Raw genomic sequence first — 52,011 nt, forward strand, 5'->3', positions numbered from 1 at the left:
CTCAAGGCAAAACAAAAGCTAAAGTTATGCTTGGTTATGACTATGAGCTATGGCTATAGGTTACGATCTATATCTATTAAGATCTAAAGCTAGAAAGTAGAAACTAAAATAGCAAAGCAAATATCTACAGACAAAAGAAAAAAGCTTGCACGAGCAAGCTTTTTTCTTGATCTAACTAACGATGGTTATTTGTGTCATTTTCACCAAAGAGTTTATAACCTTCGTTTTTATGAATACCATCATCTGCCTCTTCATCTAGTTTACGTGACCAGATTGAAGTGTGATAAATCTTATCTTGTAATTCTGGATATAAATCTGAATTAAAGTAGATATCGAACCATGGGTGTTTTTTATCTTTATATAATTGACGTTGGTAATCGTTAACTATTAAACGAATTTGCTTCCATAAAAGAACGAGAGCAAAGAGGTTTAAAATCGTCATACCTGCCATAGATACGTCAGATAAATCCCATACCATATCCGCATGTACTATAGAACCCAAGAACACACAAACTAATACAAAAATAGTAAAGATAAAGATTGCATATTTGTTTTGGGTAAAGTATTTTAATCCAGACAGAGCATATAAGAACTGACTAATAATTGAAGTAAAGGCAATAAAGAAAATTAAAACCGCAAAGGCGTATTTTGTCCAATCACCTAAAGTCACATTAATCGATACCGCTGTTAAGGCAGCATTGTCATATTGTCCTGTATTCCAAAGACCTGTAGTTAAAATAATTAAGGCTGTAAACGTACACACGATAAATGTGTCAACAAACACCCCAATCATTTGTGTCATCCCTTGCTCAGCAGGGTGACGTGTCGCAGCCGAAGCAGCAATATTTGGGTCAGCACCCATACCCGCAGCATTAGAGAAAAGACCACGTTTAATACCGAACATAACCGCTGTACCTAATAAACCACCTATACCTGCTTCTAAGTTAAAAGCTTCAGTAAAAATGATCTTGAAAGCTGGACCTATGTTTTCGTGGTTAACAACTAATACGCAAGTTCCTAAACCTATGTATAAAATAGAAACTATCGCAATTAAAATTCCTGAAATACGGCTAGCAAATTTTAATGAACTAAAAATTACTGCTCCAGAAATAATAGTTACGGCAACTCCTACATATACTGGATCAAAGGCAAATGATTCTTCAAAGGTACCTGCTATTTGGTTTGCCTGCATCATGTTAAAGGCAATACCATAAGTAAAGGCAAGGAAGATTGAGAATAATACCCCTAGACGTGGCATTTTAAGCCCTTGAGCTAAATAGAAGGCTGGACCACCTACGAACTCACCTTTTTCATTTTTTGTTTTATAAAGTTGGGCGATAGAAGATTCACAGAAAGATGAACCCATCCCGAGGAAAGCAGCAAACCACATCCAAAATACGGCACCAGGTCCACCTGCGGTAATAGCTGAAGCTACCCCAGCAATGTTACCTATACCTATACGTTGGGCAAGGCCTGTATAGAAAGATTGATTTGAGGAAATATTGATATCGTCATCGATTTTGTCATGGCGAGCCGTAAAGATACGCTTTAAGGCTAAAGGGAACATTCTTATTTGCACAAATTTTGTTACCCACAAGAAGAAAATCCCGGCACCGATTAAAACTACGGGGACGATAAAGTTTAAACCTGATTTAAGTAAATCATATAAAAATTGCAAAGTACTCATAGAAGATTTTTTTGTTTTCAGCTTAAGTTAGTAAAAACCTAGCTGCCTAAAATAAAAACTAATTACTTGATACTTAACTGCAGTTAAGTAGGATAAATAAAACCTAATACGTTTAAGCTAATACTTAAAAAATAACTTCTTGCTTGTAATTCATTGAAAAACAAACATCCTTAATAATCTAACATAGAAGAGGGGCTATTGCAAATTAAAAAACCCAAGCTTTATATAGCTAATTAACTATATAAAAGCAATAAGATTTTTTGCTCCTAGAAGCAAATTTTGACATGCAATTTATAAAACTTGAGGGGCGATTTAGAAAATAAAAAACTGCAAAAATTTAATTTTTGCTTGCCAAATAACTTTTGTCATCTCTATGTATTTATCTCTGAATATCAATAAGTTAAAGTAGTAATTTTGTTTTATTTAGGCTTTAGTTTTACTTACAATTTTTTCTTAGCCATTTTTATTCTTTTGCCTCTTTTTTCTTTAAGAGTAAAAGGCAAATTTATTGACTTAATTTTAATAAAACGAGAGCATTTTTTCTTATTTCTTGCTTTTAAATTTTGGAATAATTTTACCTAAAAAACTTTAATAACCTTTTACTTCGTATGGTTATTATTTGCAAAAGTGTTATTTTTTAAGCTCTTTCATTTTAGCCATTTAAAGCTATAAAACAACTCAAAACTTTCCTAGCAAATTTTACTGATCTTTATTTACCTTTGACGCTTTTGCCAATTATAGACCTATTGTCATTAATATTAATTTAAGCCCAATTTCCCTTATTTAAGTTATAATAATGACAATGACCAATGAGTGAGAATAAAGTATGCAACAACGTAAAGCTATAGTAATTATTCCAGTAAGAGGAAACTCCAAGCGCCTACCTGGAAAAAACATTCGTGAACTGAACGGCTTACCCTTAGTAGCCCATTCGATTCTCTACGCTAAACTTTTTCCTGAAATAGTTAGTGAAGTATTTGTTTCTACTGACAATGAGGAAATTGCCCAAATTAGTGCTCAATATGGGGCTAAAATTATTCATCGTCCTGATGATCTAGCACTCGATACTACGCCAACATTACCAGTACTTACCAATGCTTTAGAGCAACTTAATGATCCAAGTGTAACTGATGTTATCTTGCTCCAAGCAACTAATCCTCTGCGTACTAAAAATCTTTTACCTGAAGTTTGGCAACTTTATAGCCAATCTGATTTAGCCCTGCAAAGCCTTTTCTCGGTTACTCGCAGTTTTGCTAAACTAGGTAAAATCATTGACAATAAATTTGTACCTTGGAACTATAAAATTGGGCAAAGATCACAAGATTTAGAACCTTTATATTTTGAGGATGGAGTTATTTATATTTCTTCTGCCCAAAATATTAAGCAAGGTATTCTTCTTGACGCTAATGCTTATCCTTATATCAATCATAATCTTTCGGTAGATATAGATACAATTGAAGAGTTTGAGCATAGTGAGTATTTATTTAGTCAGTTAAATATTGGCTTAGATGAAAATAATATCTACAAACCTTTAGAAAGTTAAGTATGCAAATATATTTAGTTGGTGGGGCAATTCGTGACGCTCTTTTAGGTTGGGATACTAATACCGACTTGGATTTTATTGTTACAGGTATAGCTGAGCAAGAGCTAGCTCAACATCCAGACTTTAGCCAAATTAATCCCAAATTTCCTGTCTTTGTGCATACAAAAACAGGCACAGAGCTTGCCTTAGCTCGCAAGGAAATCAAAGAAGGAGCAGGCTATCATCAATTTAGTTTTATTACGCAAAATGTAACCTTAGAGCAAGATTGTCAAAGACGCGATCTAACGGTAAATGCTTTATATTTACCTGTAGATTCAAGTTTAGATACCTTTCCTCCTACTTTAACAGCTGAGCAAATTCGTGCCCAAAAAGACAAGGTACTTGACCCCACTGGCAGAGGTATTAAAGATCTCGAGCAAGGTCGTTTAGAACTAATAAGTGCTCAGTTTTGGCAAGATCCTTTACGCTTTCTCCGAGCTTTGCGCTTTTATTTTACTAAGCCTGGACAATGGCAAATTTCGCCACAAATTCTCGAGGCTAAAAAGCACTTAGCTTCAGACGACTATCTTAGTCTGTTCCAAGGGCAAAGTAAAATTAGAAAGGAGTTAGAAAAAATTATCCAGCAAGGACAAACTATTCCTTTTTTAACCCTTTTAAGCCAAATTGACATGGTAGGAGCTTTAGACTTACCTAGTCCTTTAACTATAGGTTTTAATCTCGCTCCTGCTGATAAAATCCCAGTAAGACAAAGCTTTTATTATCTGTGCCACAGCTTTTGTTTTATGAGCTTTGCTCGAGCTTATAATACTAGTTCTAGCTGGGAACATCTGGTTGCCTTTTGGCGTAGTCCTGAGTTCTTTGCCTCCTTGTTCTTTAATCAACTAGGTAAAAGTGAAATTCGCAACTTACAAGCTCTACTTACTAGTAGTGTGCAATTGAGCCAATTTCAAGCCCAATATTTTAGCTAAAAAAAAGATCCCCCAAGACATTGTCTTAGGGGATTTTTTAAAAAGAAGACTAACACCTTCATAGTGCTAGCCTTTAAAGAGAGCAGTATTATAGAGCTTCTTTCACTTTAGCTACTAGAGCTGAGAAAGTTGCTTGGTCGTAAACTGCGATATCAGCTAATACTTTACGATCGATCTCGATGTGAGATTTTTTCAGACCGTTAATAAATTGGCTGTATGATAAACCGTTGAAACGAGCCGCAGCGTTGATACGTGCAATCCATAATTGACGGAATTGACGTTTTTTCTGACGACGGTCACGGTATGCATATTGACCTGCTTTAATTACTGCTTGATAAGCAACACGGTATACACGGCTACGAGCACCATAGTAACCTTTAGCTGCTTTTAATACTTTCTTGTGACGAGCTCTCGCCACTACACCACGTTTAACACGAGCCATTTAATTCACCTCTCAATTATCTTGCGTATGGAAGACACGCTACAACTAAAACCTGATCTGCTTTCGCAACTAAACATTTATTACGTAAATGACGTTTACGTTTAGGAGATTTTTTAGTTAAGATATGGCGAAGGTGAGATTGTTTACGTTTGAAACGACCTGAACCAGTTTGTTTGAAACGCTTAGCAGCGCCACGTACTGTTTTAATTTTTGGCATGATTATTTCCAAAATAATAGTTGATTACGCATTGTACACATAAAAAGTAAGGTGGTTAACTTTTTCGAGCGTCATGCTCCAAGAGTATTAACGCTTAAACCTTAACTTTTCTTCTTAATAGGAGCCATGGTCATCACTAATTGGCGACCGTCTACTTTTTTACCTGAAGATGATTCAACTACAGCGTAGTCTTTTAAATCTTCAACAAGACGTTCCATTAAGCGAACACCAAGGTCAACGTGAACGATTTCACGTCCACGGAAACGGATCGAAATTTTAGCTTTGTCACCGTCTTCGAAAAAGCGGATCAGGTTGCGTAATTTTACCTGATAATCCCCTTCATCGGTACCTGGGCGGAATTTAATTTCCTTCACTTGCACTACTTTTTGTTTTTTCTTTTGTTCTTTTAGTGCTTTTTGTTTTTCGTAAAGGAATTTACCGTAGTCCATGATTTTACAAACCGGTGGGTTTGCCGTAGGACTAATTTCCACAAGATCTAAGTCTCTTTCTTCAGCTATTTCAAGAGCTTCACGAACAGACATAATCCCTAATTGTTTACCATCTGCGTCAGTAACACGTACTTCTTTAGCACGGATTTCACGGTTTAAACGATTAGGTTTAGCATTATTTTGTCTACGATTATTATTCGGTTTAATAATTATTTCTCCGACTCACTGAAAGATACTAGTGAACGTGTTGCAATTTCTTCTTGTAGTTTAGCAACAAAGTCATCCACTTTAAATGTACCTAAATCCTTACCTGTACGCGTACGTACTGAGATAGTTCCATCTGCAACTTCTTTGTCACCACATACTAAAATGTAAGGAACACGTTTAATTGTTTGTTCACGAACTTTGAAGCCTACTTTTTCGTTACGTAAGTCTAGTTTGGTACGAATATTAGCAGCTCTTAGTTTCGCATATACTTGGCATGCGTACTCTTCTTGCGCACTTGAGATATTTAAAATAGCTGCTTGCGTTGGAGCACACCATGCTGGGAATGAACCAATATATTGTTCAATTAGAATACCAATGAAACGTTCAATTGAACCTACACATGCACGGTGAATCATAATTGGGTGATGTTTTTCCCCGTCTTCACCAATGTATGTTGCTTCTAGACGTTGAGGCATGAAGAAGTCTACTTGAACTGTACCACATTGCCATGCACGATCTAAAGAGTCATATACTGTAACTTCAATTTTAGGACCATAGAAAGCCCCTTCACCTGGTTGGTATTCAAAAGTTAAGCCACTTGCAGTAATTGCATTTGCTAAAGCTTGTTCTGCATAATCCCAAGTAGCTTCATCACCAATACGTTTTTCTGGGCGTGTTGATAATTTAATTTCAAATTTAGATTCGTCGAAACCAAATACATTATAGATTTCACGAATTAAACTAATACATCCTTGTACTTCAGATTGAATTTGGTCTTGAGTACAGAAAATGTGCGCGTCATCTTGAGTAAAGCCACGTACACGCATTATACCACTTAATGAACCTGATGGCTCGTTTCGGTGACATGAACCAAACTCAGCCATACGAATTGGTAGATCACGGTATGATTTTAAACCTTGTTTAAAGATCATAATATGACCAGGACAGTTCATAGGTTTAATCGCATATTCACGGTTTTCTGATGAAGTAGTGAACATGTTTTCACGATAGTTATCCCAGTGACCTGTTTTTTCCCAGAGAGATTTATCAAGGATAATTGGTGCTTTAACTTCTTGATAGTTATGTTGTTCTAATTTCTCACGAATGAAGTTTTCAACTGAACGGAAAATAGTATAACCGTCGTTGTGCCAGAAAATTAAACCTGGACCTTCTTCTTGTAAGTGGAATAAATCTAATGCTTTACCGATTTTACGGTGATCACGTTTAGCAGCTTCTTCTAGATGTGCTAAGTATTCATTTAGTGATTTTTTATCTGCCCACGCTGTACCATAGATACGTTGTAAAGGAATACCTTTAGCATCGCCTCTCCAGTAAGAACCAGATGTTTTCATGAGTTTAAAGTGCTCACAAAAACGCATGTTTGGTACGTGTGGACCACGACACATATCAATGTATTCTTCATGGTGATATAAAGCTGGACGTGAATCTTTAGGAACATTGTCCTCTAAGATTTCCATTTTAAAGTTTTCACCACGTTTTGCAAATGTATCATAAGCTTCTTGCCATGAAACATTTTGTTTAACTACATCGTATTTTGTCGCAGCTAATTCTTTCATGCGTGCTTCTAAAGCTTGTAACTCTTCATCAGTTAAAGCATGGTCTAATTGCACGTCATAGTAAAAACCTTTGTCAATTACTGGACCAATTGCCATTTTAACATTTGGATATAATTGTTTAATAGCATGTCCTAATAAGTGAGCACAAGAGTGACGAATTACTTCTAACCCTTCTGGATCTTTAGCCGTATAAATTACAACTTCTGCATCGGTGGTAATTGGATCTACTAGATCTTTTAATTCACCATTAACACGACCGCAAATTGCATTTTTTGCTAAGCTATTACTAATTGATTTAGCAACTTCAGCTAAAGTTGTAGGTGCAGCAAATTCTTTAACTGAACCATCTGGGAGAGTAATTTTAATATTTGACATTTAAATTTTCCTTTGAGATAGAGAAGTCACTGCTGTAACTACAAACTTACGAAACAATAACTCCACATTCCTATTTCATTTTACCCTTATTATTTTAAAACTTCATCACATGGACATAAAAAGAAAAAACTAATTCTTCTTGTCCTCTAAAGAAAGTTTTAATTACAGACTTAAAACCCTAGGGCAAAAAGAAAAAATAAATCCTTTTTACTCTTGTTATTTTCAAGAGAAAACCTCTAAAAAATAAGCTCAAGATCATCTTAAAATAATAAACACGGCATATTATACCAAAATTAACTACCTTTTGTTAAGTTTTTTAAGCACTTTTTTTCTAAGATTTTTCTTTTCCAATGTCTATTTTTAGCTCTTATTTTTACTTTGAGCATAAAAAAAGCAGGTTTGGCAAACCTGCTAGAATTACTCGCTATTTCTTCTGACCGTAGTAAGCATCTTTTCCGTGTTTACGTAAAAAATGCTTATCTATTAATACTTGTTGCATAGGGCGTGAATTTGGAGAAATAATAAATGAATTAAAATTCATTAAAGCTACTTCTTCAAGTACTACCGCATTATGCACTGCCTCAAGACAATCTTTACCCCAAACAAATGGTCCATGAGAAGCAACTAGTACTCCAGGTACCATGTTTGGATCTATTTCTCGTTTTCTAAAAGTCTCTACAATTACTCGACCAGTTTCTAATTCGTACTCACCCTTAATTTCCTCTTCGGTCATGCGACGCGTACAAGGAATAGTGCCGTAAAAATAATCAGCATGGGTGGTACCTAAAGGAACTATATCACAACCTGCTTGAGCCCAAGTGGTTGCATTGCGCGAGTGAGTATGCACAACTCCACCAATATCTGGAAACTGTCTATATAACTCAACATGAGTAGGAGTATCTGAAGAAGGATTTAAATGCCCTTCAACTACTTTACCTGTGTTTATATCTACAACCACCATATCAGAAGCTGTCATATCATCATACTCAACTCCCGAAGGTTTAATTACCATTAACCCTGAGGCACGATCAATTTCACTTACATTACCCCAAGTAAAAGTAACTAAATTGTGTTTTGGGAGAAGTTTATTTGCTTTGAGGACTTTTTCTTTTAAATGTTCCAGCATAATTACTCCTTAAAGTTTTAGATAAATCCTGCAGTTTTCATTTGCTCAAGAATCCACTCTTTAGCATGTTTAAGTTCTGCAACAGGATCATCTGCCTTTTCTGTCCACATTTCAATTAAAAATGCGCCCTTGTAGTCAAGACTTTTTAGGGTTTTAAATACTTCTACAAAGTCTACACAGCCTTGCCCAAAAGGAACATCTCTAAATTGCCCAGGGAAATCAGGAGTAACCTTATAAGTATCTTTAAGATGGATAGCGGTAATATAACCAATACCTTTGGTTAACTCTTCGCTAACATTGTCATTCCATGCACTTAGATTACCTACATCTGGATAAACACAAAACCATGGGTTATTTACCAGTTCTTGATACTCTAACCAACGCGTGATCGAACTCATAAACTCAGTATCCATAATTTCTACTGAAACCATCACTTGATGCTGAGCTGCCAATCTTGCCGTCCAAAGCATTCCTTCTTTGAATAACTCTATTGTATGTGCATCTTGTTCTTCGTAATAAACGTCGTAACCAGCCAGTTGAATATTTCTTATCCCTAAGTCTTGAGCTAGCTTAATAGCTTTGGTCATAATAACCTTAGCTTCTTCACGAACTTCAGGATTATGACTACCAAATGGAAAACGACGATGGCCTGATAAACACATGCTACGTATATCTACGCCAATTTCGAGGCGAGCCGCATTGAGTTTTTGACGTTCTTCTAAAGACCAATCTAAACGAGCTAAACGCTCATCAGTTTCGTCAATAGAAATTTCTACATAATCGTAACCTAACTCTTTAGCTAGACTTAAGCGTTGCTCCCAAGTAATATCTTTAGGTAAGGCTTTTTCATAAATACCTATAGTAACTTTATTTGCTAACATTTAGCCTCCTACCAGTATTTATTAACTTCTTCGCGAATAGCTAAAGCAGTTTGTTCTCCTCCCTCTTTGGCTAAAGCACGCCCTGCAATGAAGGCTTTAGCTTTAATGCCTTGGAATAAATGAATATCCTCAGGTACGATACCACCAGTAATTGAAAGGTCTAAGCCTAAGTCAGAAAGAGCACGCATTTTAACTAGATCTTCTTCTTCCCAACCGCGTCCTGCTAGTTCAGCATCACGTGAACGGTGGTAAATAGCTTGTTTAATACCTAGGTCTACCCAAGCTTTAGCATCTTCATAAGTCCAGTTACCATAAATTTCGATTTGAATTTCACGACCAAACTCATCTGCTACTTTTTTACAAGCTGCAATAGTTGCAATGTGTGCAGCTGCAGATACAGTTAACCAATCCGCACCAGCTTTAAAAGCCATTTCTGCTAAAATTTTTCCGCCGTCAGTTGTTTTTAAATCACAAGCGAGAATATGATCTGGATATTCTTTACGTAAAACTTCAACCGCTTTCATCCCTTCGGCAAAAGCAAGAATCGTTCCAACTTCAATAATATCAACAAAAGTTGATACTTTTTTTGCTGTATCTAAAGCTGTCTCTAAGTTTAAAGAATCTAAGGCAATTTGTAATAAAGGTTTTTGACTCATTTTATGCTCCACTTTTTTTAAACATTGCCATAAGTTTCTACAACTTTAAGCACTTCTTCTACACTTGTACAATTACGGAAACGAGATAAATCTACTCCGTCTTCAGAATCTTCGTCATCAATAATTTGCATTAACTGCGTTAAAGCATAACCATGACTTGTTGCATCTGCACCTGCTAAAGTAAAAAATACATCTGCTTGTGAGCCGTCGGAAAACTCTACAGGTTCAGATAAGGTTACAATCGCAAAGGCAGTAAAGTTTACCCCATCTTCAGGACGAGCATGAGGCATGGCTAAGCCTGGACAAAGAATAAAATAAGGTCCTAATTCATTTACACTTTTTACAATCGTTTGGTAATACTGCGGAGTGATTGCTCCTGATTTTTCAAGAAGATCAGTACCAATTTTTACCGCTTGTTCCCAAGTCGCTGCAGATTGATTTAACAATACCGAATTGTTTTCAATTAGTGAATCACGTAAATTTACAGTCATAAGGTATCCTTTTGTAAAGTGCCTAGGGGAGAGCAAGCTCCCCTAGTTACAATTATTTATTTTGAAACTTCTTGATTAAAGCGATTAACTCGTCACCAAAACTTGCAGGATTTAACATGTTTTGTACACCAAGTACCGCTTTACTATCAGGAACTTCCATCTCAGATGAAAGGTGTTTAGAACTTACAATAATATCGGTATTTTGCAGTTTAGATTTATAGTCAGAAATTGCACACGAATCCATTACATTTGGAATGCCGCGTTTGTCAAGGTAAGCTTTGATTTTCATTTTTAACATCATTGATGAACCTTGACCATTACCACATACTGCAAGAATACGGATAGGTTTAACTTTCTCTAAGCTTGGATTTTGCTCTTGATTTTGATCTTGAGCTTCAGCTACAACTTCTTCTTCCTCTTCTAAGCCATAACCGTCTAACTGATCAAGAGTTAAACCTTTTTCAGCCGCAAGAGCTTCAGCAGCTCTGAGGTTACGTGAAGCATAGAACATGTACACTAATGCAGCAATAACAATAACCCAGAAGAAGAGTTTGCTAATTGATAAGCCTTGGAAGATTACCGGGAATACTAGAGCCCAGTCTGCCATGCCCATCCAAGCATTGAATTTAACTCCATATTCAGAAATTAAGTGAATAGCCCATGCTGAACCTAATACTTCGATTAGACCGAAAGTGAAACAGCATACAATTACCGCTTTCCAACCCCCGAATTTATTAGCAAATACCCCAATTGTTGCATTCGAGAAGAACATTGGAATAAAGCCAGGGATAACAAGAATTGGCGCATTAATTAAGAATAGAATACCTACAGCAATAAATTGACCGATAGCACCCCAAATAAAACCAAACACCATTGCATTTGGAGAGTAAGCATAGATAGCCGCACAGTCAATTGCTAATACTGCGTTAGGAATAATTCTTTCTGAAATACCTTTAAATGCTTCAGATAATTCAGCAACGAACATACGTACGCCCATTACAATCACTTGGATTGCAACTGCGAATTTAAGACCAGTTTCAAAAATGTAAATGATCCAGTTGGTTTTTCCTGCCATTTCTTGCAGACGATCAATACCAAATGATAGAAGGATAATACCGAAGAACACAGTCATTACTAAGGTAGTTGCCGAAATACTATCATGGAATACATTTAACCAACGTGGTAGTTTTAAATTATCTACTGTATTTTCAGGATCACCTACTTTAGGTGCTACTTTAACAGCGATATATGAAGCTACTTGCTGTTGGTGACCAATCGAGAATCCAGCTCCGCCTGTTACTGCTTGCGTAGGCTTATACATGATATTTGAGGAGATAGCCCAATATAAAGCAATAAGTACCGAACTATAGATAATTGACTCTACCATTGACGTACCCATAGCAAAGTAGAATACTACTACTAAGCCCGCTTGTTGGAACATAATGTGTCCCGTAAGCATAATTGTACGGATACCAGTAAAGCGTCTAAATGCTACAAGGAGAATATTAATCCCTAAAGCAATTAATACGGTATAACCAACCCATGAATAGTCATCACCCATGGCATCCATGGTCGCTATTAAAGTGGTGTAAGGGTCAATTACCGAACCTTCGAGATTGTGGTATTCAGATAACTTTTCAATAACAGGTTTAAAACTCTGAGTTAAAGCACCTGCACCTAATTGTACTAACATAAAACCAACGATGGTTTTAATTGTACCTTTGATAATTGTCGTTACATCTTTACGCAAGAGAATGTAACCAATCATCGTTACTAAACCGAGTAGTAACGGCGCTTTGGTCATTACTTGGTTATAAAAGATGTAGAAAATATTAAATAGAAAGTCCATATGCTTTCCTCATTAATCCATAATATTAATGCACTAAGTAAATCCTCTCTAAAAACACAGCTCTTTAATATAGATGGAAAAATATCCTTGAACTTCTCTCTACATAATATGGATTTTAGTGACAAGTTTAAGCCCTATTTTAGAAAATTTTCGAAAAGTGTGACTCATGACCACTTTTTTTAAGAAAAATAGATTTTAAACGATCATTTTTACCCTTCATTTTCAATAGTTATCAGTAAAATTGTCAAATTATCAAAAGTAATCACCATTTAGTTGATAACTTTTGATTTTATAAAAAATATTCTCTATTTTTTGGCAAAAAATAAATAAAAAGGGACAAAAAAGGGGTAATTTTAACCTAAAACTACCCTGTAATTATCAATTCCCTTACAAAATACTCAGAAATAAACGGTCAAATGTCACACTTTTCAAAAAAAGTTAAAAAATTTATTTGTGTTGATTTTTAGGCATTTTAATTCTAAAGGAAAGTTTTTTTGATCTTTTTTGATCAAAACGGCATTTGCCCCACTTTTAATATTTAGTAATTACGGTATCATATACATGACCTCTAAAAACACATCTCTTTACCCTAGTTAAATAATGAATACAGAGTTAATTAATAAAAACTTTAAATATGAAAACCTTCTCGAAGAACTAAGAGTGCGTAAAGTAATGTCCGTAGCTCAAGTTGCAGAGTACTTAGGAATTTCAGAAATTACCGCACGACGTTACATTAAGGCCTTAGATTACGAAGGAAGATTAAAAAAAGTTCGTAATGGTTGTCAATGTATTCAGCCTAGTCAACCCAAAGGTGAGCAAGATTGGAATAGTACAAATGTTGTAGAAGCAAGCAATTACGATGAAAAACGAAGAATTGCTCGCGCTGCGGCTAACTTATGTAAAGACGGAGACTCAATTATTATTAATTGCGGCTCTACAGCATTTTTACTAGGAGAAGAAATTTGTAATCGCGATATTACTGTGGTGACAAATTACTTACCTCTCCTCAATCGTTTAATTGAAAAACACCGTGGGAACACTGTGGTTATAGGTGGACAATATTATCCAGAACGTAATCTTTTTATAACCAATGAAGTTTCGCAAAACTTGCATTATGCTGCTAAGTTTATGTTTACGAGCGGTTCAGGTTTAACTGAGCAAGGTCTCTTTAAAAACGACTTAATTTCATTATTGGCGGAGCAAAAATTAATTTCTCAAGTTGAAACTTTAGTTTGTTTGGTTGATTCAGACAAAGTAGGGCAACGCGTGGGTTCTTTATTTGCTTCACCTAAGAACTTTAAAATCGTTATTACAGGACGCCAAGCTAATAAACGTATAGTTGCAGCCTTGCAAGAACAAGGAATTATCGTTATTTTAGTGTAAAGGAAAAATTATGAGTAAAGTTAATGAGATCACACGTGAGTCATGGATTCTTTCTACTTTCCCAGAGTGGGGTACTTGGTTAAATGAACAAATCGAAGATGAAAAGGTTCAACCTAACTCATTTACCATGTGGTGGCTAGGCTGTGTTGGAATTTGGTTAAAAACAGAAGGTAATACAAATATTTGTGTTGACTTCTGGTGTGGTACAGGTAAACGTTCAACCCGTAACCCATTCATGAAAAAACAACACCAAATGATGCGTATGGGTGGGGTAAGAGCGTTACAACCTAACTTAAGAACGGCTATTTTCCCTCTTGATCCATTTGCGATTAAAGAAGTTGACGCTATTATGGCAACTCACGATCACGCAGACCATATTGATGTTAACGTAGCAGCGGCAGTAATTCAAAACTGTGGTCCTCATGTTAAATTCATTGGTCCTAAAGCTTGCGTGAAATTATGGACTAGCTGGGGTGTACCAGAAGATAGATGTATTGTAGCTAAAGTAGGTGATACTATTGAAGTTGGTGATGTGAAAATTAAAGTATTAGATGCTTTCGATCGTACAGCTTTAGTAACCTTACCACAAGGCGTATCTTCAACAGATAAAGCTATCTTAGATCAAATGGATGATCGTGCAGTTAACTACCTATTTGAAACTACAGGTGGAAACATCTATCACTCAGGTGACTCGCACTACTCGAATTACTATGCTAAACATGGTAATGAACACCATATTGACGTTGCTTTAATGGCATATGGTGAAAACCCACGTGGGGTAACTGATAAGTTAACAGCATCAGATGTATTAAGAGCTGCTGAATGTTTACGTACTGAAGTAGTAATTCCAGTTCACCACGACATCTGGTCTAACTTCCAATCAGATCCACGTGAAATTGAAGAACTCTGGTTACTCAAAAAAGAACGTCTACAATGGAAATTCCATCCATTCTTCTGGCAAGTAGGTGGCAAATTCACCTTCCCAGCTGATCGTGATCGTATCCATTATCAACACTATCGTGGTTTTGACGACATCTTTACTGATGAGCCGGAACTTCCATATAAAAGCTTCCTATAAACTAGACATCAAAGCTTCCTGGACTCAGGAAGCTTTTTTGTGAGCAAAAAAATATGCAAAAGGTAAGAAAAAAATATAAAATATATGATATTTTTTATTTTTGATACAAGGTAAATTATCTATGTTTAATAATTTATTTGAAAAAGCATCTAGTATTGTTAATGCTGCTAAAGATTTAAAAGATTTAGATTTAAATAACCCTTCTCAGCTTTTAGATCAAATTAAAAGCTTAGATTTCGATACAGCTAAAGAAAAATTACAAAGCATTATCCCTGCTTTACCTATTACTAAAGAGCAAATTACTTCTCTTTTAGATAAACTATCTCAAGCTACAGCTAATAATGAAACTATTCACGAAGTAGTAGAAAAATTAAAATCATTATTATCTGCAACTATTACGCCAAAAGATCAAGCATAAAATAAAACCTGGAAACAAGTTTCCAGGTTTTATTTATTATTTTCTCTTAGCTATAGCTTGCTGATAGAGTTTAAGCGCCTCAGGTAAGTTGTCTTGTAAAACTTTAAATCTTTGTGAATAAGAAGGGTGAGTCGATAAAATCGAGTTAGAAGTATCACCACCTGAGTAGGCTTCCATTTTTTTCCAGAGAGTAATAGCATTTTCAGGATTGTAACCTGCTTTAGCCATTAAAAATAAACCTTGCACATCGGCTTCGGTTTCGTTGGCACGACTAAAAGGCTTCATAACCCCTAAATCGGCAAGCGTAATAGCTGTTTGCCCTACGGCAGTACTTTGCGTAGCTACAGCTGCAGCTTGAGATGCCCCTACTACTAAAAGTTGTTGCCCTATACGTTGCTTAGTATGTTCTAAGAGAGCATGGGTCATTTCATGTCCCATAATTGCCGCTATTTCATCATTATTTAATTTAAGCTCTTCCACTAGTCCAGTATAGAAAACAATGCGTCCCCCTGGAAGAACATAAGCATTTAGAACTTTTTGTCTTAATACTGTTAGTTGCCACTGAAAAGCTACTCCAGTTTTATTTTCTTGATCGGCAATTGGGCGTAAGCGATTATATACCGCGAGAATACGATAATAGGTCTGTGATGAAGTATCTATGCTTTGTTTTTCTTGCTCACGTACTTGAGCATAACTTTGGGCTGAAATTTTATCTAATTGCTCGGTATTGTAACCTGCGAGTTCGGCTACCGAGGCACAACCCCAAAGTAGACTTGTTGCCGCTACCACGGCAATAATCTTTTTTTTCAAATTCATTTTGGCTTCTCAATAATTAATTATGTTATCTATTTTATTTTATCTTTAAAAGAAAATGAATATTTTTTTGCCTTTTAGACTCTAATAGTTGACTAAAAATTGTGTGAATTTATACTTTAAATTCGCAAAGTGCGGTTTTTAGCTTGCTTAATTTAGCTTAATTTTCATGAGTTTATCGATGTTCAAACTCTTATTATATCGTAAAAATGCAACTTAAATCAAAAAATAGCCCGATTTTTTAGTATAGACTAAAAACTCTAAAGTCAGACTTTAGAGTTTTTAATAAAAAATTAAGGTATATTTTTATTTTTGTTTAATGGATATAAAAAAGGATTAAAAAATTTATAATAAAACTTTGATTTTAATTTACTTTCATATATAATGAGTTACATAAATAAAAAATAAATTACAACAACAAATAAAGCTTCTATCTATAAGATACTGCTTTAAAGAAAATGTCCAAATCAACATCAATAATCATCAAATAGGATTTATATAAATATGTGTGGTTTTGTATATAACTCAGCAACAATGAAAAACATTGAAGTTTTCCAACAAACTTCATCATTAATTACTCACCGTGGTCCAGATAACTATCAATTTGAAGCTAACAAAAATGGTACTTGGGGCTTCCACCGTTTATCTATTATGGACTTATCGGCAGCTGGTAACCAACCATTCAAATTCAAAGAAGCAGAAGCTGTATGTAACGGGGAAATCTATAACTTCCACCAAATTCGTCGCTTTTTAAGAGAAAAATATACTGAGTATACTTTCACTTCAGATTCTGATTGTGAAATCCTACTTCCTTTATTCTTCTACTTAGGTGCAGATTGCATGGTTAAAATGCTTGACGGTGAATTTGCTCTTGTAATTAGCGATGCAGCTTCAGGTACTTTATTAGCAGCTCGTGACCCTATGGGTATTCGTCCATTATTCTATGGTTACGATAAAGAAACTGGCAAAATTGCTTTTGCTTCAGAAGCTAAAGGTATACTTCCATACTGCACAGATGTAGCTCCTTTCCCACCAGGTCACTACTACCTCAACGGTGAGTTTGTATGCTACAACGATTTATCAAACCCACGTCAAATTTCAACTGATGACTTTGACACAGCAACAAGAAAAATCCGTGAACTACTTGAAGCTGCAGTTGATAAACGTTTAGAATCAGATGCTCCAATTGGTTACCTATTATCAGGTGGTCTAGATTCATCTTTAGTATGTGCGATTGCAACTAAAAAACTTGGCAAAAAAATCAAAACTTTTGCTGTAGGTATGGACACAGACCCAATTGACTTAAAATATGCTAAAGAAGTAGCTGACTACTTAGGTACTGAGCACCACGAAATCATTATGACCAAAGATCAAGTGTTATCTATCCTTGATAAATTAATTTGGCACCTAGAAACATGGGATATTACTACTATTCGTGCTTCAGTAGGTATGTACTTAATTTGTAAATGGATCCACGAAAACACAGATCTTAAAGTATTATTAACTGGTGAAGTATCAGATGAGCTATTTGGTTATAAATATACTGACTTTGCTCCAACTCCAGCAGCTTTCCAAGCTGAAGCAGCAAAACGTGTAAAAGAACTTTACATGTATGACGTATTACGTGCTGACCGTTGTTTAGCGGCTAACTCTTTAGAAGCACGTGTACCATTTGCTGATACAGACTTTGTTCAATATGTAATGAGCATTAATCCAGCGTTAAAAATGAACACTTACAACAAAGGTAAATACTTATTACGTAAAGCATTTGCTGGTACTGACTACTTACCAGATTCAATCTTAATGCGTGAAAAAGCAGCCTTCTCTGATGCTGTAGGTCACTCAATGGTTGATCACTTAAAAGCTTACGCAGAAGAAAAATACACAGATGCAGATTTAGAAGCAGCTAAAACTAAATACCCACACGGTACTCCATTCACTAAAGAATCTTTACTATACCGTGAAATCTTTGAAAAACACTTCCCAGGTCAAGCACACTTAATTAAAGACTTCTGGATGCCTAACAAAGAATGGGTTGGTGCTGAAGTTAACGATCCATCAGCTCGTGTACTGAAAAACTACGGTGATTCAGGTAAATAATAATTATCCCAAAAAAGTACCTTCGTTTGAGGGTACTTTTTTTATGTCCTTAGTTTGCATATAAAAAAAAAGGGAGCTACATGGTTGTAGCTCCTTTTGACTTATTTATTATAGTTTTCTAATAAAGCTTTAGCTTTTGCTTTAGCTTGTTCAATAGTTAATAACTCTTTTTCCCCTGTACGGCGATCTTTAAATTCAACCTGACCATTGTTAAGGTTTTTCTCCCCAACAATAAATTGGTAAGGAACACCAATTAGGTCAATGTCAGCTAAAGCAACGCCAAGACGCTCACCACGATCATCGAAGTATACTTCTTCTTTTAATGGTAATTCAGCGTAGAATTGCTCAGCAAAATCACGCACAGCTTGAGATTTGTTATAGTTAACTGGTACTAAACCAACTAAGAAAGGTACTAAAGCATCTGGTAAAGTACAACCCCACTCATCGTGGTTTTGTTCAATAGCAGCAGCTACTACACGTGTAACCCCTATACCATAACAACCCATTACAGGATGAATGTTTTGTCCATTTTCGTCAGTAACAGTAAAGTTTAATGATTTAGAATACTTGTCACCTAACATAAATACGTGACCACATTCACAACCACGTGTAAGTAGAAGTTTACCTTGACCATCTGGAGATGGGTCACCTTCAACTACATTACGTAAATCTGCACTGTGATAGTCAGTTACATCACGATCCCAGTTTACGCCAAAGTAGTGGTAATCTGTATCGTTAGCACCCGTAACAAAATCTGAAACAGTTAAAGCTGTATTATCTACAATTAAAGGTACTGGACAATTAATTACCCCTAGTGAACCAGGTTTTGCACCAAATACTTCTTCGATTTGTCCTGGGTTAGCCATAGTAACTGGAGAAGCAATTAATGGGTGGTGTTCAGCTTTAACTTCATTAAGCTCGTGATCACCACGTAAAGCAATAGCTACTAATGGAGCTTGTTCTGTTGCCCCGTTAACTACAACCAGTTTAATTGTTTGGCTCGCATCATAAGCACCTTTACCAAATTCTACTAAACTTTCAATTGTCGTTACGCCAGGAGTATGAACTTTTTCTACCTCTTTAGTTGGAGCTTGACGTTCACTACTTGGTAAAGCTGGTGCTTTTTCAATATTAGCCGCATAGTCTGAAGTATCACTATAAGCGATTAGATCTTCACCAGCTTCAGCTAGAACTTGGAATTCTTTTGAACCCGCTCCCCCCATGCTACCATTATCAGCTTCTACAGCACGGAAACTTAAACCACAAGCGGTAAAAATACGGTGGTAAGTTTCTTCCATATCAGCATAAGTACGTTTTAAATCTTCCCAATCTTGGTGGAAAGAGTAGGCATCAGCCATGATAAATTCACGTGTACGTAAAATACCAAAACGTGGTCTGGTTTCGTCACGGAATTTAGTTTGAATCTGATACAGATTTAATGGAAGTTGACGGTAAGAAAATACTTCTTGTTTAACAGTAGTAGTAAATACCTCTTCGTGAGTAGGTCCTAAAACAAAGTCAGCATCTTTACGGTCTTTGAATTTTAAAAGGTTGTCACCATAGCTATTATAACGCCCTGATTCAATCCATAATTCGGCAGGAGTTACCATAGTTGCAAGACATTCATGTGAGCCTACAACTGCATGTTCACGACGAACTATCTGTTCTACTTTATTCAGAATACGTTTACCAGTTGGTAACCAAGTGTAAACCCCAGAAGCTAATTGACGTACCATACCAGCACGAATCATAATTTTGTGTGAATCAATAACTGCTTCTGAAGGAGCTTCTTTTAAAGTTGCTAAAAAATATTTTGATATACGCATGAAATAACCTTGAAAATAGAAATGAAAAAATAATTGAAAATACAAATAATTTTTTTACTTATTCACCCGTGCTGGGTTGTTGCTCTGCCGGAGGCGGAGGTAAAGGAAAATCTCTTGTATTTATATCAGTTCCATCTATTTCCTGAATATATAATGGGATAGTGAAAAAGCCATTAAACCCTATATTTGCTACGAGAGTATTTTTAATAAACTCAGGTACTAAAGGTAAGGTTTTTAACCCCTGTAAATTGTAGTCCATAGTAACTACAATTATTTGCCCTGGAAGAAGATAATTTGGGGCTTGTTCTGGAGTTAATTGCGGATTATAAGCATTTAAATTGTATTGTGTAACGTCAGTGAGCTTATAAGACTGATCATAGACAATAGGTACTTGTAAGAAAAAGTTGGTCGAACTATTATCTAAACTTGCTTCTCCAGTGTCTGAAGGTGCCTCAGGCATAGCTATAGCAAAGTTTACTACAGCATCTAAGTACACTTTACTTATAGGTTTGTCACTAATATTTTTTATGGCATAACTTAAATGTAAGAGACCATCTTTATAAACAGATCTTAAATTAATCGAGCCATCTTTGTTTTTAGATTCTGCTAAACTAACTAAAGGTCTAACTTCTACTGTTTTATAAAACTGAGTAACCAGATCTTGATTTAAATTGGCAAAGTCATCAACTACCTGGTTTTCATCTAATCGAATACTTAGACTTGTAACTAATCGATTCGGAGTATTCTTAGTTACTACATTGTTAGTTGTTGGCGCTGGCTTGTCACAACTAGCTAAAACTGCACCGACAATCAATGCCAAAACTAAGGATTTTAAACGCATCATTATTTTGACTAATTTTTTAATTGTAAAAACTTGGGTTTATCTCTATATTATATAGAGGAAGTTTTATTTTTTTCTAGCCCCAAGGAAAAAATTTGCTAAAAAAATATATACAATTATACTAAATTTTTCCTTCCTTGGTTTCTATTTTTTTCTTTCATCATCCCTAAAAATTGGTATAATTAAAGTCATGTAAAAAATACATGAGCTAGGAGGACTCTTGTCTGATACTATTATTTTAAAAGGTAAAGAAGCTGCTGATTTAATTAAAGATCGCATTAGCCAAGCTACGGCTAAATTAGCTCAAGAACATAATATTCGTCCTAAATTAGCAGTAATCCTTGTAGGTGATAACCCTGCTAGTGAAATTTACGTACGCCAGAAAGCTATTCAAGCGGCTGCTGTAGGAGTAGAAACAGAACTATTCCGTCTCGACGAAAATGTAGATTTTGAAACCCTGCTTGATTTAATCAAACGCTTAAACGCAGATGATTCTATTAATGCGGTTATTCTCCAATTACCTCTACCTCTGCATTTAAAACCATTTACTTACAAAGCAATGATTGCTATTGATAGTAAAAAAGATGCAGACTGCTTTAATCCAAAAAATATTGGTTTAACTTTCTTAGACCGAGCTAACATTGTTCCTTGTACTTCGCATGGGGTATTACAAATTCTCGATCAGTACAATGTAGATGTTCTTGGTAAACATGTGGTAATTGTTGGAGCTTCCAACATAGTTGGTAAACCTCTAGCTTTAGAATTAATTAACCGCAATGCTACAGTAACTACATGTAATATTCATACGAAAAATATTCGTAGCATCACAAAAACTGCAGATATTTTAGTTGTAGCTATAGGGCATGCAAAATACTTCGATCACACTTATGTAAATAAAGACTGTATAGTAATCGATGTAGGTATTAACCAACTGCAAAATAAATCTTACGACCCAGCATTAGCTCAAGCTGTAAAAGAGCAAGGGGAAGAAGCACTAGCTCTAAGCTTTGCTAAAGCAAATGATTTAACTATCGCCGAAGCTAAAGAACAAATTCACTACCTCACTCGAGAAAAATTTACTGTAGGTGATGTGGATTTTGATGACCTAATTGGCAAATGTGCTATGGTAACTAAGGTTCCTGGTGGTGTAGGTCTGCTCACGGTAGCTAACCTTCTGCACAATACCTTAATTCTTACCCTACTACAAAAGAAATTAAACTTTGAAGATTTTGGTTTACAAAGACGTTACATTCGTGATCGTCAAGATACTAGCCATAAATAAGCATAAAAAAAGAACTCATTGCGAGTTCTTTTTTTATGTTTTTAAACTACTTGTATTCTGGTTTCCACATGCTTTGTTCTACCACTTGCTCCCAGTTATCAGAAGTAACTTGAGCAACACCTTCAGCTTGAGCTTGTTTAGCTACAGCTACTGCCACTTTAGCCGAAGAAGCACGGAGTTGACTTACTGGTGGTAAAATTGCATGTCCTAGTTCGGTAGGGTTTACTTGATCTGCTACCGCTTGAGCTGCTGCTTCGAGCATAGCATCAGTAATAGTACTTGCTCGAGAAACAATTACTCCTAAACCTAAACCAGGATAAAGTAAAGCATTGTTACCTTGACCAATATGGAAAGTTGTGCCTTGATAGTCAAATGGTTTAATTGGAATACCAGTACTTACTAAAGCCTTACCTTGAGACCAATTAATAATGTCTTCTGGCATAGCTTCGATTTTTTCAGTTGGATTTGATAGAGGTAAAATAATTGGACGCTCTACGCCTGCACTCACGGTTCTAATTACTTCTTCGGTAAAAGCACCATGGTCAGTTGAAGTACCAATTAAAATCGTTGGTTTAACATGACTTACTACTTCTAATAAGCTAATTTTACCATTAGTACGATGCCAGTCTTTTACTTCAGCTGGATCACGAGCATATTCTTGCTGATAGTCAGGTAAATTTGCCATATCCGAAGTTACTAAACCGTGAATATCAATTAACCATACGCGAGCTTTTGCTTCTTCGCGAGTTAAACCTTCACGTTGCATAGCTGCACTAATTTGGTCAGCCATACCTGTACCAGCAGTACCTGCTCCATAAACCACTAAACGTTGATCTTTGAATCCTTGTTTAGTTACTTTAAGACCCGAAGTTACAGCAGACATTACAATTGCCCCAGTACCTTGCATGTCATCGTTAAAAATACGATATTGGTCACGGTATTTTACTAAAATACGACGAGCATTGCTTGCCCCAAAGTCTTCAAAGTGCAACATAGCATTTGGGAAGTACTCGGCAGCTACTTTTAAATACTCAGCAATAAAGGCATCATATTTTTCCCCACGTACACGAGCATGACGGTTACCTAAATAAGCTGGATCAGCAAGTAAAGCTTGGTTATCTGTACCCACATCTAGGTTTACGGCAATAGCACGGGCTGGGTTAACCCCCGCAGCTGCTGTATACACGGCTAGCTTACCTACAGAGATATCAGTTCCATTTACACCCCAGTCACCAATACCAAGAATAGCCTCGGCATCCGAACAAACCAGAAGATCTACATCATCGGCACCTAAACCTAAATTAGCAAAAGCCACACGTATATCTTCAGGATGATCAATTGAAAGATAAACGGCACGCGAGCTACGATAATTAGCACTCCACTCTTTAATAGCTTGCCCAATTGTTGGATCATATACAACTGGAAGCATTTCTTCTAAGTGATCGGTTAAGAGCTTGTAATAAAGCACTTCATTACGATTATGTAAAGCATCAAGATAAAAATATTTTTCAATATTTTTTTCGAATGCCGAATACTGCTTATATGCACGCGTAGCTTGTTGTTCTAAAGTTTCTACACCAACTGGTAAACGTCCTACTAAACCATATTTAAGTCTTTCATCACGAGTGAAAGCTGTTTCTTTATTAGTTAATGGATTAGTATAAACTTCTGGTTTGTTCGTCATATTAAACTCCAAATTTAAGTAGTCTAAAAAGGATACTGTTTATTATAACTAATATTAAAAATATGGACAAGATTATATTAAATAACCTAACTTTACTTTTGGTATAATTTTTAATTGTGTTATAATTCTAAAGTTTAGCTTTAGAAGTAATTTTTTATATCTAATATCAAGATTTTTATTATGAATATTCTCGTCTTAGATTCATCCTTTGACAAGATGCAAGCTGCCCACTATTCTTTTAATAAAGATGGTGACTTCCAAGTGCTAAGTGCCTTTTCACAACAAAAAGGTGCCCATGCCCAACAAGCTTTGCACATTTTACAAAACATTGCCACAGATCCACAGACATCACAACCTTATTCTGAATATCAGTATTTAATGTTTAATCGTGGTCCTGGTTCTTTTGTGGGAACGAGAATTTCAACTAGTCTTACGCAAGGTATAGCAACGGTTAACCCGCAGCTAAAAGTAATTGCAGTTTCTTCCCTGCAAATGTTAGCGGCACAAATTCAGCTGTTAAGCGATCTAGCGAGCCAAGCTAATTTAGACCTAGCCCCTTTTGCAAACAAGACGAAAATATTTGTGGCTATAGATGCCAACATGGGCGAAAGCTATGTTGCTTGTTTTGATCGAGAATTAAATCTGCTTGGTAGTGAACAGCTAATTAAAAATGCTGAACTTGAAACCATTTACCAAGCTTTAAATTCTCCAGAACTTATAGCCGCAAATAATTACACTCATAAATTTGGCTTTGAGGTGAAAGATCAAGTCATTTTAGTGGGAAATGCCTGGAATAAATATTATCCAGTTGGACAAACTCTTGCCCAACAACTAGGTGATGAAGTTGTTGCACGTAATCTTTATCCTTTAATTAGTCAGTACTTTGAGCAGTATCTTAAAGTACCAGTAATTGAAGGACAAACTCGTGTTGCAATCGAAGCAGACGTAATGGATGACATTTTTGCATTCTTTGAGCAAATCACTGAATTACCTGATGTTCGCTTTTTAGCTCCATTTATTCAACGTAAAATTGCCCAACAAGATTTTACGCCTCGTCTTGCAATAGAACCAACATACATTCGTGACAAAGTAACTTACTAGTTGAAAAAGGGATCAAGAAGTTTATAAGTTTTAACCCTGCTTATTTAATAAAGCCCATTAGTTTAACTTTCTTATGACTTCGAATATTATTGATACCTTAAGTGCAGTATGGTCATTTTTCAATGACTACCTTTTAATCTTCTCGTTACTTATTTGTGGCGTATTTTACTTTTTCCTCTTAAAAGGTCTGCAATTACGTTACCTAAAACATTCATTTACTTTATTATGGGATAAAAACACTTCCTACAATGACGATAAAGTAAATATTTCTCCTGTACAATCATTTTTAACGGGTCTTGCAGCTCGTATTGGTATGGGGAATATTGCCGGGGTGGCTGCTGCTATAGCAGCTGGTGGTCCAGGTGCGGTATTCTGGATGTGGGTAGCAGCCTTTTTAGGGATGGGGACTGCCTTTGTTGAAAACACACTCGCACAAGTTTATAAAACTAAAATTGCTACGGGGGAATTTAAGGGCGGACCAGCTTTTTACATTACCTATGGTTTAAAAAGTAAACTAGGAGGCTTACTCTTTAGTTTAGTGTTAGCCTTTACTTATGGTTTTGCTTTTATCTCTTTACAAACTAACCAAATTTCCGAATCCCTAAACTATGCCTTTGATATGCCAAAATGGATTGTTGGCTTTATCCTAGTGTTTTTAACGGGGATAATTATTTTCTCTAACCTAAAAACCATAGCTAACGTAAGTGGGGTATTAATTCCAATTATGTCAGGATTATATATCCTCATGGCTTTAATCCTCATAGTTTTACATATTACCGAGTTACCAAGAGTAATCTACACTATAGTTACTTCTGCTTTTAATACCGACTCAGCTTTTGGAGCAACGATTGGTGTGGCAATTAACTATGGGGTTAAACGTGGTTTATTCTCTAACGAAGCTGGGATGGGTTCATCTCCTAATATTGCAGCTTCGGCAAATGTAAAACACCCTGTGAGCCAAGGTTTTGTGCAAATGGTGGGGATTTTCTTTGATACAATTGTAATTTGTTCTTTAACTGCCTTTATGGTACTCATGGCTGGAGTTTATGGTACCCCAGCAGGCGTAGGTCTTGAAGGTGCTTCATTAGCTCAAGCTTCAGTTGAAGCCTTTATGGGACGTTTTGGTGCTGAGTTACTTGTATTTATTATCTTCCTCTTTGCCTTTACTTCAGTATTAGGTTATTACACTTATGGTTCGGTTGGGATTTATTATATTACTGACAATAAATGGATAGCTAACCTTTATCGTATTGCCGTACTTGGTTTTACTTTCTGGGGAGCTTACAAGTCGCCACAGCTAGTATGGAATACTGCTGACGTATTCATGGCTGTTATGTGCTTTATGAACGTTATTGCTTGTTTACTCCTTTGGCGTCCTTTATATACAGTTTATAAAGACTACCGTGATCAGTTAAAAGCAGGTATTAAAACTCCAATTTTTGATGTGAGTAAATATCCTTCTTTAGCTAAAACTCTTCCTGAACCAGAAATTTGGGATTCGAGCCGCCACAACAAAGAAGGACAAAGCACAAAAGCCAATATAACTGTAGAACAACCATTTAAATAAAAAAAGAGCCACTATGGCTCTTTTTTTATGCTTAAAATAAGTAGTAAAGGGCTTGATAAGGTTGAAGATAAATAGTATCTTCGTTGGTATTATTTACCCAATCTAAGTTGTTTAACAGTAAATAATCATCGAGATCTTGATGCTCTAATCCCTCTGGAAGATCAACAATTTGTAATTGCTCGCCAAGATTTGCCACTACCCATAAAGTTTTACCTTGGTAAGTACGTTTGTATGACCAAACATCTGGGTTGGCTGGATCGAGATCTTGATAGTCACCCAAGCTAAAAATAGGATGAGTTTTGCGGAGTTTAATTAGGTTTTGATAGAGATAAAACACTGAATCTCGATCTGCAAGGGCTGCTTCGACATTAACCTCGGCATAGTTTTTATTTACTTCAAGCCAAGGCGTACCTGTGGTAAAACCTGCATGGGCTTGAGTGTTCCATTGCATTGGCGTGCGACTATTATCTCGAGATTTTTGCCCTAAAATAGCAATAATTAAATCATGCTCCAAGCCTTGCTCTTGCATAATTTTATACATATTCAGACTTTCGACATCGCGATATTGCTCAATGCTGGTAAAACCAGCATTAGCCATACCTATTTCCTCACCTTGATAAATATATGGCGTACCTTGTAGACCATGTAAAATCATCCCCCAAAGTTTAGCACTTTCTTTTAGGTAAGCTTCTTTACCAAAGCGACTAGCTACGCGCGGTTGATCATGGTTACACCAAAAAGTAGCATTCCAGGCTTTATTATGCATCCCTTGTTGCCAGTAAGAAATAATTTGCTTTAACTCAACAAAATCAGGTTGAGCAAAGGTCCATTTTTCTCCTTGCGGGTAATCTACTTTGAGGTGATGGAAGTTAAAGGTCATCGACAATTCAGTACCTTCTAAGTTGGCATATTTTTGACAATTTTCAAGACTTGTCGAAGACATTTCCCCTACGGTCATAAGTTTACATGGACTTAACACGCGTTGATTTAGTTCTTGTAAAAACTCATGAATGCGCGGACCGTCGGTATAGAATCTTTTTCCTATCCCTTGCTCATCATTGGCAAAACTCTGATCTTTAGAAATCAGATTAATTACATCTAAACGTAAACCGTCAACGCCCTTGCTTGCCCAGAAGTTACAAATTTTATAAATTTCTTCGCGAACTTGGGGATTTTCCCAATTTAAATCCGCTTGCTCAACGGCAAAAAGGTGCAGATAGTATTTTTGTGCTTTTTCATTCCACTGCCAAGCATTGCCACCAAATTTTGATTGCCAGTTATTTGCTTGCTCGCGCCAAATGTAATAATCATGATAAGGAGAATTCGGATCTTGCCCCTCAATAAACCATTGGTGTTGCGTTGAAGTATGGTTAAAAACCATATCCATAATTATGCGAATATTACGAGCATGAGCTTGACGAACTAACTCCTCAAAATCCTCTAAAGTACCATAGCTAGGATCTATAGCATAATAATCAGCAATATCGTAACCATTATCTACTTGAGGAGAAACATACATCGGAGTTAACCAAATCGCATCTACGCCCAGCTGAGCTAAATAATCCAAACGGGAAATTATGCCCGCAATATCTCCTGTTCCCGAACCTGTAGTATCTTGGAAACTTTTAGGATAGATTTGATAAATAACTCCTTGTTGCCACCAATTTTCCATTTGTAATTCCTTTTTACATAAGTGTAGGTCTATTTACCATAGACCTACAAAAACCAATTAAGCTGCTAAAGTACCTTTAGCTTGACGACGTTTGTAAACAATAACAGTTAGAGCCACTGGCACTACAATTGCAATTAACATACAAAGAGCAAATACACCCCAGTAGATAGGTTGAATTGAAAGAATACCTGGTAAACCACCTACGCCCACACTATTAGCGAGAACGCCAAATAAACCACTCACAAAAGCCGCAATCCCTGAACCAATCATAGCACAAAGCATTGGGAAACGGTAACGTAAGTTAATACCATACATTGCAGGTTCGGTTACTCCTAAGTAAGCTGAAATACATGCAGGTACAGATACTTCACGTTCATTTTGTTTACGAGAAATTAAAATAATACCTAGTACTGCCGAACCTTGCGCAATATTTGAAAGGGCAATTAATGGCCATACGGAAGTACCACCCATGTTTTGGATTAACTGGAAATCAATTGCTAAGGTTGTTTGGTGTACTCCTGTAATTACTAATGGAGCATAGAAGAAACCAAAGAGTGCCGAACCTATTGGAGCAAAGCTACCAGTCATTGCTAGTTTAACTACATAAGCTACGCCATCACCTATTTCACGTCCTAGAGGTCCAATTAAAGCATGAGCTAAAGTTACACCAATAAGTAAAGTTAAAATAGGGACTAAAACTAGATCTAAGAAGCTAGGAATAACTTTACGTAAGCCACGTTCGATCCATGCTAAAGCCATAGCTGCTAAAATTGCTGGGATAACTTGAGCTTGGTAACCTACTTTTTCAATACTAAATAAACCAAAATCCCATACATCAGGAGTTACACTACCTAAACCGTAAGAGTTCATTAGTTGTGGGGAAACTAAGGTTATACCAAGAATAATGCCCAGAATTGGTGTTCCCCCCATTTTACGCACTGTTGACCAACAGATACCTACAGGAAGATAGTGGAAAATTGCTTCTCCAAGTAACCATAAGAACGAATTTAAAGTATCAAGGGCAGGATATACTTGCGTTAAGGTTTGCCCGTCGATCATTGGGATATCCCCAATAACATTACGGAAACCTAAAATAAGACCCCCAGAGATTAAGGCAGGGAGTAATGGAATAAAGATTTCAGCAAAGTGAGAAATTAAAGCTTCATACCATTTTTGGTTTTGTCGAGCTTGAACTTTTAATTGATCTTTACTTATGCTCTTTAAGCCTGTGTACTCAAGAAGAGCTTGATAGTATCTGCCAACTTCAGGTCCAATAATTACTTGGAATTGCCCTGCATTAGTAAAACACCCTTTAACAAATGCTAGATTTTCGAGTTTTTTTACATCTGCTTTTTCAGGCTGATTTAAAACAAAGCGTAAACGCGTCACACAGTGGGTTACTGAGATAATGTTATCTCTACCTCCCACATACTCAACTAACTGAGCAATATCATCTTTTGTTATTTCACGTGCCATAGATATATGCCTTCCTACTCAGAGTCATGATTATTTTATCTGGAATAACTTTATAATAATTAAAGTAAACATATTTAAAATGTGCATTTAATTCAATTATATGAATTTAAAACAACAAAAATGATAATTTTGTCGGAATTATGGCATAGATCACACTTTGTAAGAGCAAAATTGATTCTTTTTGATCAAAAATATATCTATCTTGATCTATGCTCATAAGTTATAATATACAGGTCAATATTTTTGACAAAAATTACCCTTCTACTCGGAAAAAGGACTAGAAATATTGAAAATCGTTAAATACTTAATTGGACTTTGCAGTCTAATTCTTTTTATCACTCCTCAGGCATTTAGTGTTATTCTTCCCCCTGGTACAAAACTTGCAAGCAAACAAGAGCTAGGCTATGCAATTTCGCGTACCCCAGAGTCTTTAGATCCTGGTATTAATGTAGACTGGTCAATTCAACAAGTACAAAAAAGTCTTTTTGATACTTTGTTACGTCAAGACTATACAGGTAAAATAGTCGGAGTAGGAGCTGAGCGCTGGGAAACTAGTGCTGATGGCTTAACTTGGACTTTCTATTTACGTCCTCAAGCAACTTGGACTGATGGTCAACCTGTAAAAGCTCAAGATTACGTTTATGCATGGCAAAGAATTATTGATCCTAAAACGGCAAGCTTAGGAGCAGATTATATCTCTGCTTTAAATCTGCAAAATAGTGAACAAATTCGGGCTGGAACTCTACCTGCAACTAGTCTTGGGGTAGAAGCCAAAGATGACTTTACTTTAGTATTGCATCTAAGCAAACCTACGCCATGGTTAGAAGACACTTTAACTCTTTTACCTACAGCTCCTGTACGCCAAGATATTATTGAAAAATATGGTCAATCTTGGACTAGCCCGAGCAATATAGTTTCTAATGGACCTTATGCGTTAAAAGTAAATCGACTCAATGAGCTAGTTTCCTTTACTTTACGTGATGACTATTGGGATAGACAAAACATTTATATTACTAAAATTAATTACGAAGTTTTACCTAAAGGGACAAGTTCGTATATGAAGTATTTAGCAGGCGATTTTCTTACCGCTCGTATTCCTGCCCAATATATAGAGCAAGCATTAAAAGAGCGCAAAGATGAAATTATTGCCGAGCCTTATCCTTCAACCTATTCTATAGTAATCAATACGCGTAAACCAGCTTTACAAGATGTGCGCGTGCGTCAAGCTTTAAGCTTGCTGATCGATCGCAACTTTATTGCCCAAAAATTCTATCGTTTTTATACGCCAACCACTATAGTAGCCCCAAAAATTCTTGCTGATGGTCAAGAACAAAGTGAACAAACAAATTTACTTGATCCACAGCAACGCCAAGCAAATATTGCTCAAGCTATTAGCTTACTTAAACAAGCTGGCTATACTAAAGAAAAACCTTTAGTTCTTTCTTGGCTCTATACGCGAGGCAATGAAGCTGATCGAAATAACATTGCTATAAGTAGTATGCTAAGTGACTTTTCTCAGGGCTTAATAAAAATTAACCTTGTTGCTAATGATTTAACTACCTACTACTTTAAAATCCAAAAGTATGATTTTGATTTAGCTTTTTACATTATGAATGCTGATTTCTATCATGTAGCTAGCTTTTTCAATGTCTTTACCCCAGGTAATAGCAATAACTTTTCTGGCTGGAGTAACGAGGAATTTAACCTGTTATACAATCAAGCTTATAACACCCAAGATGACAGACAACGTCAGGCAATTTATGAGCAAATGAATCTTATTTTACAAGAACAAGTGCCAGTAATTCCATTTTTACTTAGTTCGCGTGTAATTGTAAAATCTCCTGCTTTAGGCGGTTTTAATGGTACTTTACCATTTACTTATATGCGTGACTACTACATAATTGCCGACAAATCTATTGCCCCAGTGCAATAAAAAATAAAGAGAGAACCTAACCGTTCTCTCTATTTTTTTAAGCAAAAATTAAGCTATTATGAGTATAATAAAGTCAAGCTTTTAACTTTTTTCCCCTTATGACTATTAGATTAGAAAATGTTCTCTTACAAAGAGGCAAACAAGAATTTACTTTTAACTTAGAAATCCCCCAAGGACAAAAAGTAGCAATTATTGGTCAATCTGGAGCAGGTAAGTCTACTTTAATTAACCTAATTGCAGGCTTTATTCCCTTACAAAAGGGTAAAATCTATATTAACGATAAAGAAGTAAGTCGTACTTTACCAAGTGAACGTGGTTGTGTTTTAGTTTTCCAAGATAACAACCACTTTCCCCACTTAAATATGTATAAAAATGTTGCCTTAGCTTTTACTCACAGTAAATTACCTAAAGCCCAACAGCAACAACAAATTGAGCAAATGTTCTCCTACCTCAATATTAGCGAAGTTAAGGATAAACTCCCAAAAAGCTGTTCAGGAGGACAATTGCAACGTGCAGCTCTAGCAAGGGGCTTTTTATTCCCTCGCTCAATTTTATTACTTGATGAGCCTCTTTCTGCCTTAGATCCAGAAAATGCTGCTAATGTAGTTAACTACTTAAAAGAACAACAACAAACTATGTTAATTGTTACCCATGACCTCGAAGCGGTAAAACCTCTAGTTGATAGAATTATAACCATTAGTGAAGGGCAAGTTATTGCCGATCAAGTAAATTTAGCTAAAATAAAACCTTCGGTTGTTTAACCGAAGGTTTTATTTTTAATTTGCTCATCTGTAATGATTTCAAAGTTATTGGCTAACATATAAGTATTTTTCATTTTAGGGTCATTAAACCAACGCTCTGGAGAAATAATTTTTGCTTCAGGGTTAGGATTTAAATAAGCTCCCCACCAAGAAAAGGTTGAGTTAGCAATTATATTATGTTGGCAACGACTCATTAACATCATTGCCAGATAATCAGGAATTTGCTCAGGAATATAAACCACTTGGGCACAGTTTTGTGGATAGGTAAAAGCCTGCTCACACCAAGGAATATCATCAGAAAAAACTATGAGCTTAAATTTTTCTAAATGAGCAAATTTTTCTAGAGCTAAATGATAATAGTCAGCTTCGAGCACCCGACAAACATCGGGAAATCTTAAATAGTCACCACGGCGCACATGTAAAGAAACAGTAGGCAAACTCGAACCTAAGTATTCTTGTTCGAGAGCTTGTAATTCTGCTTCTTGTTCAGGCGGGAGACTAAAGAGTTTAAGAATATCAGGACGATAGTGCTTAAAGTAATGATAGCTCATGAGATGACTATCTATAACCACATGAACATGTTGACGCTCAAAAGGATTAAGCGGAAATAACACATGCTCTCCAGGTAAGTCAACGGTCAGATCACTTACAACATGTAAGTCATCGATCATGGCACCTATAATGGCAATACGTTCTTTAGTTGCAAGCGGAACTTGCCAAAAAATATTATTAATATAATTAGGAAAGGTTCTGCCCTGAATTAAACTATGCACATCATTATTTACATACCACCTTTGGGCTGTAGCCCGAGCCATAGCATAAGTGGATGCGATCATAAACATTTGGTTGCCTAAACCACCTGAAGGATATAGTAAAAACATTTTATTGCTCTAAAGGTTTATCGTCAATACCGTATTTTTCTTTTAATTTTTCTAAAGTACCGTCAGCTTTTAATTTTGCAATAGATTTATTTAAGGCTTCAAGTAAGGCTGTATCTTCTTTACGTACAGCAATACCTAAACCTTGAGAAATCATTGGGTTATATACTGGTTGCCCTAGTACTTTTACTCTTTGACTTGGATCTTTTAAGTATTTATTAGCTACATCTAAAGATTCAAATACTGTTTGCACACGCCCACCTTTTAAATCCAGCATAGCTGTATCAAAAGAAGGATAGGTTCTTAAAGTTACATTAGGAACGTGTTCTTGTAAATAAACTTGTAAGGTAGTACCTTGTTGCACACCAATATTTTTTAATTCACTTACACTCTTAAGTGGAGAATTATTATTTACAATATATACGCCTGGAATTGGATCAATATAAGCGCTAGTAAAGTTTACGCGTTTTTTACGTTCATCAGTAATAGATAAAGCTGACACTACCATATCAGTCTTTTTAAACAGTAGATTTGGAATTAAGCCCTCGAACGCACCGCGATCTAGTTTACAAGTAACACCTAAGTCAGCACAAATATAGTTAATTAACTCTACATCAAAGCCTGTGAACTGACCTTGTTCATTTAAATATTCGTACGGATAATAACCGTCTTCAATACCAATAGTTAAAGTTGAAGGGATATTATTTGCATTTGCTTGCGCAAAAGAAAGAGCTGAAGCACCTAAAGCACAAGCGGTTAACATTTTTTTAATATAAGACATATGTTCCTCGTTAATTTGTTTGTTGTTTATGCGTTACTCATTTTAACAAATTTTTATTGTTTTGCTAAAAATACTTTGTCATCTTGATTAAGATCATACTTCGCATAAAGTTGGGTTAATAATCCTTGACTTCTAGCTTGTTCTAAAGCTGCGTTAATTTGCGCAAGAAGTTCAGTATTACCTTTGCGTACGGCAATAGCTGTACCTTGAGAAATAAGATCACTATATACAGGTTCGCCTAATACTTGCACGCGGTTAGTTTGATCATTGAGGTATTTTGCACTTACGTCAATAGATTCAAATACAGCGTCTACTCGACCTCCTTTTAAATCTAACATTGCTGTATCAAAAGAAGGGTACATTTTAATTTGCACATTTTTTGGTAGAGCTTGTTTTAAATACACCGCTAAAGTAGTACCTTGTTGTACTCCTACTACTTTAAGTTGTTCTATTTGTCCAGGAGCATTATTTTGATTAACAATAAATACTCCAGGTTTAGCTTCAATGTAAGGAGTACTAAAGTCTATACGTTTTTTACGTTCATCAGTTATTGCTAAAGCAGAAATAACCAGATCAGTTTTTCTAAAAATTAATTCAGGAATTAAACCTTCAAAAGCACCACGTTTTAAAACACAATTAACTTGCATTTGCTGACAAACAAAGGTAATTAACTCTACATCTAAGCCTGTGAATTGACCTTGTTCGTTGGTGTATTCATACGGATAATAACCGTCTTCAATACCTATAGTTAAAGTTCTTTGTGGTGTATTAGCTAAAACATTAGCAGAAGTAAAAATAGAAGCAATTAAAGTTGTTACAGTTACAAAAGTTTGAAATAGTTTCATAATCACATCATCCTTACATCATTAGAGCTTACCTCTAAGATGAATATTCTAAAAAGCAAACTTTTTCTAAAAAAACTCGGGCATAGAGAGAATAAGCCTAAGCTAAAGAGACCTTGTCTTAAAAAAACAAAGTATTTTTAAAGTTCGAAAAAGATGCCATGGCAAAAACAAAAATGGTCAAAAAACCAAAAAGTAAAATGGCTAAAGAACCAAATACAAATAAGGTTAAAGAACCAATGAAAAATGGTTGAAGAACCAAAAAAAGTAAAATTAAAAAAATGGGAAATTTTTTTGCGATTGCCTAGAAGTAGGCATGCATAGAGGTACGAACTAACTTACTCTAAGGGCTAGAGTAACTTTAGTTGCAAATTAGTGATGGTGATGATGGTGATGATGAGCAGAAACGATTTGAGTGAAATTGTTACTACTTAATTGATATATTTTAAAACTTCTACTGAGTTTCATAGTAAAAAATTCCTAATTAAATAAAAAAATAAAACTTGTATATTTATACTATAACAAATTTAATAATTTTGCAAGAGTAAAAATAAAAAAAGAGCTGAATTTTTTTCAGCTCTTAAATTTCTAATCCTAATTTAGCACAAATTCCTTTGTAACAAGCATAAGCACTTGACCAGCACCACTGGAAGTTATAGCCTCCAAGTTGCCCTGTAACATCGAGCACTTCGCCTATGGCATATAAGCCTGGAACATGGTTAAATTCCATAGTTTTTGAGGAAACTAACTCGGTATTTATTCCCCCTAACATAACTTCGGCTTTATCATAGCCATTGTCTTCAAGAGCTAAAAACTCATGCTCTTGAATAAACTGACATAAAAGCTCAATTTGGGCATTGCTTAATTGGGCTATTTGTAACTTAAATAGAGGTTGAATTTTTTTAACTATATGAGTAGTTAACTTATTGTGAGCTTGCACTTTTTCCCAAAGTTCTACTAGGGAACTAGGTAAAATTTTATGCAAGAGATTTTTTACTAAAGCCTTGGCACTAATACTTATTTCTACTTGAGCATTGGCAGTTTGGGTGTAATCAGCATCTCCTTCTACTGTATATTGGGCAAAAGAAAAATTTAACTTGCCTTGCTGTCTAATTTGAGCGAGAAGATCACCTAGATCTAGCTGAGGTAAAAAGTTTAAATAAACTTTTTCTCCTGGTTGCCAATAGTTAGAAATTTGTAATACCGCTGGACCACTAATTCCTTGATGGGTAAAAAGGAGATTATGAGTAAAGCTTTTACTTTTGCTGGCATTAGAAGCACGCACAAAAACACTACAGCCCATAATTTGCTTGTAAAAACTATTTTCTCCACAATAGGCCAGAGGCACTAAACCTGGACGTTCAGGCAAATAAGGAGCTTTGTCGGTTTGCTTTAAGATAGCAAGATCCTTATACCAAGTACTAACTTGTAAACGCGGATAAGCCAAGCTTCCTGAAGCAATTACCGCTAGTGGACTAGAATATTTATTTTGGCGTTGATCTACGAGAATTATATTATTTTCTTCTTGATACAGATCGCTAATTGCCGTTTGCCAATGCCAGTTAACCTGAGCTTGAGAATATAAAGCATTAGTTTCTATTTTTTCGAGCAAATAGTTAACTATAGCTTTAGCCCCTTGGGCAGTAAAATACTTTTGCTCTTCTTTAACTTGCATTTCTATTTGGGCTTGACTAAATTGAGCAATTATATCCCAGTTAGTTAAGCCTTTAAGAGCAGAAATAGCAAAGAATCTATTGTTACTTAAATAGTTTTCTTTGTCTACTTCGAGATTAGTAAAGTTGCAAAAGCCACCACCCGAAATAAGTATTTTACGTCCAGGCTTTTTGCCAAGATCAAAAATATTAATTTGCAATTTATGTTGGGCAAGTAAATGAGCTAAAAACAAGCCCGAAGCACCTGCACCAATAATGTTTACACTTGTTAAACTCATCTTATGCTTGCTCTATGGTAAAGGAAATAACTTCGGCAATACTTGCCTCTTGCATTGCCAGCATAATAAATCTATCGAGCCCTAAAGCTATACCCGAGCACTCAGGCATACCATGTTTTAAAGCCGCTAAAAGCTTTTTATCTACGGCTATAGCCTCTTGGTTATTTGTTGAGCGTTGATAGAGATCAGCATGAAAACGTTGCTTTTGTTGTTCCCAGTTAGTTAACTCGTAAAAACCATTGGCCAATTCTATGCCTTTATAAAAGACTTCTGCCCTTTGAGCTGTACGTGGATCTTCGGCAGTAATTTGGGCTAGAGCTGCCTGACTCGCAGGATAATTGTAAATAGCTACAGGATTATTTTGCCCTAAAAATGGTTCAATACAAGTACTAAATAAAAACTCTAATATTGTATCCTTGTCATATTTGTCCGCGTGGTATAAGCCAAAATTTTTGGCATGCTCAGCCAGTTCTTTATGGTTGGCAGTTAAAGGAGAAAAACCTAGATACTTTTTAAAAATAAATTCATAGGTATAGCGTTCGAGCATCTCAAAGTTAAAAAAGACATGAAAGAGCTCTTCTACTTCATCGAGCAAGCGTTGTAACGTATAGTTAGGTTGATACCATTCGAGCATGGTAAATTCAGGATTATGCTTTTTACTTGTAGGCTCATAACGGAAACATTTACAAATTTGGTAAATTGGTCCCGATCCTCCCGCTAAAAGACGCTTCATAGCAAACTCAGGTGACGTATTTAAAAAATACTCTTTGCCCATGTACTCAGTTTTAAAACTATCTAAATGCACATCGGTAACTGCTGCTTGAGCTAAAATTGGAGTTTCTACTTCGATTAAGCCCTTATTATCAAAAAATTGACGAATTTTTTGAATAATCTTATGACGCACTTTTAAATCGTGACGCGTCATTTTACTTTGCCATTCTACGCCTTCTAAATTAATTTGTTCCATACTTAGATAAATGTTGAAAAAAGTCTTTGGAGCCTGCTCCAAAGACTTTAAGTAATTATTTTACACTCGCAATTACCACTAAAGCTTTTTCGCCTTTATAGGTTACCTTGCGATCTACAGAAGCAAACACTGCTTGATTAGATTTAATTGCTAAACTTTGTGCATGTACGCTTTGGTCATTAAACTCAAGAGTACCTTGAGCATTTAAGAAATACCAAATTGAAGCATTGTCAGTTTGATAAGTATCATTATTATTTAACTCAACAAGCTTGTAAGTAAATTCTTCACTTGGTAAATCATAATCACCTTGAGCATAGATTTTTGGTGTCACCGCTTGCGTATCAACTAAACGTAAATAAAGTTCGCTATTTATGTGTTTTGTCGTTAAGCCACCACGTACTACATTGTCAGAGTTAGCCATAACTTCAACTAAACGTCCTCTTAAGTAAGCATGCGGAATATTTGGCCCTTGATAAATACCTTGGAAAGGTTCGAGTTTAACGAGGTTGAAAATGTAAAAACTAATTAAACCTACATCAAGATTATCAAGTTCCATGCATAAGCTTTTATAAGTAAAGGCTACCCAGTAATCTGGATCTTGATTTGCCAGCTCTACATTTAAACCGTCTTGGTCATAAGTGAAAGTAGTTATATCCGCTGCTTCTAATTGACGTTCAATTAGATTGTCATAAAGTTCTACTGCCGTCTGAATATGCTCACCAAGAAGCTCTTTTAATTCTGCTTTTGACTTAGTGAAAAGTTCGGCATAAGCTTGCCCTAACTCACGACTAGCAATAAATTCTTTTAATTGGGCTAAAGCTGGTTTACCTTCAAGTTTAGCAAGAACATTTTCTTTACTATCAAAACCATGTAGTAAGTACATAGGCGTTAAAGCCATCCCAAATTCAGGTTTATGGTTTTTATCCTTAAAGGTACGATTAGCACTTTTTAGGTTAATCCCAAGTTTATCTTCTTGAGCATAACCTTGCTCAGCCGTTTGCTTATCTGGATGAATTTGAATCGATAAAGGACGAGCTACGTCAAGAATTTTAAATAAGAAAGGTAAACCTTCATTACGTACTTGCTCATCTTGCCCCTGAACTAGAGGTTGCCCATAAGCAATATTGTAGTTTAAGAGCACATTATAATCTTGATGTGCATCTACTTCAATTGGATCTTGGTTTGGGTTTTGGGCATAAAAACGGCTAGTTAGGTATTCTAACTGTGCCCCAGGAATAACTATGCTCGCCTGTCCGCTTGGATGAGTACCATACCAAACTTCAGCAATTTGTTGTTTTTCGAGACCATACTCTTGGGCTAAATACTCTTTACCGCCCCAGTCATAATCTTTGGTTACGCCATGCAGTAAAAATACCCCACGTGCTTGGGAAGCAATTTGGGCAAGACGATGACGTTGAATAACTTCTTTAGCATTGCCTAGATTTAGTTTTTCCGCACAGTATAAAATCGTATCAAAATCCTTTTGCCCTTTAGGTTTAAACTTAAAGGCACGTGGCATACCCTGAATTTGAATAACTAACTGGTTCTTTTCATCAACTTTAAAATCAGCTATAGCTTCATTAGGAATTACCCCGTATTTAGTTGCCACACTATTTTCATTGACAACTATACGATGAGGATTTAAATAGCTAATTTTTATTACCAGAAGCATAACTATAAAAGCTAATGTCTGGGTAAATACATCATCTTGCGATTTGAAAATGGCAAAAATCATTAAAGCAATAAAAACTAAAACAAAAGGTTTTAGTTCACGCTTATAGTTAATTACAGCCTTAGCTTCTTTAGTTACTTTTAAATAAAGATTGGTACGAAAATCTAATAAGATTGCACCTACAATAAGGATTACTAAAAATATATTAGTCAACATAAATTAGACTGGATAAAAGTGAAACTGGAATTGTATTTTTTGCCCTTATTTTACCACTATTTTGCAATTTTAGGGCAAAAAAAATGCTACACCTAATGTGCAGCTAAGAAAAAATGGTGGGACCACACGGACTTGAACCGTGGACCAAGCGATTATGAGTCGCCTGCTCTGACCAACTGAGCTATGGTCCCATTTTTTTTATGACTTGGCTATTATAACATAGAAAAAACGATAAAAAAAGAGCCCAACCAGAGGTTAGGCTAACTTTTTTCTTATTTTTTTGATTTTTTGGTAGTTTTTTCTGCTTTAGCTTTAGTAGTTTTAGCTTTTGTTGCTTTAGCTTTAGTTGCTTTAGCAGGAGCTTTTTCTTCTACTTGTGGTTTGTTTTTTGCTAGAGCTTTGTCTAGACGCTCACGCATCATACGACCCATGCATGAAGCATCACCTTGGAAGAATTTTTCTACCTTATCTTTACCTGAGAATTGTTGAGCAATGTTTAAACGCTCTAATGGGTTTTCAATCATACGTAGAGCTGCTTCAACATATTCTTCAGTTGTTTTAGCTACTGTCCACTCAGGGAAACCTAAGTAGTGGAATAAACCATCGTCAATGTGCTCAAATACTTCTGGACCAGTTTTACAAATACCTGGTAAACCTGCAGTAATAGTATCCACAATACCGTTAGTATTACCGAATGGGAATGGGTTTAAGAACATATCACATTTTGACATAATGTTCATATATTCTTTATAACCTTTGTGTTCGTGAACAGTTACATTGTCTTTACCTAATGCTTGTTGAATAATATTTTTAATGTGCATATGGGTAAGACCAATTGCTTGACCAATTAAGAAGTGGAAATGGATTTTCTTCTTAGATTTATCAAGAATTTGTTTTAATGTTTGTAATAGTTTAGGGTTAAATTTCATAATAGTTGCAGCCATTACGATATTAACCACTTCAGGATCAAATTCACGTTTAGTATTTAAATCTAAATCCTGAGCAAACATTGAAGGACGATAGAAAATATCTTTTGGTAGACGCATTAATTCTTCAGAGAAGCATTTAGGTGTGTCTTCACCAACATAAATATCTTCTACTACTACATAATCAATGTACGGAGAGTTAGTTGTAGCTGGGTGACCTAGAGCTACCATTTGTACTGGAGCAATACGTAAACATGTCATGAAAATTGAGTTTAAGAACATCCCAATTGATGGCATGTAGAATACGTGTGCACCACATTGTTCAGCTACATCACGAACAAATTTAACTTGTTCAAATAATGGAATATTGTCTTTGATTGGAATATATTCGTCAAATACGCCGTGAGTTTCTTTACCTACACGGTTTTCTAGACCCATACCGATTACGTGGAACTCTTTACGTGCTTCGTCAATACAACGTGAGTGAGTACGCCAAATTGAGTGACCGCCTGAGAACCATTCTAAAAGCACTAATAATACAGGTTTTTCACCTTCTTTAACTTCTGTAGGTAAGTTAGGAACGTCACCAATACCAGCTTTTTCTAATTGTAAACGCATTAAGCGGTTAAGTGGTTTTTTAATATCGTGACGTTTTGGTGTATCTGCATATGAACAGTGCATGTAAACATCGTGAAGGATAGAAACTGGAACTGAATCTAATGAATCTAGTTCATAGAGTTTTTCAGGTAACCATTGTAAAAGTAATTCACGTTTGTCATGAGCTGCTTGAGTACCTAATAAACGTGGAGATAATAAAGCAAAGCATAATTGACATGTTAAGTGACGATTTACTTGCCATAGACCTTCAAAGTTTAGAGGTACGTTTGAATCTGGAAGATAGAACATAGCAAATTTAGCTAGGTTTTCCCCACCGATTACAGGATTGTTAGCATCTTCACTTTGGTTGAAAGCTTGAATAATGTGATCAGCATTACGGAACGGAGACGCCGCAAACATCATCTCTACCCAACGTTGAAGGTAAATCATTTGACTAAAGCCATGATCACTGATTGTGAAGTTTTTATGTAAGAATAAGTACGTAGTCGCACTAATAATTCTTGATAAAAAGTGTTCGGTTAGTTGATCATTTAACGCTAATACAGGAACATTAGCAGTAAATTTTTCGGTTAACTTCCCTAAGTCACCATCTAAATCACGTAAAAAACCAATGAACTGACGTGCAGCTTCTTCGAAGTTATGATGATAACAGTTATATTCGTATTTATTTAAATTAAAAGCCATACAACACTACTTTTATTTATTTTTAAAAATTTTTGAATGTAAATTATCTTGAAAAATCAAGAAAAGTGATATTTAACTTGGATTATTATAATCAAACTAAAACTTACCGCTTATATTATAGTCTTTTCTACAAACTAATGCTTAGTTTTTCTTAATCCAGACTTTTATTTAGACAAATAAATTTAAGAAAAATCACAAACTTTTAGAAAAAAAAGTCTCTTGTAACTAAATTAAGCGACTACCATAATATAAAGCAAAAATAGCAAAGAGAGAAATTACAATCCCTAAAAGATTGATTTTTGTAAGTTTTTCTCTAAAGAAAATAATTCCAGCTACCAGAGACAAGATTATTACGCCAATGTTCATGGTCGTAAAAACAAAAGCTGTTTCTTGATGTAACTCTTGGTGAGCACGAATATAAGTATAAATGTTTGTAAAGTTTAAACAACCTAAAAGAAGTCCAACTAAAAGCGAAGAAAAATTAAACTTGGTTCGGGTAAGTAAAAGGTAAATAAACATTAAAATGGCTGCCAGAACAAATACTCCGCCTAATAAAGCAATTGTATTTTTTACGGCCATAATTTTAAATATTATGTCTATTACCCCATAGCCTAACCAAACTAAAAACAACCACACAGCTGTATGTTGCTCTTGCGATTTAAAATCTAAGCGTAATGGAACTTTAGGTTTATTTAAAAGCATCAGTAAGGCAATAAAAGCTAGAATTATCGCTCCTATGGTAATATAATTTAGTGCCTGACCAAATAAAACAAAGCTAGCAATAATACCAAGAATCAGAGAAAGGCGATTAGCAGTATCAGCCTTAGCTACTCCCGAGCTTTGCACTGCCTTACCCATAAAAATAAAAACACTAGGTAAAAGTAAACCTAATGCAAAAAATAAGTATAAATTGCTCTTGAGGATTATAGATTTTGCATCTATATTATTATAATCAAGGAAAAAATATGCTATTAAAGCGGCCGCAATATAATTCCAAAAAACTATTTGTGCTATCTCGATTTTTGTCTTACGCACAAGTTTTAAAAGTAAAGATACTGCAACACTGGCGCAAATAGCGATTACTAAAAAATACATAACTTATCGCCTAAAACCGTGTAAAATAAATAAGTATTATAACTTAGATTAGGTGTGGTTCTCAATTCAACATTTTTATTTCTAGAGAGGTAGGATATGCCCCGCTGGTTGATACTTTTAATGATCATATCGGCTTTCGAATTATTACAAATATTTTTAATTTTAGTCATCCGCTGGGTAGTACAACGTCGTACCAAAGTACTTTGGCTTGCTTATGCTTTAATTTTAATCCTAGGTAATTCTCTTCTCATTATTGCCGTTAATCGTATAAGCTCGTGGGGATTCATGATCTTTGTCATGTATCTGACCTTGCTCTGGATGTTCTTTTTATCCTCGGTGGTGCTAATTTTTGCCCACAAGGTTACTGGCTCGCGTTATCCAGTCTTTTTTAAATGCTTAATTCCTCTAGGTTATTTTGCTCTTCTAGCCTACGCATGGCATAATGCCCATTCGCCAGCTATCCGCGAATACCGTGTGGAAGTAGATAAGCCTTTAGCTCAACCTTTAAAAATTTTAGTGGCAGCTGATCTGCACCTAGATTATTTAGTTGGCAATAGAGCTATTCAACAATTGGTTGAGGTTAACAAGCAAGTAAAACCAGATCTGATTCTTTTACCAGGCGATATTATTAATGATGACGCTGCCGTTTTCTATAAATATCAAATGGAAAAAGACTTACAGCAACTTCATGCTCCTCTAGGAGTTTATGCCTCTTTAGGTAACCATGAATTCTATGGTCTGCTTAAGCAAAATATTGAAGCTATAGAGCTGTCAAATATTAAACTCTTACGTGACCAAGCTGTAGTAATTAATAATAGTTTTATCCTTGTGGGTCGAGAAGATCAAACTAACCCTTACCGTAAACCTTTACGCCAAATTCTTCAAGGTTTTAAAACGCAAAACCTACCTGTAATTGTTATGGATCACCGTCCTTATCTTGATGAAGCTACACGCAATAAAGTAGATATTCAAGTTTCTGGACATACTCATAACGGACAAATGTTCCCTATGAATTACGTGGTAAGTTCAATTTATGAACTTGCTTATGGCTACAAACAAAAAGAAAGCAGTCACTTTTTCACCACTAGTGGCTGGGGCTTCTGGGGATCGCCATTCCGCTTAGGCTCACAAAGAGAAGTTTTTGTTCTTGAAGTTGTTGGCAAATAAAAAAATTGTCCTCTGCAATGCAGGGGACTTTTTTTATGGCAAAAAAAAGGGAAGGAGATAAAAAGATCTCCTTCCTATTTTATTATTTTAAACGATTTAAGTAGTTAGAAGCTAAGTTTTTGAAAGCAGTAACATTAGTTACATTACTATTGCTTCTTCCTTGCGGTAAGGCTACTGTACGTGGATTACGTGGTACTCCATTTACGTGAATTTCATAGTGTAAATGTGGACCAGTAGTTAAACCTGAGTTACCTGAATAAGCAATTAATTGCCCACGACGTACTCTTTGCCCTACACTTAACGGCGTTGACGATAAGTGCATATACACCGTAGTATAAGTACGATCATGTTCAATTACTATATAACGTCCTGCTCCACGTGCTTGGTAAGCTACTTTTGTTACTCGACCATCAGCTGGAGCGTAAATAGGCGTACGTATAGGTAAACCAAAGTCAATTCCGTTATGCGGACGTAAGCGTCCGGTAACTGGGTGACGACGATTTGGATTAAAGCCTGAAGTTATCGTTGGGGTTTTCCCAATAAATGGATATCGGTTAAATACCATTTGTTGTGGACGTTGTCCTTTGGCATCATACCAAGAGCCACGATATAAAAAGGCATAATAACTATTGCCACCTTGAGTTACTTTAACCGCTTGCACATTACGGTAAGAATCATTATAAAGTTTATCACCCACATATTCACGATTCGAGAGAATAGTTACTGAGGCGTTACGTTGTACCGAACCGCCATTTAACTGCATGCTAATAATTTCATTAATTGCACTTGCAGTACTATCAGCAATTCCCATAGCACGAAGAGCACCAGCTAAGCCAGCTCCACCTACTGTTCCTGAACGTGAATCTAATTTAACTTGAGAAGGACGCGAATAGCTTTCACGATAGTAAGGTTTACTCGCATTATCTTCACGAATATAACGAATTTCTACTTTTAAATCTTTAGCAAAGCTTAAGTAATTAATCTGACCATCTTCGGTGAAGTAGTAGGTTAATACTTGCCCACGTCTTAGGTTATCTAAGCCGTCGCGGTTGCGTTTACTTAAAGCTAAAATGTTGTCTAGGTCTTTTTGGTTTAATTCAGCCTGTGGGAATTGTAATTTTAACGCATTGGTTAAAATGTCTTTAATGTTTTCCCGATTACTTTGTACCTCATGGCTGTTTAGGTCTTTTAAGTTTGCCACTAAACTATTTAGTTCAGTAAAGTTACGGTAAACTCTTTGCAGTTGAGGTGAAACAAAGTTTTGATTATTTATTAAATCATCTACACGATTTAAAGTAAGAGACTTTATATCACTTACATCTTGTAAGTCTATACGACTAGAAGTATCTACGTCAACGTTATCATAGTCGGTATTTATGTTGCCGGCTGCTATACCCCGCAGCTGATTTAAATGATTGTAATATAAACCACTACCAATTAAGGCAAAGGCAACTAAGTACATTACACGTACTATAATGAGGAAATTGCGACGTTTTGGATATTCTACGGGAGAAATGTTCACAATCTATCCTGAAATCTATCAAAGGTTAATAAATCAAGTTAACCATAAGAAAAAAACTAAAATTCTTTATTATATATAATAGTAAAAATTGATTTAACAAGCTCTCTCAAGAGTATTTGCATAAATCTTAAACTAATTCCCAAGTATTTTAGCAAAATTTTTTCAAAAAATAAATTTTATTATTTGCATATTTTTCTTTTCTCTTAGTATAATTTAGAGAGAATTTAGTTTATCTGCTACTGCGGTAGTTGAGGAATATTTATGTCAGAACCATTAATTTCTTTACAACATATTTCTTTTACGGTTAATAATGACAAAACTATTCTTGATAATGTGAGTTTTAATATCTACCCTCATACAGTTACCACCATTGTTGGTCCTAATGGAGGGGGGAAATCAAGCATTCTTAAGATCTTATTAGGTCTGATTAAACCTACTTCAGGAAAGGTTGTAAAAAGTAGAGCTGATCTGCGGATTGCCTACTTACCACAAAAACTTCACTTTGATCAAAGTGTTCCGATGAACGTTGAACAACTGTTAAAGTTAAGTCCACGTTTTAATCAAGAAAACTTTGACTGGTTAGTAGAAAATTGTGATCTTGAAAAAATTCTTCACACTTCTATTCACCAGCTCTCAGGGGGAGAAAGACAAAGAGCTTTTTTAGCTCGTTGCCTCATGAATGAACCAGAGTTACTGGTTTTAGATGAGCCAGCCCAAGGCGTAGACATTCAACGCCAGGCTTATTTATATCGCTTAATTCAGCGCATTAAACAAAGATATAATTGTGCCGTGCTTTTAGTGAGCCATGACTTAATGTTGGTAATTCGAAACACAGACCACGTTATTTGTTTAAATCAACATATTTGTTGTGAAGGTCAACCTGAAAGTATTGCTCATAATCCAGAATTTTCGAATATTTTTGGTCATGTTATTGCCCGCAATATTCAAGATGCCTTTGCCGTTTATTCACATAATTCGGTACACCATCACATAGAACAAAACCATTGTGGTTGTGACCACGGTTATCCATGTGGTGATCATCAATCATAATTTATTACAACCGAGGTTGTTATGTCCTTTCTCTTGTCCTTAATGGCATTTGCATGGCTTGCTGCTTTTTTGCTTTCTTTTTCCACCTCGACTCTTGGGTGCTTTGTCCTCTGGCGTCGCATGTCCTATTTTGGTGATACTCTTGCCCATGGCTCTATGCTGGGTTTTTCTTTGGCAATAGTGTTACAAATAAACTTTTATCTCGGCTTAATTATTACCGTTGGTATTATTACTCTGCTTCTTTTCTTTATTGAAAAAAGAGCCCATATTTTACATATGGATTCGTTACTCGGAATAGTTGCCCATACTTCTTTGGCTCTAGGTTTTATTATTATCAGCATCCTCGCCAAATATGTACGTGTGGATGTTCTCGATTATCTTTTCGGGGATATTCTCATGGTAAAAAATAGTGACATCTATATAATTGCCGCTTTAAGCGTAATTATAGTCACGGCGGTAATCATAGCCTGGAAGCCTTTAATGAATTTACTCATTAGCCAAGAAATGGCAATTGTTGAAGGCGTTAATGTTCAGTTTTACAAAAGCTTGCTAGTAATTTTACTTGCTCTAGTAGTAGCAACGAGTATTACTCTTGTAGGGGCTTTATTAATTACGGCACTGTTAATTATCCCTGCCTCTACGGCACGTCGCTTTGCCAAATCCCCACAACAGATGCTTATTTACTCATTTATTATAAGTAATATTGCTATAGTTATAGGTTTAACTACCAGTTTATACTTTAGCTTCCCAACTAGCCCAGCAATAGTTGCTAGTCTAGGGGTAATGTTCTTCTTTAGCCTTGCTTTTAAACGAGCAGATAGCTAAGAAATTAGATAAAAGGTCTGTCCTTTAATTTAAAGGACAGACCTTTTTACGTTTGCTTTAGGCTTGGAAATTATGCATTTAGCTTAACCCGCATAGGTTTTACTTAAAGCCTCTAGAGCTTGTAAAAATGCAGCACTCACTTGCTTAGTATCTACTTGCAAGGTTAAAGCTCGTGCTTCTGGCTGTTGCGGTAAATGTTCCCAGTTAAAAACTAAGGCTGCAGGATAATCTTGCATTAACATTTGTGGCCATTCAATTAAAAATACCGTTTGCGGTTTTTGGTTATCAAAAAAACCAAGCACATCTAATTCATAAGGATCAGAAAGACGATAAAGATCAAGATGATATAAGGTGGTATTGTCTACTTGATAATCTTCTTGAATCGAATAGGTAGGACTAGGAATATTACCTTGATATCCCGCAGCCCGAATAAAAGCTCGACTAAATGTACTTTTACCTGCTCCTAAATTACCTAAAAGATACATATTAAAGCTTGCCTTTTGTGCTTGATCACGCACCAAAGGCCACAAGCTTTGGGCAAAAGCTTCCGTTTGCTCTTGGTTATGAAAAATAAAATTATAGCTTGTCATAATAGTCTCTATATTTTTTTGAGTATTATACCGCATCTTTAATTATCTACGTCTAGCATTTTTAGGAAATTTCTTTTATTATAAGCTCATAGATTGACTACTTTTATTAGGTCTTTACATATGTCTTCTCAATTAACTGAACAAACGAGAATCAGTAACTTTCGCTTATTTATTAACATCTTTCCTGCTTTAGTTGCCTCTCAGCTAGTCTTTATTTCCGCAGCCTTAATAAATACTTTAATGGCTGCACGGGTTTCAACTACGGCTATGGCCGCTATTGGCTTAACTGGCTCAATTCTTTGGCTCTTTAACTCTCTGGGTATAGGGATTCTAAGCGTGGTTTTATCACGCATGGGATATGTTTACGGCAAAGAAAAATATCACCTTGTTGGGGCTATTCATCGTCAAGCTTACTATGTTATTGCCTTAGCAAGTATAGCTATAGCTATTTTAGATATCCTTATTGCCACTAACCTTGATCTTATTGGCTTAGAACCAGAATTAATTGCTATAGGTCGTCCCTATTTGCTTTTAAGTTGTTTTAGTATTCCTTTAATGCTTTTTATAACGCATTTAAGAAATCTGAACTCTTGTATAGCTTATACTTTACCGACTCTACTTCTAAGTCTCTTAAGCCTTTGCCTAATAATTCCGTTTAACCTCATTTTTATGTATGGGGATTTACCTCTTATTGGGCATAATCCTGGTTACTCGGCATTTACTCATATTTTTACTTATATAATTTATATTAGCTTAATGCTTTTAATTATTAAGTACAAAAAATCTGTATATGGCAAATTACAACTTTTTAATCCTTTATTTGCTAAACCTAACAAAGAACAAATTAAAGACATTTTAAAAGTAGGTATTCCAGTTTCAATTCAATACTGGTTAGAAAATAGTTTTTACGGCATAGTTGCTTTATCTTTAGCTCACCTAGGTACTTCAGTAACCGCTGCTCATCAAAGTGGAGCTAATTCTTATTCTGCAGTTTATATTTTTGCGGCTGGAGCTTCAGCAAGTATTACAAGTATAGCTTCGCGTCGTCTGGGTGAACAAAGAAGAGATTTAACTAAAGCTATTTTACACCATACTTTAGCCTTAATTATTTGTATTAATGTTTGTATTGGGATAGCTATTATCGTTTTTCGTCACCAAATTGCGGGAGCCTATATCCAAAACGATCCTGTAGCTTTAAATCTTTCCCAACATGTTTTAATTTGTTTGGCTATAGCTAATGTTTTTGATGGCATCTATGCTTGTTTACTGGGCTATTTAATTCCCTATCGTGATAGTCGTTATACTTTCTTAACTACCTTTACAGTGTCTTGGCTAATCTATTTACCTCTAGCCTCGATGTTTGCCTTTACTGACTGGTTCTTTGGTATAGGTAACTTTGGTCTCTATGCTTATTGGGTTGCTTTTATTCTCATTCCTATGACTACGGCAACCTCTTTATACTGTCGTGTCCACTTCAAGTGGAACCGCATGGACGACGCAACTTTATACCAAAAATTAGCAGCCTATGAAAAATAAAGCCCCATTTTCAGGGGCTCTTTTTTATGCTATAATTAGCAGTATCTTTTTAACAAACAAGATATTTCGTGGTAATTTATGTCGCAATTAAAAACGTCAACCTCATTACCAAACGAAAGTAACTGGAAGCTCTTTTTTAATATTTTCCCAGCTTCAGTTGCTTCTCAGTTTGTTTTTATGAGTGTTGGGGTAATAAATGCACTTATGGCTGCCAAAGTTTCGGTAGCAGCCATGGCTGCAATAGGCATGATTGGATCGATATTTTGGTCTTTTAACTCCCTTGGAGTAGGACTACTAAGCATAATTTTATCCAAAATGAGCTTTGCTTTTGGTAATGGGCAAGCAAGTCAAGTAGGGCAAATTCATCGCCAAACCTATTATGTTATTTTATTAGCTAGCTTGTTTATTATTGCCTGTGATTTAATTATTGCTTTTAACTTAGACTTATTTCACTTGAGTGAAGAAATGATAAATATAGCTAAGCCATTTATGTTACTTTCTTGCGTAAATGTGCCTCTATTTTTATTTATTGTTCACTTAAGAAATATAAATGCATGTATTGCTTATACTCTTCCTACTTTAATAATTAGTATTCTCGGGCTAATTCTTATTGTCCCTCTTAATATGGTGTTTATGTATCAAGAACTCCCTATTATAGGTCACAACCCCGCCTTCTCTGCCTTTACCCATATCATAATTAATATTATTTATATTACGGTAATGCTGGCTATTTTTAAATATAAAAATAACCTCTATGGGCAGTTAAAGCTCTTTAGCCCACTCGTTAATTCTCCAAAATGGAAGATTATTAAAGACGACTTCCGTCTAGGAATACCAGCAGCTTTCCAATATTGGCTCGAAAATAGTTTTTACGCTTTGGTCGTACTATTAATTGCCCATTTAGGAACTGCAGTAGTTGGAGCGCATGAAGCAGGCATGTCAACCTATTCCTTTGCTTATGCAATTGCAATTTCGGGTTCGGCAACTATTACTAGTATAGTATCACGTCGTCTAGGCGAAAAACGTCGTGATTTAGCCCAAGACATTTTTAAGAATGTCACTTTATTTTTGGTCGCTTTTAATATAGTTTCAGGTATTTGCTTAATTGTTTTCCGTAGCTATATTGCCGACTTATTTATTACCGATAACCAAGAAGCGCATGACATAGCTCAAAACCTCTTCATTTTCTTAGCTTTTGCTAACTTTTTTGATGGTTTATATGCAAGTTTTATTGGTTATCTCATTTCCTTCCGTGATACGCGTTTTGCCTTTTTAGTTGCGTTTATTGTTTCATGGTGTATAGCTATACCTATAGCAAGTGTATTTGCCTTTACAACCTGGTTAGGTGTAGGTAATTATGGAATCTATGCTTACTGGACTGTATTTATCCTTATTCCATTAGCGGCAAGTATTATTTGCTATCTACGCACAAGATTAAAATGGCACAGTATTCCAGATCGTGAACTTTTTGCGATCTTAAAGAAAAATATCGCTTAGTTTTATATATCCAATCAAGGTAGCAAGAGATTTTCTTGCTACCTCTTTTTTTGGCTTAAATTTATTTTTAGCAAAATAAGCAAAGCAAAAAATAATTAACCTTCTTTTAAAAGGTAAAAATTAATAGGTGGTTAATTATTTAAATTAGTGATCAACTAAAATTCAGACATAAAAAAACGGCTTCCCTAAGATATCTAATAAAAAAAGGATACAATAAAACAATAACTTTTACAAGGAAGCCGTTATAAATAATATAACATACTCCCCGCAATTTCCGCAACAAAACTCAGAAGAATCAAGAACTCTAAAATCAAAACCTAAGTTCACTCATGTGACGGTGAAGATTATTTGGTTGTGTAACAAGATTTTAAATGAGTATGTTGACAGTGGTAAAAAGATAAACTACTCTGAACTGGCGAGAAAGGCAATAATAGACCTTGCTCCAGTATATGAGTATGAAGAGAAAAAGTTATCTTCGTTAGTTACTTTCCGTCGTATTTTCTCTAAGTTACATAAAGTCGGTTTTGACGAAGCTGTAGCCCTACTAGAGTTAGGTAAATCAAATAAGGGTCGTAAAGCTAAGTCTTTCTAGAGACTTTCTCAAGTCAGACTCTCACTTTATCTTGAACAAATACTAGGGTAATAGCGAGCATGTTAAAGACTTAGGCATTAGCTTAAATACTATCTACTCTTGGTGTCGTACTTTTAAGAAGAGATATTATTAAGCACTGTAATTCTCTTAGATTGAATGGCTCTCCATATAGCTTCCAGATTAATTATTTAAATTAGTG

At 35.6% G+C, this 52,011-nt stretch carries 43 protein-coding genes and 1 tRNA gene; 17 read left to right on the forward strand and 27 right to left on the reverse strand.

Going from position 1 to position 52,011, the window contains the following annotated elements; all coding sequences use genetic code 11:
• Positions 1–175 precede the first annotated feature (175 nt).
• Positions 176–1,687, reverse strand: a complete 1,512-nt coding sequence (locus CJP74_RS04730; RefSeq protein ID WP_119497130.1) for an alanine/glycine:cation symporter family protein — start codon at positions 1,685–1,687, stop codon at positions 176–178.
• An 826-nt stretch (positions 1,688–2,513) separates the two neighbouring features.
• Here CJP74_RS04730 and CJP74_RS04735 point away from each other — a divergent pair.
• A complete protein-coding gene (locus CJP74_RS04735; RefSeq protein WP_119497131.1) occupies positions 2,514–3,230 on the forward strand; it encodes an acylneuraminate cytidylyltransferase family protein in 717 nt (238 codons plus the stop codon).
• A gap of 2 nt (positions 3,231–3,232) precedes the next feature.
• A complete protein-coding gene (locus CJP74_RS04740; RefSeq protein ID WP_119497132.1) occupies positions 3,233–4,198 on the forward strand; it encodes a hypothetical protein in 966 nt (321 codons plus the stop codon).
• Between the two features lie 88 nt (positions 4,199–4,286).
• Here the strand turns inward: CJP74_RS04740 and rplT are convergent, their stop codons facing one another.
• From rplT to CJP74_RS04785, 9 genes are all read right to left on the reverse strand, one after another.
• On the reverse strand, positions 4,287–4,640 hold the full coding sequence (gene rplT, locus CJP74_RS04745) for a 50S ribosomal protein L20 (protein ID WP_119497133.1): 354 nt from the start codon (positions 4,638–4,640) through the stop codon (positions 4,287–4,289).
• Positions 4,641–4,656: 16 nt separating this feature from the next.
• Positions 4,657–4,857, reverse strand: coding sequence for a 50S ribosomal protein L35 (gene rpmI / locus CJP74_RS04750; RefSeq protein WP_119497134.1), 201 nt, complete (start codon positions 4,855–4,857; stop codon positions 4,657–4,659).
• A gap of 101 nt (positions 4,858–4,958) precedes the next feature.
• Positions 4,959–5,519, reverse strand: coding sequence for a translation initiation factor IF-3 (gene infC, locus CJP74_RS04755; protein ID WP_427909967.1), 561 nt, complete (start codon positions 5,517–5,519; stop codon positions 4,959–4,961).
• Positions 5,516–7,465, reverse strand: coding sequence for a threonine--tRNA ligase (thrS, locus tag CJP74_RS04760; protein WP_119497136.1), 1,950 nt, complete (start codon positions 7,463–7,465; stop codon positions 5,516–5,518). The genes infC and thrS overlap by 4 nt, the downstream gene beginning before the upstream one ends.
• 424 nt (positions 7,466–7,889) lie before the next feature.
• Positions 7,890–8,591: an L-ribulose-5-phosphate 4-epimerase gene (araD, locus tag CJP74_RS04765; protein ID WP_119497137.1), complete on the reverse strand. Its 702-nt coding sequence runs from the start codon at positions 8,589–8,591 to the stop codon at positions 7,890–7,892.
• 17 nt (positions 8,592–8,608) lie between these two features.
• Positions 8,609–9,472, reverse strand: a complete 864-nt coding sequence (locus CJP74_RS04770) for an L-ribulose-5-phosphate 3-epimerase (RefSeq protein WP_119497138.1) — start codon at positions 9,470–9,472, stop codon at positions 8,609–8,611.
• A gap of 8 nt (positions 9,473–9,480) precedes the next feature.
• Complete coding sequence (locus CJP74_RS04775) at positions 9,481–10,128, reverse strand: 3-keto-L-gulonate-6-phosphate decarboxylase UlaD (protein ID WP_119497139.1); 648 nt, start codon at positions 10,126–10,128, stop codon at positions 9,481–9,483.
• Positions 10,129–10,145: 17 nt separating this feature from the next.
• A complete protein-coding gene (locus CJP74_RS04780) occupies positions 10,146–10,619 on the reverse strand; it encodes a PTS sugar transporter subunit IIA (RefSeq protein ID WP_119497140.1) in 474 nt (157 codons plus the stop codon).
• 52 nt (positions 10,620–10,671) lie between these two features.
• Positions 10,672–12,468: a PTS ascorbate-specific subunit IIBC gene (locus CJP74_RS04785; protein ID WP_119497141.1), complete on the reverse strand. Its 1,797-nt coding sequence runs from the start codon at positions 12,466–12,468 to the stop codon at positions 10,672–10,674.
• A gap of 600 nt (positions 12,469–13,068) precedes the next feature.
• On the opposite strand from CJP74_RS04785, the gene ulaR reads away from it, so the two are divergent.
• From ulaR to CJP74_RS04800, 3 genes are all read left to right on the forward strand, one after another.
• Entirely contained in the window at positions 13,069–13,851 is a 783-nt protein-coding gene (gene ulaR / locus CJP74_RS04790; RefSeq protein ID WP_119497142.1) for an HTH-type transcriptional regulator UlaR, read from the forward strand.
• Positions 13,852–13,861: 10 nt separating this feature from the next.
• Positions 13,862–14,929 (forward strand): L-ascorbate 6-phosphate lactonase, encoded by a 1,068-nt coding sequence (gene ulaG / locus CJP74_RS04795; RefSeq protein ID WP_119497143.1) that lies wholly within the window; start codon positions 13,862–13,864, stop codon positions 14,927–14,929.
• Between the two features lie 121 nt (positions 14,930–15,050).
• Positions 15,051–15,347, forward strand: coding sequence for a hypothetical protein (locus CJP74_RS04800; RefSeq protein ID WP_119497144.1), 297 nt, complete (start codon positions 15,051–15,053; stop codon positions 15,345–15,347).
• A 36-nt stretch (positions 15,348–15,383) separates the two neighbouring features.
• Here the strand turns inward: CJP74_RS04800 and CJP74_RS04805 are convergent, their stop codons facing one another.
• Positions 15,384–16,163, reverse strand: a complete 780-nt coding sequence (locus tag CJP74_RS04805; protein ID WP_222986940.1) for a M48 family metallopeptidase — start codon at positions 16,161–16,163, stop codon at positions 15,384–15,386.
• Positions 16,164–16,664: 501 nt separating this feature from the next.
• Here CJP74_RS04805 and asnB point away from each other — a divergent pair.
• Complete coding sequence (gene asnB, locus CJP74_RS04810) at positions 16,665–18,260, forward strand: asparagine synthase B (protein ID WP_119497145.1); 1,596 nt, start codon at positions 16,665–16,667, stop codon at positions 18,258–18,260.
• A 101-nt stretch (positions 18,261–18,361) separates the two neighbouring features.
• Here asnB and CJP74_RS04815 read toward each other — a convergent pair whose 3' ends face one another.
• On the reverse strand, positions 18,362–20,086 hold the full coding sequence (locus tag CJP74_RS04815; protein ID WP_119497146.1) for a proline--tRNA ligase: 1,725 nt from the start codon (positions 20,084–20,086) through the stop codon (positions 18,362–18,364).
• A gap of 58 nt (positions 20,087–20,144) precedes the next feature.
• Complete coding sequence (locus tag CJP74_RS04820; protein ID WP_119497147.1) at positions 20,145–20,930, reverse strand: hypothetical protein; 786 nt, start codon at positions 20,928–20,930, stop codon at positions 20,145–20,147.
• A gap of 217 nt (positions 20,931–21,147) precedes the next feature.
• On the opposite strand from CJP74_RS04820, the gene CJP74_RS04825 reads away from it, so the two are divergent.
• A complete protein-coding gene (locus tag CJP74_RS04825; RefSeq protein ID WP_119497148.1) occupies positions 21,148–22,209 on the forward strand; it encodes a bifunctional 5,10-methylenetetrahydrofolate dehydrogenase/5,10-methenyltetrahydrofolate cyclohydrolase in 1,062 nt (353 codons plus the stop codon).
• A gap of 46 nt (positions 22,210–22,255) precedes the next feature.
• Here CJP74_RS04825 and CJP74_RS04830 read toward each other — a convergent pair whose 3' ends face one another.
• Complete coding sequence (locus tag CJP74_RS04830) at positions 22,256–23,893, reverse strand: NAD-dependent malic enzyme (RefSeq protein ID WP_119497149.1); 1,638 nt, start codon at positions 23,891–23,893, stop codon at positions 22,256–22,258.
• Positions 23,894–24,073: 180 nt separating this feature from the next.
• Between CJP74_RS04830 and tsaB the strand changes: the two genes are divergently transcribed.
• Both tsaB and CJP74_RS04840 read left to right on the forward strand, forming a co-directional pair.
• Positions 24,074–24,994, forward strand: a complete 921-nt coding sequence (gene tsaB, locus CJP74_RS04835; RefSeq protein ID WP_119497150.1) for a tRNA (adenosine(37)-N6)-threonylcarbamoyltransferase complex dimerization subunit type 1 TsaB — start codon at positions 24,074–24,076, stop codon at positions 24,992–24,994.
• Positions 24,995–25,067: 73 nt separating this feature from the next.
• On the forward strand, positions 25,068–26,561 hold the full coding sequence (locus CJP74_RS04840; protein WP_119497151.1) for an alanine/glycine:cation symporter family protein: 1,494 nt from the start codon (positions 25,068–25,070) through the stop codon (positions 26,559–26,561).
• A gap of 31 nt (positions 26,562–26,592) precedes the next feature.
• Here CJP74_RS04840 and treC read toward each other — a convergent pair whose 3' ends face one another.
• Both treC and treB read right to left on the reverse strand, forming a co-directional pair.
• Positions 26,593–28,233 carry an alpha,alpha-phosphotrehalase gene (gene treC, locus CJP74_RS04845; protein WP_119497152.1) on the reverse strand — a complete coding sequence of 547 codons (1,641 nt, stop codon included), beginning with the start codon at positions 28,231–28,233 and terminating at the stop codon, positions 26,593–26,595.
• A gap of 57 nt (positions 28,234–28,290) precedes the next feature.
• Entirely contained in the window at positions 28,291–29,709 is a 1,419-nt protein-coding gene (treB, locus tag CJP74_RS04850) for a PTS trehalose transporter subunit IIBC (protein WP_119497153.1), read from the reverse strand.
• Between the two features lie 286 nt (positions 29,710–29,995).
• Between treB and CJP74_RS04855 the strand changes: the two genes are divergently transcribed.
• Both CJP74_RS04855 and CJP74_RS04860 read left to right on the forward strand, forming a co-directional pair.
• Complete coding sequence (locus CJP74_RS04855; protein WP_222986942.1) at positions 29,996–31,642, forward strand: peptide ABC transporter substrate-binding protein; 1,647 nt, start codon at positions 29,996–29,998, stop codon at positions 31,640–31,642.
• 98 nt (positions 31,643–31,740) lie between these two features.
• On the forward strand, positions 31,741–32,403 hold the full coding sequence (locus tag CJP74_RS04860) for an ATP-binding cassette domain-containing protein (RefSeq protein ID WP_119497155.1): 663 nt from the start codon (positions 31,741–31,743) through the stop codon (positions 32,401–32,403).
• Here CJP74_RS04860 and CJP74_RS04865 read toward each other — a convergent pair.
• The 9 genes from CJP74_RS04865 to CJP74_RS04905 all read right to left on the reverse strand — a co-directional run bounded on the left by CJP74_RS04865 (position 32,400) and on the right by CJP74_RS04905 (position 43,033).
• Positions 32,400–33,284 (reverse strand): alpha-1,2-fucosyltransferase, encoded by an 885-nt coding sequence (locus CJP74_RS04865; protein WP_119497156.1) that lies wholly within the window; start codon positions 33,282–33,284, stop codon positions 32,400–32,402. The genes CJP74_RS04860 and CJP74_RS04865 overlap by 4 nt on opposite strands.
• Before the next feature lies 1 nt (position 33,285).
• Positions 33,286–34,062, reverse strand: a complete 777-nt coding sequence (locus CJP74_RS04870) for a substrate-binding periplasmic protein (RefSeq protein ID WP_119497157.1) — start codon at positions 34,060–34,062, stop codon at positions 33,286–33,288.
• Positions 34,063–34,115: 53 nt separating this feature from the next.
• On the reverse strand, positions 34,116–34,907 hold the full coding sequence (locus CJP74_RS04875; protein WP_119497158.1) for an ABC transporter substrate-binding protein: 792 nt from the start codon (positions 34,905–34,907) through the stop codon (positions 34,116–34,118).
• Positions 34,908–35,484: 577 nt separating this feature from the next.
• Positions 35,485–36,855 carry a BaiN/RdsA family NAD(P)/FAD-dependent oxidoreductase gene (locus tag CJP74_RS04880; RefSeq protein ID WP_119497159.1) on the reverse strand — a complete coding sequence of 457 codons (1,371 nt, stop codon included), beginning with the start codon at positions 36,853–36,855 and terminating at the stop codon, positions 35,485–35,487.
• 1 nt (position 36,856) lies between these two features.
• Positions 36,857–37,822: an elongation factor P--(R)-beta-lysine ligase gene (gene epmA, locus CJP74_RS04885; protein WP_119497160.1), complete on the reverse strand. Its 966-nt coding sequence runs from the start codon at positions 37,820–37,822 to the stop codon at positions 36,857–36,859.
• A gap of 55 nt (positions 37,823–37,877) precedes the next feature.
• A complete protein-coding gene (gene manA, locus CJP74_RS04890) occupies positions 37,878–39,710 on the reverse strand; it encodes a mannose-6-phosphate isomerase, class I (protein ID WP_119497161.1) in 1,833 nt (610 codons plus the stop codon).
• 114 nt (positions 39,711–39,824) lie between these two features.
• Positions 39,825–39,901: transfer RNA gene (locus CJP74_RS04895), tRNA-Ile, on the reverse strand.
• Positions 39,902–39,982: 81 nt separating this feature from the next.
• Positions 39,983–41,938 (reverse strand): peptide transporter, encoded by a 1,956-nt coding sequence (locus tag CJP74_RS04900; protein WP_119497162.1) that lies wholly within the window; start codon positions 41,936–41,938, stop codon positions 39,983–39,985.
• A 225-nt stretch (positions 41,939–42,163) separates the two neighbouring features.
• Complete coding sequence (locus tag CJP74_RS04905; RefSeq protein WP_119497163.1) at positions 42,164–43,033, reverse strand: DMT family transporter; 870 nt, start codon at positions 43,031–43,033, stop codon at positions 42,164–42,166.
• 120 nt (positions 43,034–43,153) lie between these two features.
• On the opposite strand from CJP74_RS04905, the gene CJP74_RS04910 reads away from it, so the two are divergent.
• On the forward strand, positions 43,154–44,200 hold the full coding sequence (locus CJP74_RS04910; protein WP_222986945.1) for a metallophosphoesterase: 1,047 nt from the start codon (positions 43,154–43,156) through the stop codon (positions 44,198–44,200).
• Positions 44,201–44,282: 82 nt separating this feature from the next.
• Here the strand turns inward: CJP74_RS04910 and CJP74_RS04915 are convergent, their stop codons facing one another.
• Positions 44,283–45,722 (reverse strand): peptidoglycan DD-metalloendopeptidase family protein, encoded by a 1,440-nt coding sequence (locus CJP74_RS04915; protein ID WP_245958043.1) that lies wholly within the window; start codon positions 45,720–45,722, stop codon positions 44,283–44,285.
• 261 nt (positions 45,723–45,983) lie between these two features.
• On the opposite strand from CJP74_RS04915, the gene CJP74_RS04920 reads away from it, so the two are divergent.
• The gene (locus CJP74_RS04920) at positions 45,984–46,772 is read left to right on the forward strand and encodes a metal ABC transporter ATP-binding protein (RefSeq protein WP_119497165.1); all 789 of its coding nucleotides are present in this window, start codon (positions 45,984–45,986) and stop codon (positions 46,770–46,772) included.
• A 21-nt stretch (positions 46,773–46,793) separates the two neighbouring features.
• Entirely contained in the window at positions 46,794–47,597 is an 804-nt protein-coding gene (locus CJP74_RS04925; RefSeq protein ID WP_119497166.1) for an iron chelate uptake ABC transporter family permease subunit, read from the forward strand.
• 83 nt (positions 47,598–47,680) lie between these two features.
• On the opposite strand, the gene tsaE is transcribed toward CJP74_RS04925, so the two are convergent.
• Positions 47,681–48,187, reverse strand: coding sequence for a tRNA (adenosine(37)-N6)-threonylcarbamoyltransferase complex ATPase subunit type 1 TsaE (tsaE, locus tag CJP74_RS04930; RefSeq protein WP_119497167.1), 507 nt, complete (start codon positions 48,185–48,187; stop codon positions 47,681–47,683).
• Between the two features lie 120 nt (positions 48,188–48,307).
• Between tsaE and CJP74_RS04935 the strand changes: the two genes are divergently transcribed.
• The 3 genes from CJP74_RS04935 (at position 48,308) to CJP74_RS04945 (ending at position 51,812) form a co-directional block, all read left to right on the forward strand.
• The gene (locus tag CJP74_RS04935) at positions 48,308–49,723 is read left to right on the forward strand and encodes an MATE family efflux transporter (RefSeq protein ID WP_119497168.1); all 1,416 of its coding nucleotides are present in this window, start codon (positions 48,308–48,310) and stop codon (positions 49,721–49,723) included.
• A gap of 78 nt (positions 49,724–49,801) precedes the next feature.
• A complete protein-coding gene (locus tag CJP74_RS04940; protein WP_119497169.1) occupies positions 49,802–51,220 on the forward strand; it encodes an MATE family efflux transporter in 1,419 nt (472 codons plus the stop codon).
• A 331-nt stretch (positions 51,221–51,551) separates the two neighbouring features.
• Positions 51,552–51,812, forward strand: coding sequence for a hypothetical protein (locus CJP74_RS04945; protein ID WP_147397052.1), 261 nt, complete (start codon positions 51,552–51,554; stop codon positions 51,810–51,812).
• The last annotated feature ends 199 nt before the right edge of the window (positions 51,813–52,011 follow it).

This window comes from Psittacicella melopsittaci (genome assembly GCF_003585925.1).
In the GTDB taxonomy this organism is placed as follows: domain Bacteria; phylum Pseudomonadota; class Gammaproteobacteria; order Enterobacterales; family Psittacicellaceae; genus Psittacicella; species Psittacicella melopsittaci.

Excerpts from the sequence above, each read along its gene's own strand:
- CJP74_RS04730 (WP_119497130.1), bottom strand. The coding sequence starts at position 1,687 with ATGAGTACTTTGCAATTTTTATATGATTTACTTAAATCAGGTTTAAAC.
- CJP74_RS04735 (WP_119497131.1), top strand. The coding sequence starts at position 2,514 with ATGCAACAACGTAAAGCTATAGTAATTATTCCAGTAAGAGGAAACTCC.
- CJP74_RS04740 (WP_119497132.1), top strand. The coding sequence starts at position 3,233 with ATGCAAATATATTTAGTTGGTGGGGCAATTCGTGACGCTCTTTTAGGT.
- rplT (WP_119497133.1), bottom strand. The coding sequence starts at position 4,640 with ATGGCTCGTGTTAAACGTGGTGTAGTGGCGAGAGCTCGTCACAAGAAA.
- rpmI (WP_119497134.1), bottom strand. The coding sequence starts at position 4,857 with ATGCCAAAAATTAAAACAGTACGTGGCGCTGCTAAGCGTTTCAAACAA.
- thrS (WP_119497136.1), bottom strand. The coding sequence starts at position 7,465 with ATGTCAAATATTAAAATTACTCTCCCAGATGGTTCAGTTAAAGAATTT.
- araD (WP_119497137.1), bottom strand. The coding sequence starts at position 8,591 with ATGCTGGAACATTTAAAAGAAAAAGTCCTCAAAGCAAATAAACTTCTC.
- CJP74_RS04770 (WP_119497138.1), bottom strand. The coding sequence starts at position 9,472 with ATGTTAGCAAATAAAGTTACTATAGGTATTTATGAAAAAGCCTTACCT.
- CJP74_RS04775 (WP_119497139.1), bottom strand. The coding sequence starts at position 10,128 with ATGAGTCAAAAACCTTTATTACAAATTGCCTTAGATTCTTTAAACTTA.
- CJP74_RS04780 (WP_119497140.1), bottom strand. The coding sequence starts at position 10,619 with ATGACTGTAAATTTACGTGATTCACTAATTGAAAACAATTCGGTATTG.
- CJP74_RS04785 (WP_119497141.1), bottom strand. The coding sequence starts at position 12,468 with ATGGACTTTCTATTTAATATTTTCTACATCTTTTATAACCAAGTAATG.
- ulaR (WP_119497142.1), top strand. The coding sequence starts at position 13,069 with ATGAATACAGAGTTAATTAATAAAAACTTTAAATATGAAAACCTTCTC.
- ulaG (WP_119497143.1), top strand. The coding sequence starts at position 13,862 with ATGAGTAAAGTTAATGAGATCACACGTGAGTCATGGATTCTTTCTACT.
- CJP74_RS04800 (WP_119497144.1), top strand. The coding sequence starts at position 15,051 with ATGTTTAATAATTTATTTGAAAAAGCATCTAGTATTGTTAATGCTGCT.
- CJP74_RS04805 (WP_222986940.1), bottom strand. The coding sequence starts at position 16,163 with ATGAATTTGAAAAAAAAGATTATTGCCGTGGTAGCGGCAACAAGTCTA.
- asnB (WP_119497145.1), top strand. The coding sequence starts at position 16,665 with ATGTGTGGTTTTGTATATAACTCAGCAACAATGAAAAACATTGAAGTT.
- CJP74_RS04815 (WP_119497146.1), bottom strand. The coding sequence starts at position 20,086 with ATGCGTATATCAAAATATTTTTTAGCAACTTTAAAAGAAGCTCCTTCA.
- CJP74_RS04820 (WP_119497147.1), bottom strand. The coding sequence starts at position 20,930 with ATGATGCGTTTAAAATCCTTAGTTTTGGCATTGATTGTCGGTGCAGTT.
- CJP74_RS04830 (WP_119497149.1), bottom strand. The coding sequence starts at position 23,893 with ATGACGAACAAACCAGAAGTTTATACTAATCCATTAACTAATAAAGAA.
- tsaB (WP_119497150.1), top strand. The coding sequence starts at position 24,074 with ATGAATATTCTCGTCTTAGATTCATCCTTTGACAAGATGCAAGCTGCC.
- CJP74_RS04840 (WP_119497151.1), top strand. The coding sequence starts at position 25,068 with ATGACTTCGAATATTATTGATACCTTAAGTGCAGTATGGTCATTTTTC.
- treC (WP_119497152.1), bottom strand. The coding sequence starts at position 28,233 with ATGGAAAATTGGTGGCAACAAGGAGTTATTTATCAAATCTATCCTAAA.
- treB (WP_119497153.1), bottom strand. The coding sequence starts at position 29,709 with ATGGCACGTGAAATAACAAAAGATGATATTGCTCAGTTAGTTGAGTAT.
- CJP74_RS04860 (WP_119497155.1), top strand. The coding sequence starts at position 31,741 with ATGACTATTAGATTAGAAAATGTTCTCTTACAAAGAGGCAAACAAGAA.
- CJP74_RS04865 (WP_119497156.1), bottom strand. The coding sequence starts at position 33,284 with ATGTTTTTACTATATCCTTCAGGTGGTTTAGGCAACCAAATGTTTATG.
- CJP74_RS04870 (WP_119497157.1), bottom strand. The coding sequence starts at position 34,062 with ATGTCTTATATTAAAAAAATGTTAACCGCTTGTGCTTTAGGTGCTTCA.
- CJP74_RS04875 (WP_119497158.1), bottom strand. The coding sequence starts at position 34,907 with ATGAAACTATTTCAAACTTTTGTAACTGTAACAACTTTAATTGCTTCT.
- CJP74_RS04880 (WP_119497159.1), bottom strand. The coding sequence starts at position 36,855 with ATGAGTTTAACAAGTGTAAACATTATTGGTGCAGGTGCTTCGGGCTTG.
- epmA (WP_119497160.1), bottom strand. The coding sequence starts at position 37,822 with ATGGAACAAATTAATTTAGAAGGCGTAGAATGGCAAAGTAAAATGACG.
- manA (WP_119497161.1), bottom strand. The coding sequence starts at position 39,710 with ATGTTGACTAATATATTTTTAGTAATCCTTATTGTAGGTGCAATCTTA.
- CJP74_RS04900 (WP_119497162.1), bottom strand. The coding sequence starts at position 41,938 with ATGGCTTTTAATTTAAATAAATACGAATATAACTGTTATCATCATAAC.
- CJP74_RS04905 (WP_119497163.1), bottom strand. The coding sequence starts at position 43,033 with ATGTATTTTTTAGTAATCGCTATTTGCGCCAGTGTTGCAGTATCTTTA.
- CJP74_RS04910 (WP_222986945.1), top strand. The coding sequence starts at position 43,154 with ATGATCATATCGGCTTTCGAATTATTACAAATATTTTTAATTTTAGTC.
- CJP74_RS04920 (WP_119497165.1), top strand. The coding sequence starts at position 45,984 with ATGTCAGAACCATTAATTTCTTTACAACATATTTCTTTTACGGTTAAT.
- CJP74_RS04925 (WP_119497166.1), top strand. The coding sequence starts at position 46,794 with ATGTCCTTTCTCTTGTCCTTAATGGCATTTGCATGGCTTGCTGCTTTT.
- tsaE (WP_119497167.1), bottom strand. The coding sequence starts at position 48,187 with ATGACAAGCTATAATTTTATTTTTCATAACCAAGAGCAAACGGAAGCT.
- CJP74_RS04935 (WP_119497168.1), top strand. The coding sequence starts at position 48,308 with ATGTCTTCTCAATTAACTGAACAAACGAGAATCAGTAACTTTCGCTTA.
- CJP74_RS04940 (WP_119497169.1), top strand. The coding sequence starts at position 49,802 with ATGTCGCAATTAAAAACGTCAACCTCATTACCAAACGAAAGTAACTGG.